This is a genomic window from Caproiciproducens puteiluti (genome assembly GCF_052442865.1).
Lineage (GTDB): Bacteria > Bacillota > Clostridia > Oscillospirales > Acutalibacteraceae > Caproiciproducens.
In genome coordinates this window covers 630,338-687,621 of the sequence record NZ_CP194790.1, presented here as the reverse complement: position 1 = coordinate 687,621, position 57,284 = coordinate 630,338, and the positions used below count along the sequence as shown (strand labels likewise).

The following is a 57,284-nucleotide window of genomic DNA, read 5'->3' as shown; positions in this document are numbered from 1 at the left end:
CCACAAAGGCATGGAGGTATCAAAAGGCAAGGTCAGACCTGCCTTATCCATTCCAGACCAGTTACTCGTGGCTGTAGTGCTCTGTTTAAGGCAGGTCTCCTGGCTGAAAGATCATCGTTTACGGCCGCCTTCCCAATTTCCAATCAGTGGCGTTTTGCCGCAGCTCCCTTATCACAGTGACGAGTTCGTACAGGACTTGCACCTGTTTCCCTTTTCATCAGAACAAGGCTTTCGCCCTTCTGACACCTTAAACCTATTTCATTTTTGATAGACTTTATTATAATATAATTCCGATCGTTTTACCAGTGCTTTTTACGAATTTCCGTATACAGACCGGGCCGCTGCCCAAAGAATGCATCCGGGTGCTTTCCCTTGAAACCCTTTGTCGGAGACCTGATCTTCTATAAATTCAGGAGCATTTCATACTGGAGGGCGAAGCATTCAAAGCCCGCTGCCAATAGGAATGCCTCCATCTCCTTACACGACGTATCCACGTTCAGCACCGTGATTCTGTCCGCCGCCGTATTTTTTGCCAGATCGGCAAGGATACTGCCCGCAACTCCTGTTCTCCGGTCTTCTCTGCGAACCGCAAGCTGAACAATATTTCCCGTCCTTTTTTCAATGACTCCATAGCCGACGACGGTTTGGCCAATCCGTACGGCCGAGCGGTAAAACCCTTCCGGCACCGCGCAAACGGATTCCCGGGAGTTCTGCCAGGAGGGAACAAAGTCCCAAAAGACTTTGTCCTGCTCGGACGAAAGCCCGTCCGCCTTCTCCGCACGGTATTTCATGGACGGAACGAGTTTTTCTTTCCCGATCTGAAAACAGGAAAACTCCCGGCAAAGCCTGAACCCCTGTTTTTCATAGAGCAGAACCGCAGCCCGGTTGGACTGAAGCACCTCAAGCAGATACTGTTCGACCCCTCGTTCTTTCAGCAGCTGCCCTGCCTGTGTAAAAAGCTTGCTTGATATCCCGCGTTCTCTGAACGCCCCTATCACGCCGGTTCCCACGTCATAGGCGGTCGGGATCTCATTCCAACTACGCATCCCATTCAGGACGAACCCGATCAGCCGGTCGTTTTCAAACGCTCCTACGGATAGTTCAGGGCGGTATCCTCTTCTTTGAAGCATCTGCCGGAATTCCCAAAGAGGCAGTCGCATAGGAACCCGATAGTCCGAAAATGCTTCTGTAAACGTCCTGTGCAGTACTTCTGTCTTTGTATGATTCAACGCTTCATAGGTAATCATTCGGAATGTCCGTCCCTTTCTTTGCAATGATCTGAAAATTCAGCCGATCAACAGTCCCATGCTCAGGGAATCGTAAAACACTCCGCCGACGCAAAGGTCCCTGGTGATGGTTCCTTCCTTTAAAAAGCCGTATTTTTCATACAGACTGACCGCCTTTTGATTATCCGCACGGGTCAGCAGATTGATTTTTCTGACGATTTGCGTCTGCTTTGCCCAGTCGATCAGGAATTCCAGAAGAAAGTTTCCGATTCCCAAGCCCCAATAATCTTTTCTGACGGCGATTCCCATCTCACCCGAGTGCCGTTTTCTGGCTCTGGAACCGCCGCTGAAAGTGACAAAACCCGCAACTTCTCCGCCGCACAAGGCAATGATAATCACCGAATTATCCTTCGCGTTTTCAGCCGAAATGGCGTGTTCCTCCGTCTTTGCTGAAATTTCTATCTCATTTTCTCCGTACGAGAGGAAATCCGATTCTCCGCTGATGCACCTTTTAAACCGGGCCATTAATTCGGCATCCTCTGCAGCCGCTTTTCTGATGAAAAGCTCCGAACCGTTTTTCAGCGTTACTGTTTTCATTGATGTTTTACCCTTCCCTGTATGTTCTGATTTGTACTGCAGACAGGCCGTTCTTAAATGGCGCTATCCATATGATTCATTATACAATACCTGTCCATGATTTGAACAGCGAACTCAAATATCCGTCTGTTTTATTCCTGCGCACGCGTTTCAACCCGGCCGACCGCTTCTTTCATAGCCCGTACATACTCCGCGACAAAGGGGAGGGCTTCCCTACCGTGCTGCCCGATCAGCTTCACAATGGCGGAGCCGACGATAACGCCGTCGGCTGTTTTCGCCATCTGCGCCGCCTGCTCCGGCGTTGAGATTCCAAAGCCGACCGCCGCCGGGACGCTGCCGGACTCATGGACCAATTTTACCATAGACGCCACATCCGAGCTGATTTCGCTTCTCATGCCCGTGACCCCGAGAGAGGACACGCAGTAAACAAAGCCGGAAGCTTCTTTTGTAATTTTTTTGATGCGGTCGTTCGAGGTCGGGGCAACGAGGGAAATAAAATCAAGGCCGTGTTTCTGGCACACCGGGGCAAATTCCTCTTTTTCCTCAAAGGGCACGTCCGGAAGGATCACCCCATCCATCCCGATCCCGGCGGCGGTTTCCAAAAAGCGCTCGGTTCCGTAGGAAAATACCACGTTGGCATAGGTCATGAAAACCATAGGGACGCCGACGGTCCGCCTGACCCTGCGCACCATGTCAAAGATTTTGTCCGTCGTTGTGCCCGCGGCAAGCGCGCGCAGGTTCGCCTCCTGAATCACAGGGCCTTCCGCCGTAGGGTCGGAGAAGGGTATCCCCAGCTCGATAAGGTCCGCGCCGGCATCGGCGATTCCTCTGATAAGCTGTTCGGTGGTTTCCAGATCGGGGTCTCCGCAGGTCAGAAAGGCGATGAAGGCCTTCCCCTGTTCAAATGCTTTTTTGATACGGCTCATTCGAAAATCTCCTCCCCTCTGTACCGTGCGATGGCCGCGCAGTCCTTGTCGCCCCGTCCCGAAAGGTTGATCACGACGATTTTGTCCCGGCCCATTTGGGGCGCCAGCTTTCTGGCGTAAGCCACGGCATGGGCGCTTTCAATGGCGGGGATGATGCCCTCCGTACGGGAAAGGTACTCAAAGGCGTCCACGGCCTCGTCATCGGTGACGGCCACATACTCTGCCCGCCCGATATCGTGAAGCCATGCGTGCTCCGGACCGACGCCCGGGTAGTCGAGCCCGGCGGAAATGGAATAGACCGGCGCGATCTGGCCGTATTCGTCCTGACAGAAATAGGATTTCATCCCGTGAAAAATCCCCGGCTTCCCGGTCGTCATGGTCGCCGCCGTTTCAAAGGTATCGATGCCCCTTCCGGCCGCCTCGCATCCGATCAGGCGCACCGACGGGTCTTCGATAAAGTGATAGAAAGCGCCGATGGCGTTGGAGCCGCCGCCCACGCAGGCAAGCACTGCGTCGGGCAGGCGGCCTTCCTTTTCCATGAGCTGCTCCTTGATCTCTCTGGAGATCACCGCCTGAAAATCCCTCACGATGGTGGGAAACGGGTGCGGTCCCATCACCGACCCGAGGACATAATGGGTGTCGGCGATCCGGCCCGTCCATTCCCGCATGGTTTCGGACACCGCATCCTTCAGGGTGCCCGTTCCGGAAGTGACCGGGTGGACCCGCGCCCCCAAAAGCCGCATCTTGTAGACGTTCAGCGCCTGTCTTTCGGTGTCCTCCTTTCCCATGAAAATTTCACATTCCATGTCCATCAGCGCCGCCGCCGTCGCGGTCGCCACGCCGTGCTGACCGGCCCCGGTTTCGGCGATCACGCGCGTCTTGCCCATTTTCTTAGCCAGAAGGACCTGACCGAGCACGTTGTTGATTTTGTGCGCGCCGGTGTGATTCAGGTCCTCCCGCTTCAGATAAACCCTGGCCCCGCCCAAATCCTTCGTCATTTTTTCGGCGAAATAAAGGCGCGACGGTCTTCCGGCGTAATCGTTCAGAAGACCGGTAAGCTCCTCCTGAAACTGCGGGTCGCATTGATAGTGGCGATAGGCTTCTTCCAATTCCATTACGGCGTTCATCAGCGTCTCCGGTATATACTGGCCGCCATGAATGCCAAATCTGCCTTTTGACATAGGTTCCTCCTTAAAAGAAGGGTTCAGCCCTTCTGTTTTCAGTATTCTTCCGTTGACTTTACCGCTTTCACCGCCGCCGCGATCTTATCCCGGTCCTTCAGGCTGTCCTTTTCCACGCCCGAGCTCAAATCGACCGCGTAAGGGTGAAACCGGGATACCGCCTCGGGGATATTCTGGGGCGTCAGCCCCCCCGCCAGGATAAACGGGCGGGAAAAGCTTTTGACCAGCGACCAGTCGAAGCATTCCCCGGTCCCGTAGCCGTTGTCCAAAAGCACCCTGTCGGCACAGCTCCGTTCGGCGGCCAGAAGGTCCTTTTCCGAGCGGATTTTGAACGCTTTCCAGATTTCAGCCCGCGGAAGCGCTTGCCTGAGCCTTTCGATAAAGAGGTCGTCCTCGCCTCCGTGGAGCTGGACAATTCCGATGGTTCTGTCACGGTAAAGCTCCGCGATCCGCTCCAGAGAAGCGTCCACAAATACCCCGGCGGTCCTGATTTCCGGGCGGATCGCCTCTCTCAACTTCTGTGCCTCCCTGGGCGTTACGTTCCGGCGGCTTTTTTCATAAAACACAAAGCCCGCGAAATCCGGCTGGGCGCTGTTGACAAATTCGGCGTCGCAGGGCCTGAAAAGACCGCATATCTTGATCTTCGTCCTATTCATCCCGCCGCCCCCCGAAAGGCCGAGAGAAGGGCCTTCTTATCCTCCGCCCGCATCAAGGCCTCGCCGACCAGAACGGCGTCCGCCCCGATTTTTTTGAGGGCCGCCACATCGCCGGGCGAGCTTACGCCCGATTCCGCGATAAACAGGGCGGAGGATGGGATTTGATTTCTCAGCTTCGCTGCGTTTGAAAAATCCACGGTAAAATTCTTCAGATTGCGGTTGTTGACCCCAATCAGGCGGGCGCCCGCCGACACCGCGGACTTCACTTCCTCTTCGTCGTGGGTCTCCACCAAAGCCGATATTCCCATCCCGTCACAGATGGCAAGGTACCGCGCCAGCGTTCGGGTATCGAGCAGGGAGCAGATCAGAAGCACCGCGTCGGCTCCCATGCACCTCGCCTCATAGAGCTGATATTCGTCGACGGTAAAGTCCTTTCGGAGCATCGGAAGGGAAATTTCGCCGCGAATCTCACGGAATATCTGATCGGAACCTAAAAACCACTTCGGCTCGGTGAGGCAGGAAACGCAGTCCGCGCCCGCCCTTTCGTATTCCTGCGCGATTTCAAGATAAGGGAAATCCCGCAAAAGAATCCCTTTGGAGGGGGACGCCTTCTTGATCTCACAGATAAAAGACAGCTTTGGACCCTTCAAAGCATTTTCAAGCCGGAAACCGCCCCTCGGAAGACGGAGGGCCCGTTCCTTGATTTCCTCCGCGCCGACTGTTTCTTTGGCCCTTTGCACCCGCTGTTTCGCATAGGCCGCAAGCTCTTCTAAAATCAACTCACCTTCGCCTCCCTGTTGGATTCCCGGATGAATTCGTCCAGCTTTGCCTTCGCTTTCTTGCTGTCGATCAGCTCGGCGGCCAGACGGGCGCCGTCCTGCAGCGTTTCCGCCTTTCCGGCAAGGTACAACGCAGCCCCGGCGTTCAAAAGGACCGCTTCGCGCTTTGCACCCTTTGCCCCATTTAAAATATCGAGGGTAATGCGCGCGTTTTCCTCCGGCGTTCCCCCCGTCAGGTCCGCTTTTGCGCAGGATTGGAAGCCGAAGTCTTCCGGCGTGATCGTATATTTTCTGAACCGGCCGTCCTGAAATTCACAGATATCCGTGGGAGAGGACATGGAGATTTCATCCAGCTTATCCCGCCCGTAAACCACCATGCCCCGCCTGACCCCGAGATTCGAGAGCACCCGGGCGAGCGGCTCGATCAGAGCCTCGGAGTAAACGCCCAGCAGCTGCAGGTTGGCCGAGGCCGGATTGGTCAGCGGGCCGAGAATATTGAAGATGGTGCGCACGCCCATCTCTTTCCGGACCGGGCCGACATATTTCATGGATGAATGATAGCTCTGTGCAAAGAAAAAGCAGATTCCGATCGTATCGAGCAGCTCCGCGCATTTTTCCGGAGCAAGGCTGATTTTTACACCCAAAGCCTCCAGGCAGTCTGCTGCGCCGCTTTGGGAGGAGGCCGCGCGGTTGCCGTGTTTGGCCACCTTCACCCCCGAAGAGGCGACAACGATGGAGGCGGTGGTCGAAATATTGAAGGAGTTTGCGCCGTCCCCTCCCGTCCCGACGATTTCCAAAAGGTCGGAATCACAAACGACGGGCGTGGCGTGGGCGCGCATTCCGGCGGCGCAGGCGGTAATTTCCTCGATGGTCTCCCCCTTTGCGGACAGGGACGCGAGAAAAGCCGCCGTCTGCACCTGGGACGTATTTCCCCCCATGATTTCATCCATTACGGCAACGGCTTCGTCATAGGTCAGATTTTCTCTTTCAATCAGTTTTGCGGTTGCTTCCTTAATCATTGGTCAGACTCCTTTCACAAGTGAAGAAAATTTTGGATGATTTGAACGCCGTCCGGCGTGAGAATAGACTCGGGGTGAAACTGTACGCCGAATACGGGGTATTCCCGGTGCATGACTCCCATCACCTCTCCGTCGTCCGTTTCAGCCGTAATCCGCAGGCACTCCGGAAGGGTGTCACGGACCGCCGCGAGGGAGTGATACCGCGCCGCCTGAATCCGACCGGGAAGCCCCCTGAAAATCGGGCAGCCGCCGTCAAGGGTCACCTCGGACGCCTTGCCGTGCATCAGCCGCTTTGCGTGGGAAACGACCGCTCCGAACGCCTCGCAGATGGCCTGATGGCCGAGGCATACGCCCAGAAGCGGAATTTCTTTTCCCAGTTCCGCCGCGGCGGCGGTGCAGATGCCCGCGTCCTTGGGATAGCCGGGTCCCGGCGACAAAATCATGTGGGAGGGACATAAGTTTCTTACTTCTTCAACGGTCATTTCGTCGTTCCGGATCACCCGGATCTCCGGATTGACCGTCCCGACAAGCTGATAAAGGTTATAGGTAAAGCTGTCGTAGTTATCGATCAGCAAGATCATCCGTCATCCCTCCCTGTGCAATTTCCAGCGCCTTTACGACGGCTCTGGCTTTATTGATGCATTCCTGATATTCGTTTTCCGGCACACTGTCGGCCACAATCCCCGCGCCCGAACGGACAAACACCCGGCCGTTTTTCTGAAAGGCGAGCCGGATCGCGATGCAGGTGTCCAGATTCCCGGAAAAACCGATATAACCGATGGCTCCGCCGTAAATGCCCCGCTTGTTGTTTTCAAGCTCATGGATGATCTGACAGGCGCGGATTTTGGGAGCTCCGGAAAGGGTCCCTGCCGGAAGCACGGCCTCCACCGCGTCCACCGCGTCCCGGTCGGGCCGGATTTTTCCGGACACGGCGGACCCGATATGCATCACATGCGAGAAGCGTTCAATGCTCTTGTATTTTTCCACCCGCACGCTGCCAAAGCTGCTGATTTTCCCAATGTCGTTGCGCCCCAGATCAACCAGCATATTGTGCTCGGCGCATTCCTTCTCGTCGGCCAGAAGCTCCTCCTCCAGCCGTTTGTTTTCTTCCTCCGTTGCGCCGCGCGGCCGGGTCCCGGCCAGGGGGAAGGTTTTCAGCACACCGTTTTCCAGCTTCACAAGGGTTTCGGGAGAAGCCCCGGCAATCTCGATATCGTCGCTCGAGAAATAAAACAGATAAGGGGAAGGATTGATGGTCCGCAAAACACGGTAGGTATTCAGAAGGCTTCCCTCAAAATCCGCGTCCAGCCGGTTGGACAGTACGACCTGAAAAAGTTCCCCCTCACGGATATAGTCCTTCGCCTTCTCAACCATTGCGCAGTATTCCTCCCGGCTGAACAGTTCCCGGACCGGCGACGTCATCCTGCCCGGGATTTCATTCCGGCAGGCACCGTGAAGGATGAGCTCCCTTAAATTTTTAAGCTCCATCCCGGCCCGCTCGTATTCCCGGTCGATATCGTCACACCGGGCATTGACGATCAAAATAATTTTCTGCCGGAAATTATCAAAGGCAATCACCTTGTCGAAGAGCATGAGGTCGACGTCCCTGAAGCCTTCCTCGTCCTTTGCGTCCAGCCAGAGAGAGGGCTCCGCATACTTAATGTAATCGTAAGAAAAGTAGCCGACCAGTCCGCCGGTGAAGGGCGGAAGATTTTCAAAGCGCGGGCTTTTGTTGTCCGCAAGCACCTGCCGGATCATCTCTTTGGGATGTTTCACATCCATCGTTACGGAGGAACCCGCCCGGATGACGAGCTTTCCGCCGGTGCAGGAAAGCTCCATGACCGGGTCAAACCCCAGGAACGTATACCTGCCCCATTTCCGGCTCTTCTCCACCGACTCGAGCAGATAGCAGTGACTGCTGACATTCTTGAGCTTTCGCAGAACCTCGATCGGGGTGATAACGTCGCTGTAAATTTCACAGCTGACGGGGAGAATTTTGTATTCTCCCGTTTTCGCGATTGTTTTTGCCTGTGTAAGGCTGGGAACCGCCATTTTCTGATCACGCCTTTCTTCTTAAAATCGGAAATTACGATCAGAGACGACAAAAAAGCCCGTCCCTGACAATTCTGTCAAGGACGAGCTTAAAACTCGCGGTGCCACCCTGATTCACGGTATCACAAACCGTGCGCTTAGCGGGATACCAACATATCCCCGGCAACTGACGTATGCCAACACGTCGCAGAATACTTGGCTTTCGCCTTTGACTGCGCCCTCTGCGGTCCATTTGATAATCTGTTTTCTGCCCGATTCTCATCATCGCGGGCTCTCTGTAAGAGCATGACTACCGTTATCTCCGCATCAACGGTTTTTCATTTAATTTTATTGAGAGTACCACAAATCCTGATTCCTGTCAACCCCTTTTTTACAGGAATCGGACGCCGGAAGCAATTTTATGATTGCGCGCGCTTTCCCTGCGCCAGGTTTTCGTTGTCGGCGTCGACGACCACAGCGTCGCCCGCGGAAAGGCCCTTCTCAATAATACAGCCGTCGCTGGTTTCGACCCCTTTGGTCACCTTCTGCACCGCCAAAACCCCGTTTTTCACAATCCAGACACAGTCGCCCCCATCTTTTTCAAACATGGCTGTTTTGGGCACGACCAAAGCGTTCTGGCGGGTGTACACGGTAAACCGGACGTCGATATCGTAGCCGATTTCCAGCGCGTTTTCCTTCGGCTGGATAAGAGCCCGTATCTTGCGCTCTTCCACGCCGAGTGAGGACGTCTTGACCTGCGCTTCCCCCTCTATTTTCAGGACCTGCCCTTTGATCGTTTTCTCTCCCATACGTTTATCCAGCAGCAAATCCACCTGATCGCCCACCTTTACCCCGTCGATTTCCCTGACCGGAATAAAAGTCTCCACCACTTCTTCGGAGGAAATTTTGGCGACGGGCGCCTGCTGCTCCGCGATGTTCTTGTTCAGGACCGGCAGGTCGGTGATGACGCCGGCCACCGGTGCGTAAATGGTCGCCCTGCCCTTTTTTTCCGTCATCTGCGCGATGCTCAGCTTTGCCGCTTCGATCTGCGACTGATAATACTGCTGCATGCCGGAGGAATATCCTTTTTCCAGCAGCGCCGACGTGGATTCGATCTGGGTTTCCAGCGCGCTCTCCTGTGCCTGATACAGCTCCTCGGAGGGCTTCCCGCCCCGGAGCTGCTCCAAAACGAGCTGGCTTTGGTACAGGATGCTTTTGGCCTGATTATATGCCTCTTTTGCCGTACGGATCGTCTCGTCGTCGAGATCCCGGACGTCTCTGTAATATTCGTGCGCCAGATCGGCGTTGCGCTGATTCATGTCCACAACGTTTGCCTGTACCTGAATCTGCTTTTCAATGGAGTGAGTGGTGTCCCCGCTTTTGGCCATTTCCGCGCGCAGGGTAGCCAGCTGGCCCTTCAGCGTTTCCAGCGTTACGGCGGCGTTGTCGCGCTCCTTCTGCTCCTGAAGCCCCAGATTCGCAATCTGGGCATTGTAGCCGCTGATGCTGCTCCGAAGCTGTTTAACCTGATAGGGATAGTCGGGGTCGTACACCTCGGCGATCACGTCGCCCTTTTTGACCGTCTGGCCTTTTTTCACATGTACGCCGAGGATTTCCCCGGACACCAGAGGATACAGGTCGTATTGATTGTCATAAGCATAATCGCCCTGCTCGGTAAAAGTCAGCGTCGCCGTTTCCGGGCGGAGCACCTCTGTTTCCACCCGCAGCGGAGCCGTTTTATATAGGTAGGCGCCCGCACCCGCAGCAAGGACAACAAGCAGCAGAAGCACCAGTTTTACGATTTTTTTCAAAAGGCTCACTCCCTTTCCTTGAGAACTTCGACCATGTCGAACTTGGATATTCTTCTTCTTGCGAGACGGTTGGACAGCGCCACCGTCGCCGCACAGAGGACCGCCGCCGAAAAATAGCTTCCCAGCGGGGTGTTGAGAGGCATGGTAAACAGATCGCTGTCAATCGTAGTCGCCATGGCCTGCTTGATCATCCGCGTAAGCAGGATGCCCAGAGGCAGCGCTCCGAGCGACAGCACCCAGTATTCAAAGCTGACCACCTTCCCTATTTCCTTCGGATGCATCCCGAGGACCCGCATGGTGGCGTATTCCCTCTTCCGCTCGGAAAGGGAAATCGAGGCCGTGTTGGTAATAATGGCGAAAGCGATGATCATCCCGATTCCCTGCATCATTTCCATCAGTGAGGAATAAGTACGGAACATATCCATGTAGCTTGCCTTGGCTTCCTCCTGATCGGTCATGGCGGCCACGTTTTTCGCGTCCGTCAGCTCCGCTTTGATCGCCTGCGGGTCCTTTGCGGACAGCAGGATGCTGTTGACCGTCGGCGGAATGTCCAGCGCGTTCCAGATGCCCTTCAGGCTGGCGAACGCGGAGGAACCGGAGTTCGTGTGGACCACACCCATTACCGGAAGCGGAATGTCCCTGTCGCCGGTATAAGGCGTGCGCACGGTGAGAACGTCCCCCCGCTTCGCCTGAAGCTTTTTGGCCAACGTGCTGCTGAGCAGGATTCCCTCCTTTGGCGGGCTGTGGTTCTGTTTGCTGTCGACGTCATAAATCCGGTAAAGTCCGACGTCGTCGGGAAGCGCGGTCAGCGAAACGGCTTCCTGCAGGTGCTCCCGGTGGAGCTCAGCCGGAAGCTCCAGAATCGCTTCGGCGCTGTCGACCCCTTTCAGGGCGTCCGCCGTCTCCAGAGCGTCGGCCGCGCCGGTGGGTGTTTTCAGGGTGATTTTCAGGTCGTAGACCTCCACCTTTGTAAACTGGTCCAGCATCAGTGTTTTGAACATGTCGCCGTAAGAGGCCATAAACGCGGTGATGGCAAACGCAAAGGCCATGCCCGCCAGCACGAACGTGCTGCGGAATTTATTGCGGGTAATATTGCGCGAAGCCATAAACCCGTAGGAGGTAAGAAGCTTCCGGATAAGCGGGAGCCGCGCAAAAAGATCGCTTTTCAACACCGGGGGCGACGGCGGGCGCATGGCTTCCCCGGGCTCCAGCCTGAGCACGCCCCTGACCCCCATAAACGCGCCGGCCAGCCCCGACAAGACGGCAATCAGCAGTCCCATCAATATGTAAAACGGGTCTGGCGGGACCTGAATGGCAGGCAAACTGAAATAATCCAGATACATCTGCGTCATTCCCCCGGTCATCACAAGCCCCAGCAGCACGCCTGCAACGCCGCCGACGGCCCCGGTAACCCCGCCGTAGGACAGGTAGTGCAGGACGATGGTCCAATTGGAAAAGCCGAAGGCTTTCAGGGTCCCGATCTGCATCCGCTCCTGCTCGATCATGCGCTTGAGCATGATGTACAGGATCAGGACAGCCATCACGATAAACACCGTCGGGATGCTGGCGCTCATACTTCCAAGCTGGTCGATTTCCTGCTGCAGCATCGCGTGGCTGGGCTGGTCCTTCCTCGCAGTCAGAGAACGCAGACCGTACGGTTCCAGCGCTTCGCGCAGCGGGGCCTCCACCTGCCGGAAGGTAGCCCCCTTTTCCAGAAGGAAGGACAGACGGTTGGCAATCCCCCGCCCGCTGCCCAGCGTTTCCAGATCGGCCGCCGGGACAAAGGCGAACCCGAACGCACTGTCGTCGGGAAGGAGCTGGCCCGTGTCCGGAATGACGTAAACGTATTCCGGGCTTTGGGCAATGCCCGTAATCTGACGCTCGATTTCCTGACCGTTCACGATCAGGCGGACAGTATCTCCGACCGCAAGTTTGTTTGCGGCGGCAAAGGTTTGCCCGATCAGAAGGCCGCCGCTTTCCGGAACCGTCCCCTTTGCCAGCACAAAATTGTTCAGCCGTTCGGGATCTTCGGGGTCAAAGGAATTCAGCCTGAGGGTGACGATTTTGGTGTCGCTCAGCCCCATCACCCTGGCGTCCAGCGTGATGGAGGAGTCTATACGGGAAATCCCCTTGATATCGGACAGGTTCTTTACGGCGCCGGCCGGGATGGCGTCCACCGAGGCGAACCCGTCCGCAAACCGCTGCGACGCGTAAAACTGTTTCTGCGCGGAGGAAAGATTGACATAAAGCAGCTGATAGGAAACATAAACCATAATCCCCATCGCCAGAAGCACGATACAGGCAAAATAGGATTTTCGGCCGCGCCACACGCCCCGGACGGCCTGCTTCCAAAGTGTCACCATGCCACCTCCTCGGGCGCAACCGGGTTGGGGTTGCTCCGGTCGCCGGCGATCCGTCCGTCCTTTACAATCAGGACCCGGTCGGCGACTTCGGCGATTCCGGCGTTGTGCGTAATGATGACCACCGTCTTGCGGTAGCTTTCGTTGAAATCCTTCAGCAGATGAAGCACCTGAATTCCGGTGGATACGTCCAGCGCGCCGGTCGGCTCGTCGCAAAGCAAAATATCGGGGTTCTTGGCGATCGCGCGGGCAATCGCCACGCGCTGCTGCTGCCCGCCGGAAAGCTGCGACGGAAAATGCCCGCCGCGCTCCGCCATATCGATCTGGGCAAGCAGCTTGCGCGGGTCGATCGGATGCGCCGCCATTTCCGAAGCCAGGGTGATATTTTCCAGTGCGGTAAGATTCTGCATGAGATTATAGAACTGGAATACGAACCCGACGGCGTTCCGGCGGTAATTCGTAAGCCGCTTCTGGTTATAGCCGCTGATGTCCTGCCCGCGGTAAAGCACCTGACCCGCCGTAGGGACGTCGATTCCACCCATAATGTTTAAAATCGTACTTTTCCCGGAACCGGAAGGCCCGAGGATTACGACAAATTCCCCTTCACCCACGGTGAAATCCACACCCTGCAGCGCATGTACCGTCACTTCACCCATATGATATTCCTTTGTCAGGCCCTTGACCTGCAAAATCGTGTCCAAGCTCAGGATTCCCCCTCCAAATCAGAGCATCTGCTCACATTGATTTCCCCTTATCGGTATAAATGCCGTTCTTCAGGATATATTCCATATCGTCAAGAATCTGATCGATAAGTTCCTCATGAATCGTTTCGGCGTTCGTCGTTTTCAAGTAATAAGAAAGATACATTCCCAGGCTGATCAGAATAAAATTGAGCAAGTGCGGATTTACCTTCTCCGAAATTTCGCCCTGCCCGATCTCGTGTTCAATAAAAGGGACATAAAACGAACTGGTGATGTCGGGATAGAGTTTCATGATTTTCTGATGCACCGGTTCTCCCTCAAGTTGTACGAAATCCGCCCCGATGCGCAGCAGCTCGGGGTTCTCCGTAAAGTCCCGAAACATCTGATGGGAAATCATCCTCAGAAATCCGGTGAGGGATAAATCCTCCAGCCGCCCTTTTTCCCTTTCGTAGACCGCAAGCTTCTTCCCGGCGATGATGGTAACAATGTAAAGATAAAGATCGTCCTTATCCTCGAAATACTGGTAGAAGCTGCCTTTCGCAATCCCGGCCTCCTGCACCATTCTGGAGATATTGGCGCCTTTATAGCCCTGCTCCGCAAACTCCTTTACGGCGACGTCCAGAATCCACTTGCGTTTCTCCGCAGGAAGATTGAAGAAAGTCTGTTTCGGCATCAAACCCCTCCCTTTTTATTTGTTAGCCGTGGTGACTGTTCAGTCACATGACTGCTAAGTCACTTTGCCCCATCATTATATGACTTTCCCCTTCTCTTTTCAAGAGGGAAAATAAAAAAACGAACCGGGTTACGGAAAGTCCGCCTTTGAAGAGGCGGGTCCGTGTAAGGTCCGTTTATCATACTCTAAGACAGAATCTGTGTTAGGCCTCATGGAATGTATGGAAATCCGGCGCTGTTCTTCGGGAATCGACCGGCAGATAAAGCACGCGACCCGTTTGATCCGCCCAGCTTTCCGGCAGAACGCGGGGCCTGCCGACAGAGTCATAGACGATGCCCGCACCCTGAACGGCAGCCGGGCTGTAGCAGTTGCGCCCGTCGATCACAACCGGCCTTTTCATGTGCTCCGCGTATCCGGCGGGGTCAAAATTCCGAACCTGCTCCCACTCCGTCAGAATCAGGCAGAGATGCGCATCCTGAATTGCTTCCCCGATCGTGCCGCAGCAGGTGATCTGATGAGGATACAGCCTTTTGATGCGTTCATACCCGGAGGGGTCCCACACGCGGACATCCGCCCCTTCCTGCAGCAGAACGGCAATATTCTGCAGAGACGGCGCGTCTCTCAGGTCGTCCGTATCCGGCTTGAAGGTGAGCCCCAAAACGGCGACCGACAATCCTTCCAGGTTCTGATAATACCGGCGGGCCTTTTTAATCAGCCGGATCTTCTGGTTTTCGTTCACTTCGATCGCGGCCTTGATCGTCTTGATCTCATAATCGTAGTATTTGGCCAGCCAATGGAGCGCCTTGGTATCCTTCGGAAAGCAGGACCCTCCGTAGCCGATGCCCGCGCGCAGAAAATTCTTTCCGATGCGGCTGTCCGCCCCCATCCCGCGCGCGACTGTTTCCACGTCCGCCCCCACGATTTCGCACAGATTGGCAATTTCGTTGATATAGGAGATTTTCAGGGCCAGGAAGTCATTGGACGCATACTTGATCATTTCGGCCGTCTGCCGGTCTGTTACGATGATCTGTCCCTGATAACCGGCGTAAATGCTCCTGAGGATTTCCCCGCAATGCGTGCTTTCCACGCCGATGACGACCCGCGGACCGAACAGAAAATCGCGCACGGCGGTACCCTGCGATAAAAATTCCGGGTTGGAGGCGACTTCGATCGTAACGCCTCTTTTGGCCTCCGAAAAAAATAACCGCTCCAATTTGCGGTTGGTCCCGATCGGCACGGTGGATTTGACAACGCAGACGCAGTCCCCGCACGCGGAGGCGGCGATCTGTTTGGCAACCGCAAAAACCTGCTTCAAATCTGCAAAGCCGTCCTCGCGTTCGGGCGTTCCGACACAGATAAAGGCGGTCTGCGCGCCGCGGCACGCTTCGCCGCAGTCGTCCGTGTAAGCCAGCTTTTCTGCACAGCTTTGCATCAATTCCTCCACGCCTTTTTCAAAAATGGGGGAACGCCCCGCCCTCAGAATGGAAAGCTTTTCCGTATCCGTCTCGACACAGGTCACCTCATGCCCCCAATGCGCCAGACAAACGGCCGTGACCAGCCCCACATAGCCCGTTCCTATCACCGCTATTTTCATGCTGTCTCCTTCTCCTTGCTTGATTCGGCGTACAAGGCGTACAAAATCAGTTTCCGTAATTCGATCAGGATTTATGGATATCGGCCTGCCGGCGGGCGGGAAGAGAAAGCGCAGCCGATCCGTAGTGCAGCATCAGGGAGTCGAATATGGAATCCCAGCTTCTGCTTTTTGCCGTCTGAAGGGCCTGCCGACAAATCCGGCCGCGCAGCTGGGGGTCCAGCAGGCCGAGGATGGCCCGCGAGAGGCTACCGGAATCCCCATACCGGCATACGAGCGCATTTTCGCCGTGTACCGTATAGTCCGTCACCCCTCCGGAGTCCGTACAGATGGGCGCAAGCCCGCTGGCCATGGCTTCCAGCAAAACATTCCCGAAGGTTTCGGTTCCGGACGGAAACACGAACGCGTCCGCGCTGGCATAGACCTGCGCCAGCTCCGCACCCCGCTTTTCGCCGGTAAAAACGACGTTCGGCAGTTTTAAGGACGCAATCTCCTTTAAAAAGGGCCCGTCTCCGGTAATCCAGAACTGCACCCGGTCGCCGTGGGTTTCATTGACGCCGCGGATGCTTTGCATCAGAACGTCGAGGCCCTTTTCCACCGAAACCCGCCCGACGTACAAAAACACGGTTTTGTCCCGGGCCCCAAGCCGTTCTCTCAGCTCCGGAGAAAAATGGGAGGGGCTGAAACGGTCCAGGTCGATTCCGCGCGACCAGATGCCCAGATTTTTAAACCCCCGCCGCTTCATGGATTCCAGCGTATCGCGGGAAGGACACAGATTCACCAGCGCAAAGCTGTGGAACCATTTCATATAATGCCACAGGGCCTGGCTGAAATAGGTCAGATGGTAAAAATGAAGATATTTGTCAAAATTGGTATGGTAAGACATCACGACCGGAATCCCCAGCGCCTCTGCCGCGCGCAGCCCGACCAGACCCATACTCAGCTCGGTTACGATATGTACCACATCCGGGGCAAAATCCGCAAGAAGGCCGGTTATCTTTTCCAGCGGCGCAAACGCGATCCGGCACTCCGGATAGATGATCGGGCAAAAGCCTTTAAACCTCGTCACCGGCAGGCCCGCGCACTCGTCGGAATCGAAGCCGTAATCGGGAGCAAAAAAGACATGTTCGATCTTTCTGGCCTGCAGATACCGGCTTAAATAGGACAACGTGTTGGAAACCCCGTTGACCTGCGGGTAAAAAGTATCCGTAAAAAATGCAATCCGCAACTTTTCCGCCCCTTTCCTGGCTATACCGCTTTCAGATTGTCAAAACGGCAGGGCTCGGCCTGCTCTTCCTCTGCCGCCGCACATCCGGAGGTTAGGACGATCAGATCGATGCAGGCCGTCATGGCGTACAGCAGATCGTTCCCAAAGGACAGATGCGACACAAGGTACCCGGAATGCAGCGTCTCAAACTGCCGGTAGATGCCGTCCGCACCCTTCGCACGCGCCGCCTGCGCCATAAAGCGGATGGAGGAAAGCTGCTCCATATTTTCCGTAAAATAGCGGTGCAGCCTGTTTTCATAGGCAATATGCTCCGACAGGTTCCCCGGGAAGCAGTCGCTGTGGGCGTAACAAAAAAAATCCGCATAGAAATGGCAGAGGATTCCCAAAAGGCGGGAAGAGCGTTTGTCATTGCATACAGAAGAGTGCCGCGACAGAAGAAGCCGGAGGATATGCCGCACGTGCACGGCATTGTTTTTCAGGTAATGCGGCCGAATCAGGAAGGACGGACAGTAATCGGGCAGAACATTGCCCAGAAGAAAGCTTTTCCGCTCCAAGTGAATCTTGTAATGTGTTTCTACATATTCGGACAAAAATTTGCCCATCAGAATGTGCGAAGACGTGTTCATACCACTCACCCTCTCGATTACAGTATATTAGCGCTAAGGTATCGGTAGCGTTAGAAAAAGGTAAAATTCCTGTGAAATAGAGGCCCGGCATCCTGCGGACCGGAACTTTTTCCCTATCCCCAAGCCCCCGCAAACCGCCGCCTGAACGGCAATGGAAACGGCTGGTAAAAACACAGCGCAAAAAAGGCGGGCACCCGAAAATGGTGCCCGCCTTTTAACCAGTGATCCGCGCGAAGAAATCCCTAATGAATAAGCAAATAACCCGCTTTGGTGATCGCCTGACGGATTTCCGCCAGATGGCCGCTGTCCTTTGTCTCCATCCTGATGCTCAAAGTACAGGCGTCCACGCTGATATCCTCCCGGCTCCGGTCGTGGTGGATGCTGACCACGTTTGCGCCCAGGTCGGCAATAATGGCGGTCACCTCCTTGATCTGTCCGGGTCTGTCCGCCGTTTTCAGGACCAGCTCGCCCAGGCGTCCCGCTTTTTGAAGGCCGCGGCTGATGACTCTGGAAAGGATGGTCACGTCGATATTTCCTCCCGAAAGCAGGCAAACCGTCTTTTGTCCTTTGATATCGATCTTGTTGAACATAGCCGCCGCAACGGAAACCGCGCCGGCTCCTTCGGCAATCAGCTTATACCGCTCAATCAGCGCAAGAACAGCCATTGCCGTTTCGTCATCCGTTACCGTCACGATTTTATCCACATATTTGCGGCAGAACTCATAAGTCAGGTCTCCCGGACATTTGACAGCAATCCCGTCCGCAAAGGTGGAGACGCCGGCGAGCGGCTCCAGCTTCCTGTTCTCAACGGATTTCAGCATTCCGGGCGCGCCGCTGGCCTGCACCCCATATACCTTGCAGTCGGGTTTTAATGTTTTAACGGCAAAAGCGATTCCGGAGATCAGTCCTCCGCCGCCCACCGGAACAATCACCGCGTCGGCATCGGGCAGCTCATTTAATATTTCCAGCCCGATGGTCCCCTGTCCCGCGATGACATCGGGGTCGTTAAACGGATGGATCAGGACTGCCCCGCTCTCTTTTTGCAGCTCGCACGCTTTCTGAAAGGCATCGTCGTACACGCCTTTTACAAGGCACACCTGCGCGCCGTAGCTTTTGGTCGCTTCGATCTTTGAAAGCGGCGCTCCCTCCGGAATGCAGATCAGAGACGGAATCCCTCTTTTTGCCGCGGCAAAGGCCACGCCCTGCGCGTGATTTCCCGCGGAGCAGGCGATCACGCCCTTTGCCCGCTCCGCCTCGGACAGCTGTGAAATTTTATAATACGCGCCGCGCACTTTAAAGGAGCCCGTTCTCTGCAGATTTTCCGGCTTCAGGTAAATTTCGCTTTCGTGATTGATGTGCGGCGCATATATTAATTCCGTTCTGTGGACGACGTCCTTCAGAACCGCTTCGGCGTGATAAATTTTATCCATTGTGAACATACATTTTCTCTTTTCGTTTGCTCATTTTTGGGCCGGATGTGCCGCGGAGCGGCAGGATGGTTATTTATTCGGTAAAGGCGAATCGCTGCCAGGGCTTTATGCAGTCGATTAAAAACAGTTCTTCCTCTGCTATCCGCCCGACGACATTGGTGCTCCCGGAGTTCTTCATATCTTTGAGGGCAATCTGCAATTCCCCGGTATAGTTTTTATAGAGCATATTATCGATAGTAATATCGCCCCGCCGGATGTCCCTTGTGTTATGGGGCTTGAATCCGCTTCCGTCCTTTACCCTGCTTTTGCTTGACCGGATCATATATTCCGATATGTCGCCCCTGTTAAAATGGGGCTTGTTAAAGATGATATCCCGTTCAAAATCGGAGATCCCCTCCGCAGGCCGGATTTTCAGAGTCAGCTGATAGGGATCGACCCGGCCGACGGCTTCCAGTTCCTCGTCGGACGCAAAGGCATTGGCGATGATGACGTCGTCGATCAAATCGGTGGAGAACAGGTGCTTTGCCTGCGCCTGGATGGGAAGTCCCCTGTGTTCCTCCAGCGTGCACAGGCCCTCGTTTACAGGCCACGGGCCAAAGCTTGCGCTGCTCGAAGAAACAAATGCCGCGGTGCGGATACGGAAGCTCTTAAACTGCTCGTTGCAGCTCATAAAATGCCGGTATCCAAGCCCGGAATACCTGTGGGGATAGAAGTTATGGCAGCCTAAAAGATTGTCGGCGTTCGGCTGGTAGCTGAAGATATTGTCGATATATTTCGTCCCCGCGCTCATATTCAGTTCAATTTTCAATCCAAGATCATTATAGGACATCACCGATTCCTCATAACCCGTAAATCCGTTGTCCAGGCGGATTCCGTAAAGCCCCATGTCCTTAAAAATCCGCAGATCGTTATAATCCACTTCCAGGTACTGAAAAACGGAGGGGTTGATGTCCGCAATGACCTTCATTCCATACTGATTTGCGTGCGCGATCGTTTTTTTGAACTCGTCAATGATTTTTTCCTTATCCCCTTCCACGGAGAGCAGGCAGGTGAATACTCGTTTAAATCCATACCGGTTCGCCTTGTCGATATAAGCTAAATTTTCTTCCAGCCTTGCGTGGGCCGGATAGACCGAAAATCCGATCGTTCTCATGATGATTCTCCTTTATAGCAGTGCTTACGGCATCGTTTCCTTATCCGGCGGCCGAATCGTCGCCCTTGCTTTCATATAATTTTTCCTGCTCGCAGTATTCTTTGTCCTGCGCTTTGATAAACGGCAGATAAATGAGGAACGAGACCGCTACTTCAACAATCTGAAGGATTGCTCCCCTGATTCCGGAAATGAGGAAGCCCCCGATGATCGGCGGGGTAGTCCATGGAATAACCACGCCGTTGGGATACGGAACCAGCCCGACCGCCATGGTAAAGTAGGTCAATACCGCCAATACCAGCGGAGTGCAGATAAACGGAATCACCATAATCGGGTTGAGGACCACGGGGAGACCGAATATGATCGGTTCGTTGATGTTGAAAAGCCCCGGAAGGATCGCAAGCCTGCCGATTTTTTTGCATTGCTGGGATTTGCAGACCAGCAAAAGGGCAAGGCACAGCCCCAGAGTTGCTCCGCCGCCGCCCAGCCACAGGTAAATGGAGTTGAACTGCTGGGTAATAATGTGGGGCAAAGCTTCCCCTTTTCCAAACGCCGCGAGATTATCCGCCGACAGAGCCAGCCAGATCGGGGTCATGATCGACTGCACGACGTCCGCGCCGGCGATGCCGAACATCCAGAACAGCCCGATAAAAAAGTTTGCGATCAATACGGCACCGAGGCTGTCGCCCAGGGAAACCAGCGGAAGCTGTAAAATCGTATAGATAAAGTTATGGATGGTGCCGAAGGATGTATATGCGAAAATCAGACGGATGATTCCAAAGGCATAAATGGTAATCGCGCCGGGAATCAGCGCTGAAAAGGCCCTTGAAACAGTCGGGGGAACCCCTTCGGGCATTTTAATTACCCACCCCTTGTTCGTTATGTACCGCATGATCTCCGTGGCGAGGATCGCCGAAAGCATGCCCACGAACAGACCCTTCGAGCCAATCCATTCCATCGGAATCACGCTGCCGACCTCATAGGCGGTCTGTGACCCTTCGGGGGTAAAGCTGGTCACGAACGGCGTCAGCACAAAGAAAGAAACCAGAGAGACAACCGCGATGCTGAGGCCGTCCTGCTCATAGTGCTTTGACAGGCTGTTGGAAATCCCGATGATCACAAAGATCGTCATGATCGCCATGGACGCATGGTAGGGAACCAGGAAAAAGTCTCCCCACTGCTTGCCGAAAATGCCGGCCATAAAATCCCCGTATCCCGCGATCGGCAATTCTTCGATCAGCAAGGACATCGCCCCGATGATCAGCAGGGGCATTGCCAGCATAAATCCGTCACGGATCGCGAGCAAATAGCGGTTGTTGGCAATCTTATCCGCTACCGGCATAATCTTTTCTTCCAGAACATTTTCTTTTTTACTCATTTCAATACACCTCCGTTTGAACTCTCACACATTTCAAGGGCTTTTTTCAGCACCTTTTCGCCGTCCATCATTCCGTAGTCCATACTGTTGACTACGTCGACCGGTATCCCTTTTTCGCCGCACGTTTTTTTGGCTCTGGCCAGCGCAAACCGGATTTGCGGTCCCAGCAGAACGACGTCCGCTCCGTCAAGATGCTTTGCCATTTCCGCTTCGGGGAAAGCGTCTATTACCACATCTACCCCTTTTTCCTGTGCCGCTTTCTGCATTTTTGTCACCAGTAGACTGGTGGACATTCCGGCGGAACAAAACAAAAGAATGCGCTTCATTCAGGTTCCTCCTCCTCTGTTATTATATTTAAGTACCAAACCGCCGAGATAACAGCGGCCTGATAGACTTATCCGAATCAGTCCCTTTTGAAGTATCCCTCCTCCCCGGGGGAACCGATCAGCTCCCCTTTGCTCTTTTTCACCGCAAAGTCGGCGATTTTTCTCAGGGAAGCATTCAGGCCGGTGCCGCCTACCTTCGGCGTCTCAATAATATAAACCCGGTTTCTGAAAAGCTCCGTCCCCGTGCTCTCTTTTGCCATGGCGGCGAAAGCGGGGATTTTTTCCCTGCTTTCCAAAGCCTCCGCAAGATATCCGCAGCATTCCCCGAACCGCTTATGATTCAGGGCAGGCCCGCAGATCACCACGTCCGCCCGGAATGTCCGGATGAGCTCCGTCAATTTTGCAGCGGCCTCTTCCCTGTTCTCCAAGAAATAATGGTCTCCGCAGATGACCGTGCCGACGATATCCGCGCCTTTTCTCATGAGCATGGTCCGCAAAAGCATTCCCATGCCCACCGCTCCCTGTTCCGCCCGGGGTTCGATGTCCATCCTTTCATCTCCGCCAAGACCTGCCTGGATCTGGTTTAAAAACTGAACCACCCTGATCATTTCAGCCGCTCTCCTTTCTCCATCCACTCGGTCAGCCCTGCTTTGAGTAAACAAGCTCATATAAATCGATAAACTCTTTGGCCATGTCGATCACGGTAATGGCGCTCATTAAATGATCCTGCGCATGGGCCAGGAGCACCGTCACTTTTTCGATTTCTCCCGCCGCCTCTTTCTGTATGATCTCCGTTTGAAAACGGTGCGCTTCCGTAAGGCAATGGCCCGCCTTCTCAATTGACTCCCGCGCTTTTGCGATCTCGCCCCCTTTTGCGCTTGCGATTGCTTCCATTGCCAGACTTTTGGCATCGCCGCTGTTTACCAGCAGCTGCATGGAAATTGATTCTAAATCCATTTCAAAGTCACCTTTACATCTGTATTTTTCTCTTCCTTCTATTTGAATAAGCATAAATTGTGCCAAAACACAAATTCCTATCAAAACGACGGAGAAACAGCTTCGTCGTTTTAACACGCAAGGAAACCAGAGAATGTGTATTAAATAAAACAGATTATATTTGATGGTAAAACACATTATACGATATAGCAAACATCCTATTTGACTTTATTGTGCATAAGCACTATACTTTTACAGATGAGAAAGATAGGGTGGTAAGCTTGAAGCGGATCGAGATCGTAAGAAAAAAATTAGCCGAGCTTTCTGGCGAACGGGGCGTGACCGCCGGGGACCTGGCGGAAAACCTGGGGCTGTCCCGCGCCAACGTGAGCAGCGACCTGAACAGGCTCTGCGAAGAAGGCAAAGCGGAAAAGTCCGGCTCGAAGCCCGTTTATTACAGGCCCGCCGGCGCTCTTCCCCCTCCAAGCGCCGAGTCCGCACTCGACGCTTTTGTCCGGGAGAACAGGAGCCTTTACCATTGTGTGGAGCAGGCAAAGGCCGCCGTGCTGTATCCGCCGAATGGAATGCATCTGCTGATTTTCGGAGAAACCGGCGTGGGAAAATCCATGTTCGCGGAACTGATTTATCAATACGCACGGGAAAAAGAATGTGTCGGCAGGGACGCGCCTTTTATTGTCTTCAACTGTGCGGACTATGCAAACAATCCCCAGCTTCTGGTCAGCCAGCTGATGGGAACGAAAAAAGGGGCGTATACGGGCGCGGATACGGACAGGCCCGGCTTGCTTGAAAAAGCCGACGGCGGGTTCCTGTTTCTGGATGAAGTTCACCGTCTGCCCCCGCAGGGACAGGAAATGCTGTTCACCTTTATCGACCGCGGCGTCTACCGCCGTCTGGGAGAGGCGGATTTGGAAAGGAGGGCGAAGGTTCTGCTCCTCTGCGCCACGACGGAGGACCCGGATTCCACCCTGCTGAAGACCTTTGTACGCAGGATTCCCATGATCATCAAGATTCCGAGTTTAAGCGAAAGAAGCATGGAAGAGCGGCTGAATCTGATCAGCGGCTTTTTTCGAAAGGAATCCATGAGGCTGAACAAACCGATTTCCGTTTCCGTCAATTCCATGCGGTCGCTCCTGAGTTACCACTGCCCCAACAATGTCGGCCAGCTAAAAAACGACATTCAGATCATTTGCGCCAAAGCCTATTCCGACCTTGTATCCGGCAAAAAAGAGGACCTGCGCATTGTGAGCTTTGACCTGCCCTCTTATATCAAGGAAGGCCTGTACCTTGAAACCACGCACCGTCAGATCTGGAACCGCTTTATCGGGATCAACAAACGCTACTGCGTGTTTGACAGCGATTCCAAAGAACTCCTGTTCCGGAATAATGAAGACGCGGAAAACATCTATGAAATGATCGATACCCGGATGCAGGAGCTAAAGGGAATCGGCGCGGACGAGCAGGAAATCAGCAGGCAGATCGACAAGGAAATCCATCTTTACTTTGAGAAGTACACGGAGCTTTCCAGTCATCCGCAGGATTTTTCAAGCATTACCAATCTGGTGGGCGGAGAAATCGTGCAGACCGTCGACAGGATTCTGGCTCATGCGGAAGAAAAGCTGGAACGCAGTTTCGGGAACAATATCCGTTACGGAATGGCGGTACATATTTACAACTCCGTCAACCGCGTAAAAAGAGGACGCAGGATTGTGAATCCGCAGCTGAACCTGATCCGCAAGGAGCACGATGCGGAATTTACCGTCGCGCTGGAAAGCCTGAAGCTGGTCGATCGGGAATTTGACATCACCATGCCAATCGATGAAGCCGGTTTTCTGGCCGTATTTCTCTGTCTGGACCATCCGATGACCGGGGAAAGGAACGAACGGGTACAGGTGATCGTGATCGCGCACGGCGTGTCAACCGCGACTTCCATGGCGGGCGCGGCAAACCGGCTGCTTGGGATGGACTGCGTGGCGGGAATAGACGCCTCCCTGGACGAAAACCCGCAAAAGGTCTATACCGGCCTGAAAGAATATCTGCTTGGAAGGCCGCAGAAGTCCGACCTTCTTTTGCTGGTGGATATGGGCTCCCTGACCGATTTTTCAACGGCGCTGGAAAACGAGCTCGGCATCCATGTGAAAACCATCCCTCTGGTCAGCACGCTGCACGTGATCGAGGCCGGGCGCAAAGCCGCTTTGGGATATCCGCTGGACTATGTGTATCATGAAACGCTGTCCGTCAACGATCTGCTCAGCGAGACCGACCCGCTGGCTCCCAATAAGGGGCAATTGCCGAAGCTCTTTATCCTTACCGTCTGTACGACCGGGGAGGGCAGCGCGCAGGTCATCAAAAATATTCTGGACAGCCAGCTGGACTACCACAATTCCCTTTGTGAAACGGTCGCCCTAAAGCTTATGGAAGAAGAAAGCATTTCCTCCCGGCTGGACTCCATCAGCCGTATCGGGAAAATCCTCTGTGTTGTCAGCAGCTTTCCAATCGACCTCGCGGTGCCGCATTTCGACCTGGCGGATGTCTTCGACCGAAAGGCCGTACCGAAAATCCAGTCGCTCATCGATACGGAAAACACGTTTGAAGAAATCGGCCGGACACTTTCCAATATGCTGAAAAATCTCAACAGCAAAAGCATTTTCAATGATATCCGGGAAGTGATTCAGGAAATAGAGATGCGCACACAGCGCCGCCTGCTGTCGGACTCGCTGATCGGGGTGCTGTGCCATATCGGGTGCCTGATCGACCGTCTGATCGGGAAGATCGCCATTGAGGAATTTCCCGGCAGGGACGCTTATATCAAAAACAACCGGGAAATTTTTGAAATGATAAAGACATCGTGCGGCAGGCTGGAGCAAAAGTTTAAAGTTCGGATTCCCGACGACGAAATCTGTTATATTGCTTCCTTTTTCGCCGCGGAAAACTGTGTTTCTCCGACATAGGAAAAACGGTCAAACTGTCTTTGGCACGAAAATTGCTTGATAATCAGTGAAACACATTTTAAGGAGGATGCCATTATGACGTCACAGACAGTACAGATATCCAACAAGGTCGGATTGCACGCCCGTCCGGCTTCCATGCTGGTTACGGCCGCCGGCAGATATGATTCCGAGATCATCATCAAAAACGGTTCCCGCTCGGCCGTCGCGAAATCCATGATCAGCCTGCTCGCCCTGCAGGCAAAGATGAATGATATTGTCACGATCCAAGCGGACGGAAAAGATGAAATAAAAGCGGTCGCGGAGCTGACCCAGCTGATTCAATCAAAATTCGGAGAAGACTAATTCCTGATTAGGAGGCCCATTATGAAAAAAGGCATTGGAGTTTCCAAAGGCTACGCGGTGGGAAAAGCCTATGTCATCGGCACGGACGCAGCTTTGCGCTTTCAGGAGACTGCGGAGAACCCCGCCGCGGAAGCAGACAGGCTGACAAAGGCAATGGAACTGTCCAAAAAACAGATTGAGGAGATTGTAAAAAAGGCCCGCGAAAAGCTGGACGCCAAAAACGTGGAAATTATCGAAAGCCATCTGAATTTTATAGACGACCCCGCATTGACCGGGGAAGCTTTCCATAAAATAAAGCAGGAATCCGTAACCGCGGAAAAGGCCCTCTCCGACGTGACCCGGACCCTGTACGACACCTTTTCCGCATTTGAGGACGGCTATATGAAAGAGCGCGCCGCGGATATTAAAGACGTGGGTTCCAGAATCCTGCGCAACCTCGCGGGGCAAAGCGGAGAAATCGATTTTGCCGGTCTGCCCGCCAGAACCGTCCTTTTCGCTCATGATCTGAAGCCTTCGGACACCGCGCAGATCGACAGGGAGAAAGTATTGGCACTGGTGACCGAAACGGGCGGAGAAACCTCCCACACGGCCATTCTCGCAAAAGCGCTGGACATTCCGGCGGTCGTCGGCTGCAGGGATATCCTCGCGGATGTCCGCGGCGGCGATACGGTCATTGTGGACGGCGTATCGGGAGAAGTGCTGGCCCGCCCCGACGCCGAAGCAATCAAAAAGTACCGGATGCTTGAAAATCAGTTCAACCGGAAAAAAGAGGACGGGAAACGCACGGCCGGCGCCAGAATCTGTTCCGGGGACGGAAGGCGGATTTTGGTCGCAGCGAATATCGGGGGCATCAGGGACATTGAGGCCGCGCTGAAAAACGGCGCGGAAGGCGTCGGGCTTTTCCGGACGGAATTTTTATATATGAACAGGGCATCCATGCCCACCGAGGAAGAGCAGTTCCAGATTTACAGAGAAGCGGCCGAGCTGCTGGACGGCAGGCCCCTTACCATCCGCACCCTTGATATCGGAGGGGACAAAAGCCTCCCGTATCTTCCGATGAACAGGGAAAGCAATCCCTTTCTCGGACTGAGGGCGATCCGGCTTTGCCTTCAGAATCCGGAGCTGTTTCAGACACAGCTCCGGGCGATTCTGAGGGCGTCCGCATTCGGAAATATTCAAATCATGTTCCCTATGATCAGCTGCATGGAAGAACTGGAGCGCGCGAAAAACGCCCTGAACACCTGCAAATTACAGCTGGAACAGGAGGGCGTCCGTTTTTGTCCTTCCATTCCGACCGGAATGATGATAGAGATTCCGTCCGCCGCGCTGACCGCGGAGGAATTCGCGAAGCAGGTCGACTTTTTCAGCATCGGGACCAATGATCTTACGCAGTATACGCTGGCGGTGGACAGGATGAATGAGAGTATTTCCGATTTATACAATCCGCTGCATCCGGCTGTTTTGCGCCTGATCCGGATGACGATTTCCGCCGCGCATCAATCCGGGATTCCCTGCTGCCTGTGCGGCGAGCTGGCATCCAACGAGCGGGCAATTCCCCTGCTGCTGGAATACGGGCTGGATGAATTTTCCGTAAGCCCGGGAATGATCGCCGAAACCAGAAGCACGCTGCTTCAATGCATCGGTACATAAGGGGAACCGCCTCTTTGGCCGGAAGGTGATTTTGTGGAGCTTTCATTTATAAAAAATCAGACGCAGAGGCAGAGCCAAAGCCAGAAGCTGAACTTGACGGCGGAGATGAGAGAATCCCTTGCCCTGCTGCAGATGCCCCTTGCGGAACTGCGGCAGCGGGTGGAAGAAGCCGTCATGGAAAATCCGGTGCTGGAGTATGACGGCGATGGCCCGCAGGAAGACCCTCTGTTTTCCGACTGTGCGCTGGCTGACGACGGTGAATCCTATCAGGACGAGAAAAGCGCTCTGGAAATTGCTAAAATGCTTTCTCTGGACGGCTGCGTCCCCGGCGTCCGTCAGCCCTTTTATGGCGATGAGGAGAATTTTGACCCGTACGCTACGCTTTCAGCGGAAGACACCTTTACCGATTATCTGCTGCGCCAGCTTGGAGAAAAGGAAGTCGACCGGACTGCCGGGCGCATTTGCAGCTACATCATTCAGGACCTTACTGAAAAAGGGTATCTCGGCAGCAGCGTGGAAGAGCTTTCCCGGTATTTGGGGCTGCCGGTCGAAAAAATAAAGGAAGCTGTAAAAATCGTTCAGACGATGCAGCCGCCGGGGGTCGGCGCCGCAAATATAACGGAATGCCTGCTGCTTCAACTGGGGCAGTGTTCGGAGTGCGACACGGCGATGGTCAAAGAGATCATTGAAAAACATCTCGGGCTCCTGAGCGAAAATAAAATACAGGTTATTGCAAACCGGCTCGGTACTTCCCTTCAGGCCGCGAAAAAGATGTGCGATTTTATCCGCGGCCTGAACCCAATTCCCTCCCGGGGGTTTCAGACGGACCGCAGCGGCGGATACATCATCCCCGAGGCGGTCATTTGTAAAGACGGGCAGGGCGATTTTTTTATTCGCGACAATGAGAAGGCTTTTCCCCATCTGCACATCAGCAGTTTTTATCAAAAATTACTTTTCGAGGAAAATGACCGCGAAACTCTCGCGTATCTCAAAGATAAAACAAAACAGGCGTCGTTCCTCATAAAGCAGCTGTCCAGCCGGAAAAGCACCGTACTGCGCGTACTAGAGAAGATCGTCGAGCTTCAGAAGGATTATTTTGAACACGGTGTATCCTGCCTGAAGCCGATGTCCATCGCAGAGGTCGCGGACCGGCTTCATCTGCACCAGTCGACCGTCAGCCGCGCAATTTCCGGAAAGTACATTGTGTGTTCCTCCGGGACAGTCAGCATCAAATCCCTCTTTACCTCAAAAATACGGTCACGGGAAAAAGAAGACTGTTTTTCTTCTCTGCAAATCAAGGAAATCATCCGCAGCCTGATTGAGCACGAAAACAAGTCCGCGCCGCTCTCGGATCAGAAGATTACCCGGAGCCTTCAGGAAAAGGGCATTGACATTTCCAGGCGTACCGTGGCAAAATATCGGTATGAGATGGAAATCCCCGCAGCGGAAAAACGGAAAATGTACCGATGAAGGCCACGCCCCGTGCTGCCGGGCACAATGACACAGAAAGCAAGGAATGATGGAGGCTGCATGAAGAGGGAAGAATTTTATAGTCTGGTTTACCGTGTGGTCGCCGTGATCCCATATGGCAGGGTCACAACGTACGGACAGATTGCTTTGATGCTGGGGATGCCGCAATACGCAAGACTGGTCGGCCATGCCCTGCACCGCGCGCCCGGATATCTGGAGCTGCCCTGCCACAGGGTGGTAAACAGCACGGGACGGCTGGTCCCCGGCTGGAACGAACAGCGGACGCTTCTGTCAAACGAAGGCGTGTATTTTAAAGACAACGGCAATGTGGATTTAAAACGAAGCATCTGGCGGTGGGACGCGGCGGACATACGGGAAAATATCCCAAAGCACCTATAGAAAAAGAAGCCGGGCATTGATGCCCGGCTTCTTTTTCTATCACTCTTCTTTTTTGTAGGCCAACACTCTTTGCAGTCCTCAGGGGATTATCTCCAGCGTCTGCGGCGCAACCATGCCGTCCGCCATCCCGAACGCTTTCAGTACCGGCGTTTCCTTCGCCAATGAAAGAATCAGATAACTGGCCTTTGAATCATAGGCCAGCCGGATATCTTCCCCGGACGGCCGCGCGGGAGTGGAAGGATGAGAGTGAAAGTTTCCGAGCGGCGAGAGGCCCAGCGCGCGCATATCCCGGACAGCCGCAAGCTGTTCCCCGGGGTCAATGGAAAAATGCTCCGGACTTTGGTCGGGGTTTGATAAAAGGTACACCTTTTCCACGGTTTTAAGACCGCCCTCTGCCGTTCCCGCAATCAGCCCGCAGGATTCATTGGGCAAGCCCGCTTTTGCGTGGGCGACAATGGCGTCATAATCCCCTTGTTTGAGTCTGACAGTCATTTTAAATCACACACCGCCTGTTCGTAATCAAACGGCTTCAAAATGGTGGGATGCTCCCCGCAGACGGCGCAGTCCTTCGCCGGCGGCAGCTTGATTTTGCGAAACTCCATTTTGAGGGCGTCATAAGTCAGCAGGTACCCGGTCAGGAGCTCCCCCCTGCCGATGATGTATTTGACCGCTTCCATGGCCTGCAGGGAGCCGATCACGCCCCCCATAGCCCCGATGACCCCGGCCTGCCTGCAGGTGGGTACCGCGTCCGGCGGGGGCGGCTCTTTGAAAACGCAGCGATAGCACGGACCCTGCCCCGGTACATAGGTCATGAGCTGGCCCCGGAAGCGGATGATCCCCGCATGGGAAAAGGGCTTTTTCGCCAGCACACAGGCGTCGTTGATGAGGAATTTCGCGGGGAAATTGTCGGTGCCGTCGATGATAAAATCATAATCCGCTATCAGCTCCATGATATTGTCCGCCGACACAAAGGTCCGGTAGGTATTGACCGTAATGTCCGGGTTGATGGCCTCTATGGTCTCTCTGGCCGACTGCACCTTTGCCTTGCCTAAGTCCGGGGTGGTATGAATGACCTGCCGCTGAAGGTTGGACAGGTCCACCTCGTCGGCGTCGGCGATGCCGATGGTCCCCACTCCGGCGGCGGCCAGGTAGAGAGCGGCGGGCGCGCCCAGGCCCCCCGCCCCGATAATCAGCACCTTGGCGTTCAACAGCTTTTTCTGCCCCTTCACGCCCACTTCGGACAGGATAATATGGCGGGAGTAGCGTTCCAGCTGGTCATTGGTAAAAGCCATCAGGGTTGCCCTCCTCCCATGAAGTACAGAAATTCCACGATATCGCCGTCCTGCAGAACGGTTTCGGAAAAGGTATCTCTCTGAATAAATTCATCGTTGACCGACACGGTAACATACTCCGGCGTCTCCACCTGCTCCCGTTCGATCAGCTGTGCTACAGTCAAGCCCCCGGCGTATTCTTTTTGAACTCCGGCCACGGTAAGTTTCATTTTGACTCCTCCAAAATTCAATTGATCGTTTCACGTATTGTTTCCCTGCCTGTAACCCCAACTTGCGGAGCTGTTCCGCGTATCTGTCCGGGCTTGCCGATCACCTGACCGGCGCTTAATCGGCCGTTTTCCGGACAATGAGGTTATAGGTGCCGTCGCCGTTGTCAGTGAGCTTCAGAATCTGATGCCCTTCTTCTTTGACGCTGCGGGGCACATTCTGCACCGGCTCACCGTCATTCATGCGAATAGAGAGAATCTGTCCCTCCTCCAGTTCTTCCAGCGCGACCTTTGCCTTGACAAAGGTCACCGGGCAGACCACATCCGTGATATCCACTGTTTCGTCAATGAGGTATTTACCCACGATACGCCGCCTCCATTTCTGCATGGAATACGTCCCAGCCCGCCCGATCGATAGCCACCCGGAAACGTTCGCTGGGCTTGGCGTGCTGATCAAAAAACGTCAGGGCCGCGTCAGCCACCCGGAACAGCGTCTCCTTGTCATGGATAATGGGTAAAAACTGCTTTCCCTTGGCGATCAGGTTCCCGAAGGTGCCGCCGAAAGAAAGAAGATACCCCGGTTCGCTTTTCCACGCGTCAAAGGGACAGGATTTGGCGCACCGGCCGCAATAGCTGCATTTGCTTTCGTCCAGCAAAATCTCGCTGTCGGTTTGGGTGATGGCCCCTTCCCGGCAGGCTTTCGAGCACACGCCGCAGAGGGTACAGGCATCCGGAAGCCACTCGACCGCATAGCCGCCTTTAATGCCCAGATCGTTTTCCTCTGCCTTGAGGCAGTTGTTCATACAGCCGGTGATCCCGAATTTGAATTTGTGGGGCAGCTCCCGGCCAAAATAGCGGTCGGAAATTTCCACCGCCAGCGAGTAGGTGTCGATGCAGCCGGAGGAGCAGATTTTGCTGCCCTGACAGGCTGTGACCGTGCGCACGCGGGGCCCGCACACGCCGGTGTCGACACCTCCCGCTTTCAGTTCCGCCTTGACCGGCTCCACATCGTCCAGCTTGATGAAGGGAATCTCCACTCCCTGCCGGGAGGTAAGGTGCACGTACCCGTCGCCGTATTTTTTGCTGATCTCGGCGACAGTCAAAAGCTGGTCGGCAGTAAGGTTTCCGCCCACCACCTTCAGCCGGAGGGAAAAATTATTTTTCTGCACCTGCCTCATAAATCCGCCGTTTTTTAACGCTTTGTAATCAGTCGCCATTCAAAATCACCGCTTTCTTGTATTTTGGAAACCGCCCGGGAATCCGGCCGGAGGGTGAAAATCGCTCCGCCATGCCGCTGTGCAGCGGCTTTATGCTAAATCTCATAATCTTTCTCCCAAACCATCACCCTGCGGTACTTTCCAAAGTCCCGCGGAGGGTTTGTTTCCAATTCGATACCATTTGCGTCCAGGAGCGGGTATCGGCGTTCACGCGAACCAAATCCGGCAAAAACGCCGCCCCGGATATTGGCAAAGCCAAAGTCGGACGCCAGATCGAAATCGGCAGGATATTCGAAGGCTCCGCTCTGCAGGGGCAGCGCATCCCCCTTTGCATAGGTGACCGGCGAAGGGCTGTGCCGCAGAACGGTATGGACGTCCGCATGATAGTAAAAACGGTCGAAAAGGTTGATTTTCAGCTTGTCGGAGCCGTCGCGCAGGAAAACGCCGTCCCGCTTTCCGTCCCCCGCGGCCTCAATGACGCCGCAGGCGGCGGTGGCGTGGGTGATCCGGTCAATTAAGATCAGCTCGCCCAGCGTTTTGTGCAGTCGGAATTCATCCAGCACCGCCGGTTCGGAAAGCACGATCTCGCACCGGACGATTTCATTTTTGGTAACCGAGCTGGCGGAAAGCAGCGCGCCGCTGTTTACGTCCACCTTATGGCGGATTCCCGTAACAATGGCGGGGAGCAGCTTTGTCCCCAGCTTGATCCAGTAATCCTTTCCGGGAACCAGCTTCTGGTCATCCATCCAAAGCAGGGTGGCCGAGAAGGATTTTGCCGTTTTCAGTTCGGCGTTTCTGGCCAGCACACAGCCGCGCGAAACATCCACCTCGCGGTCCAGCTGAATGGTGACGGGCTGGCCCAGAGCCGCGTCCTCCGCCTGTTTATCCGCGATATGAATCGACTTGACCAGCGCGGCTTCGCCGCTGGGCAGGGCGGTCAGCAGATCGCCGACCGCGACTTTTCCGGCTTCAATCTGCCCCTGAAAGCCGCGGAAGCTGTGGTCCGGACGGCAGACCCGCTGCACCGGCATATAGAACCCGGCTTCCGGCACGCCCCCCGAAATGTCCACCGTTTCCAGATGCTCCAAAAGGGTCTCGCCGCGATACCACGCCATTTTGCCGGAATGCCGGGTGACATTGTCGCCCTCGGTAGCCGAAACGGGGATGATAACCGCGTTTTCCAGCCCCAGCTCCTCCCGGAGCTTTCCGATCTCCCCGGAAATCTCGAGAAAGCGTTTTTCATCATATCCGATCAAGTCCATTTTGTTTACCGCGAACACAAAATACCGGATGCCCATCAGGGCGCAGATCCGGGCGTGACGGCGGGTCTGTACCAGCACGCCCTGAGAAGCGTCCGCCAGAATCACCGCCAGATCGGCAAAGGACGCCCCCACCGCCATATTCCGGGTGTATTCCTCATGGCCGGGGGTGTCCGCTACAATGAAGCTGCGCCGGTCCGTGGTAAAGTAACGGTAGGCCACGTCAATGGTGATTCCCTGCTCGCGCTCGGCCATCAGGCCGTCCAGCAGGAGGGAGTAGTCGATTTTCCCTCCCCGGCTGCCCACCTGACTGTCCAGGACCAGCGCCTGCTCCTGATCGGTGTACAGCAGCTTGGAATCGTAAAGGATATGCCCGATCAGGGTGGATTTTCCGTCGTCCACGCTGCCGCACGTGATAAATTTTAGAAGTCCGTTTTCCGCATTGCTCATTAGAAATATCCCTCCCGTTTGCGCCGCTCCATGCTTCCCGCCTCTTCGTTGTCAATGACCCGGCTGGTACGCTCGGAGGTCACGGCGGCAAGCGTTTCGGCAATCACCGCGTCCAGCGTTTCGGCCTCGGATTCCACCCCCCCGGTAAGGGGGTAGCAGCCCAAAGTGCGGAAGCGCACCTTTTTCATCTGCGGCTTTTCGCCCGGAAACAGGCGCATCCGGTCGTCATCCACCATAATGATATTGCCGTCCCGGTACACCACCGGGCGCTCGGCGGCAAAATACAGCGGCACGATCTCAATATTTTCACGGCGTATGTATTGCCAGATATCTTTTTCCGTCCAGTTGGAAATGGGGAATACCCGCATGCTTTCGCCTTTGTTGATCCGGGTATTGTAAAGCTTCCACATTTCGGGCCGCTGGTTTTTGGGGTCCCAGGCATGATGTTCATTGCGGAAAGAAAAAATCCGTTCCTTGGCGCGCGACTTCTCCTCGTCGCGCCGCCCGCCGCCGAAAGCCGCCGTAAACTGATATTGGGTCAGCGCTTCCCTGAGCGCCTGTGTCTTCATGATGTCGGTATAGGCCGCGCCGTGGTCGAACGGGTTGATTCCCTGGGCGATCGCGGCTTCATTGCGATGAACCAGCATATTGATGCCCAGTTCCTTTGCCCGCCTGTCCCGAAATTCAATCATTTCATGAAACTTCCAGCTGGTGTCGATGTGCAGAAAGGGAAAGGGCGGTTTTTCGGGATAGAAGGCTTTCAGGGCCAGATGGAGCATGACCGACGAGTCCTTGCCAATGGAATAGAGCATGACCGGCCGCTCGCATTCCGCGGCTACCTCCCGGAAAATATAGATGGCCTCGGCCTCCAGTTTATCTAAGTGCGTCAGTGGCATGGAGTTCACTCCTAATAATTATTTGAATCGCGGCTGTCCACCGTGAGGGTCTTGACGCTGCCGTCCGGGTTCGTGACCGTCCAGTGCAGCAGGGTGTTTTCCCGCAGGACGGTAAGCCGGCCGCCGAGACCGCCCATATCTTCCCCCAGAAACATGGCGATCGCCTGTACCGGGCATTCCTTTACGCAGGAAGCGCACCCCCAGCATCTTTCGGCGCGCGGGATCACCGCTTTCCCCGTTTTGTCCAGGCGGATCAGGCTGCCGGGGCAGACTTTGCGGCACCGCCCGCAGCCGATACATTTTGCCGCGGTAATTTCAATGCTCATACGCGTCTCCCTCCCGCACAAGCGACCTAAAAATCATGTTCAGCCGCCCGTTTTCCAGCCGGGAATTGACATAGCAGTTCCATTCGGCGCCACTTTCCGGGTAATCGGTATTTTCAGCGAAGCTGTGCCAGCGGGTTTCCTTGCGCGCGCCCAAGTGGGCGATCACTGATTTGCAGAGCGTAAGGCGCTCGCGAAGCTCCAACAGGTAAACCAGCTCCTGCATCTCCGAAGCGGCCAGCAATTCGGTTTTCCGTTCCAGCTCACAGATTTTATCAGCGGCTATGCGCAGGGATTTCTCTGAAAAACGGTAATGAGTTCCGATTCCGCCCGCGTATTCGTCCATTACGGACTGCATGGCTTCTTCCAGCCCGTCTGTACCGTACGGCACCGCGGGGCGGTTCAGAAAACCCTCCAGCCATCGTTTTTTTTCTTTGGCATCCCCCGGATCGGGAGGGGCTGTTTGATCGTCCATATAGGCTGCCGCCGCTCTCGCCGCGATCTCCCCTTCCACAAACGCGCCCGTAACGTATTTCTGCGGGCAGCCTCCGGCCACATCCCCCGCCGCGAACAGGCCTTTGATCGTGGTTTCGCGGCTGGTGTCCACCCAATACCCGCTGGCGGTGTGCCCGCCGACGATATACGGCTCGGTACCCTCGATCTCCACATTCTGTACGCCCGGCGTCCGGCCGCTTTCCAGCCACCGAAGGGTTTGGCTGGGGGCCATATTGAGATAGGCTTTTTGCAGATCCTCATCCTGCTCTTTGGTGATTCCCACGGTTCGCAGATAACAGGGGCCGCGTCCTTCCAGATTTTCCATCACCGTGCCATGCACCCGCTGGGAGGTGGTAACGCCGTATTTCTGCTCGTATCCCTCGCCCAGCGCATTGATTTGTTTTGCGCCCACTCCCTGCGCCAGCGTCCCGGTCGGGGCAATGGTGTCCTTGCAGCGCAGAGCGATAAAGCGCATTTCAAAGGTGGTCATTTCCGCCCCGGCAAGAATGCCCATGGCGTAACCCGCGCCCGTGTTAAAAGGCGGATACCACATTTTATGGCGGGAAAAACCGGGGTGGTTGGGCCGATACAGCCCCGCCGCGCCGCCGGTGGCACAAAGCACGGCTTTGGCCGAAATCACATAGAGCACCGGTTCGTCGACACCGATTGCATAGGCCCCGAGAATCCGGCCGTCCCTGACGATGTACTCAAACACATTCACTCGGTTCAGCACGGTGATCCGCGGCTGAGCGGCAACGGCTGCGGCTAAAATCGGCTTGATATTCTCGCCGTTGATTTTGATATTGCGGCTGCCGCGGGCCGCATACCGTCCCTGATCATCCTTCAGGATCGTCAGCCCGAGGGACTCCATTCTGGCAGCCGTGCGATTCAGCCCCTCGGCCATGGTCAGCAGAAGATCGCCCCGGACAATCCCCTGTGCGTCCGCACGGGCATAATCCACATAATCCTGGGGCGTTTTCCCCGGCACAATATAGGCGTTGATGGCATTGACTCCGGCAGCCAGGCAGCCGCTGCGTTCGATGTCCGCCTTCTCGGCGATCAGCACGCTGCCGCCGGACGCTTCGCAGAAGGTCAGCGCCGCGTAACAGCCCGCCGTGCCGCCGCCGATAATCAGAAAATCCGTGGTCAGCGTTCTGATTTCCAAATCCATCTTATCACCTACTTTACATACATATTTAATATGATATTGATTATTATACGCGGGATACGCCGAAAAAGCCAGCGCCGATTCCGCAAACGTTACACAAAAAATCTGTACCATTCAAAGCGCAAATCAGCGCAAACGTTTTCCGGTTTTCCGCTTGCAATTTTAATGGAAAACAAGTATTATATTAAACATATAATTTTAATATGTATTTATGAATGGAAAGGAGGAATCCAGTTGACATTGAAAGAAATCGCGGCAAAAGCCGGGGTATCTGTTTCGACCGTATCACGGATTATCAACTCCCCGGACGACAGCTTTGCCCGCAAGGAAGTACGGGACCGGGTCTGGTCGATTATCAGGGAAACAGGCTACACGCCCAATCAGAGCGCCCGGGAGCTGAAACAGGGAAGAACGAGGGCGCCCAAAGCGCCTGCCGGTGCGGTAGCCTGCATTTTGGGCAGAACGAAAACAATCGACGACGATCCTTTTTTTGCGCAGCTCGCAAGGGTCATCGAACAGCAGGCGATGGAATGGGGCTATCCCGTACGGCTTTCCTATTCGGTTTTCGATATCAAAACGACCGTGCCGGAGAAAATCGAGCTGTTCAAAGCGGACGGAGCCATTGTTCTGGGACGGTTCAGCAGCGACTATATCGGCTTTCTGGAAAAGCACTATCGGAACCTTGTCTACGTGGGCCGCAACATCATCTCCGCCGGCTGCGATCAGGTCATCTGCGACGGATACGAGGCGACACAGATTGCGATGAAGCACCTGATTTCCTGCGGTCACCGGCGGATCGGCTATATTGGCGAGATTGCAAACGAGGTCCGATACCGGGCGTATCTCGATACGCTCCATGAACATGGACTGGATTGCTCCGCAGGCTTGATCAGCAACTGCCCGCAAAACGGAGCCGGAGGATATCAGGGAGCGGAGCATCTGCTCAGAACAGCCAGTCCGCTTCCCACCGCTGTTTTCTGCGCAACCGACATGGTCGCAATTGCCGCCCTGCGCCGTTTTACAGAGGCGAAAATCAAGGTCCCGGAACAGCTTTCCGTCATCAGCATGGATAATATTGAACTGTCCGGATACGTTTCCCCGATGCTGACTACCGTGGGGATGCCCATCGTCGAAATGGGCAATGTGGCGGTGCAGATTCTCATCAACAGAATCCAGAAACGGCACAGGCTGCCTTTGAAAATTTTTTTGCCGAACAAGCTGGCGATCCGGGAGAGCGTTGCAAATTTAAATGCAGAAATCTGCATATGACGCTTCCCCGCGTACAGCAGCGCCGAAATGCGGCAGCGATTCCCAAAAACGCCTGAAAATCAGAAATGCACCTTGGTACGGCTGACGACAAGCCAAATCAAGGTGCATTTTTGTACAGCTTAGTTTGTGACAGAACACTTTCAGTCAGCCGGCTCAACGGCGCCGCTTCGACCGGCAGGGCCGGGCTTTGCTGCTGCCGGGAATCGTCCGCCCGCGGGGAAGGGCGGCTTTAAATGTAAAATGTCTGTTCGTTATTTAAGGATGCGTTTTCCACCAGCTGGACCTGCCGGTCGTTATAGAGATACAGCCGGTAAATCAAAACGCTGACCTCCTCGCCCGCGGTGAGCGGGTCGTCCTCCAGAGAACGGTAGGCGATCAGCTTTTCGCCGCCGACGTTCACCCGCAGCTCCAGCACATTGCCGCGAAAGAAAATGTCTTCCACCGTCCCGCGCTCCGAGGCGTGGGGATAAAGCTCCTTATCCACCTTCGTGACGTGCACAAATTCGGGCCGGAGCACGGCTGTGGCATAGCCTTCATTGGTTTCAAACCCGTGGAACCTGCCGTAATCTTCCACGACGATCGATTCCCCAATGAATTTTGAGGCAAAGGGGGTAGCGGGATTCTTGTAAATGTCTACCGGCGTTCCGATCTGCTCGATTCGCCCTTTGTTGGTGATGATGATTTCATCCGCAACCTCCACCGCCTCTTCCTGGTCGTGGGTGACGAAGATGCTGGTGATGCCCACCTTGTTGATGGTCTCTCTCAGCCAGGTGCGCAGTTCCTTGCGGACCTTGGCGTCAATGGCGGCAAAGGGTTCGTCGAGCAGCAGCAGATGGGGCATTGGCGCCAGCGCGCGGGCGAAGGCCACCCGCTGCTTCTGCCCGCCGGAAAGCTGGTGCGGGCGGCGCTTTTCCAGGCCCTCCAGCCCAATCAGCCGAATCAGCTCACCGACCCTCTCTTTGATATACGCCTTGTCTTTCTTCTGCACCTCAAGCCCAAAGGCAATGTTGTCGAACACCGTCATGTAGCGAAAAAGCGCATAATTCTGGAACACAAAGCCGATTCCCCGTTCGCTGGCGGGCAGGTCGTTTACCCGCTGGCCGTCAATGACGATGGTGCCGCTGTCCGGCGTTTCGAGCCCGGCGATGATACGCAGGAGGGTGGTCTTTCCGCTGCCGGAAGGACCGAGCAGCCCGATCAGTTTGCCCTGTTCAATGGAAAAGCTGACATTGTCCGCCGCCTGAAACCCGCCGAATTTTTTATTGATATTCTGAAGCTCCACATACATATTGCTTACCTCTTCTCTCTCTTGATGCGGTGTTCTACGATATTGCGCAGAATAAGGATGATTACCGCGATCAGGACCAAAATGGAGGAAACGGCAAAGGCGGCCGTCAGCTGGAATTCATTGAACAGAATCTCCACATGAAGCGGGAGGGTGTTGGTTTTGCCCCGCAGATGTCCGGATACCACCGATACTGCGCCAAATTCGCCCAGGCTCCGGGCGGTACAGAGAATCACGCCGTATAACAGCGCCCATTTGATATGGGGAAAAGTGACCCTGCGGAAAATGGAGAAGCCTTTGGCCCCCATCAGCGCGGCGGCCTCCTCCTCTTCATTGCCCTGAGCCTGCATCAAAGGAATCAGCTCGCGGGACACAAAGGGGAAGGTAACAAAAATCGTGGCCAGCACGATGCCGGGCACGGCAAACACAATTTTGAGATTCATCGCTTCCAAAAGCGGATAGGCCCAGCCGATCCGACCGAACACGAGAATGAACACCAACCCCGCGATGACGGGCGAAATGGAAAAGGGAATGTCGATCAGGGTGGTGAGCGTCTGCTTTCCCCGAAAGCGGAATTTGGTGATTGTCCACGCCGCGAAGATGCCGAACACCGTGTTGACAACAATCGTAATCCCGGTCGTCAGCAGAGTCAGCTGCAGCGCCTTGACCGCGTACTCGTCGGTAATGGACTTGGAAAAGGTCTCCCAGCCCTGCCGCAGGGCATAGACCAGCACGGTGGCAAGGGGCAGGACCAGCATAACGACCAGAAATGTCCCTCCCAGCAGGATGAGGGTCCCTTTGATCATTTTTTGTTTCATCCGGTTTACCCCCTTGCGATTTTATTGATTCTGGCCTGGAGCAGATTGATGCCGAACAGCAGAACAAAGGCGAATACAATCATGACCAGCGCGATGGAGGTGGCGGCGGCGTAGTTGAACTGTTCCAGCTTATTCATGATAATCAGCGGCGTAATCTGCGTTTTATAGGGGATGTTCCCCGCGATAAACACCACGCTGCCGTATTCCCCGATACAGCGGGCAAAGGCCAGCCCGAACCCGGTCAGGGTGGCGGGCAGAATTTCCGGGAACACCACCTTAAAAAAGATGCGGGAGCGGCTGGCCCCCAGCACCAAGGCCGCTTCCTCGTACTGCGGGTTCAGCTTTTCCAGCACCGGCTGGATAGAGCGCACTACAAAGGGGATGCCGATAAAAATCATGGCAATCACAATACCGACGGTCGTGTAAGAAATTTTGACGCCGATCCGGTCAAACAACCGGCCGATCCACCCTTTGTCGGAATACAGGGTGGTCAGCGAGATGCCGGCCACCGCGGTGGGCAGGGCGAAGGGCAGTTCGATCAGGCCGTCCAGCACCCGCCGGAACGGGAATTCATAGCGGGTCAGAATCCACGCGAGGAGAATCCCGAAAACCGCGTTGACCACGGCGGCAATGGCCGCGCAGGACAGGCTCACCCGATAGGTAGCCACCGTCTGCTTGTCGGTGATCACCCGCCAAAAATCAGCGAAGGTCGTACCCGAAAGGGTCAAAAAAACCGAACACAGGGGAATCAGCACAATCAGGCTGAGCATGGTGACGGTAATCCCCATGGAGAGCCGAAAACCCGGTATGATATTATTTTGTCGCTTTCTGGAACGCTTTTTCAAAGGAAACATTTGCAGGCCCCCTATGATCGGTAATCGTAAATGAATCACTATTTTTTATAAATCTGGTCGAAGATCGCACCGTCCGCAAAGAACTTCCCGGCCGCTTTTTCCCAGCCTCCGAAATCGTCGTCGATGTTGACCATCTCGATATTCAGATTAAAAGTGTCGCCGAATTCCTTCAGAATGTCGGGGTTGGAGGGGCGGTAGTAGTTTTTACCCTCCAGGCGCTGTGCATCGTCCGAATAAAGGTATTCCAGATACGCTTTGGAAACTTCCTCAGTGCCGTGCTTTTTGGCGTTGGCATCCACTACCGCGACCGACGGCTGGGCAAGAATGCTCAGGGACGGGGTGATGATCTCAAAATCATCCGGATGCTCTTTCTGGGAAAGGAAGGCCTCGTTCTCCCAAGCCAGCAGCACATCTCCCTGCCCGTTTTCCACAAAGGTGGTGGTGGCGCCGCGGGCGCCGGAATCCAGCACGGTCACGTTGGCGTACAGCGATTTCAGAAATTCCTGGTCTTTGGCTTCGTCTCCGCCGAATTTCTTATCCGCATATGCCCAGGCCGCCAGAAAATTCCAACGCGCGCCGCCGGAGCTCTTGGGATCGGGGGTGATGACTTCCACGCCGGGTTTCACAAGATCGTCCCAATCCTTCAGATTTTTTGGGTTGCCCTTGCGGACCAAAAAGACGATGGTGGAGGTGTAGGGTGCGCTGTTCTTCGGGAATTCATTCACCCAGCCGTCCTCAATCAGGCCGCCTTTGCGCAATTCATCCACATCACCCTCAAGCGCCAGCGTAACCACGTCGGCCTCGTTGCCTTCCAGCACCGAACGGGCCTGTTTGCCGGAACCGCCGTGTGACTGGGTGATTTCCACCTTCTGCCCCTTCTCTTTCTCCCAGTATTCCTGGAAAAGCTTGTTGTACTGCTCGTAAAGCTCGCGGGTAGGGTCGTAGGAAACATTGGAGATGGCCACCGGCTTGGCGGAAGACGCGGCGGCCGCGGAAGAATTTACGGAAGAGGCCGCGGGAGAATTATTCCCGGCGCAGCCAGCCAGAGTTCCCGCAACCGTGGCCAGGGCGATTGCCAGAGCCAGTGTTTTTCTAAAAGAAAATGTATGTTTCATAGAAATATCCCTCATTTCATCGTTTTAGATTGTTTGCAAACCGGATTTGGAGGTGATTGCCGCATCACATGATCTATCCTTCCAAATCCGTGCAACATCGAAAACGAACCGGGATACGCAGGTTGCTTCTGTTCAGCATGAGTATCACCCTTACCTCTTAATACATATATAATTGATATGTATAGTATTGTTTTATAATACCCTAATGCTTCCGGTTCTGCAACGGGAAATTAAGCAATCGTTTGCGCGGTACTGTCATAAAGTGCCTGGTTCTGATGTCCCGATGCCTCGGCTTCCCTCGCATGAAACTGTACTTTTACGGAAGCCCCTAACCGGCGTCCCCGGCAGGCAACCTGATTCCGTTCCCGAAGTGACCTATAAAGAAAGGCCATGGCGAATTCGCCATGGCCAGGGAGGAAAGTATTGAAAAAGGTTCTTGTTAGCGATTTTGTCCGTAATACGCGTGCGCCCCATGCTTGCGCAAGAAATGTTTGTCAAGCAGTTCCTGCTGCATCGGCCCGTCCTGGGCCTCTGCCATCTCCTGGGTGTGCCAGGCCATCATGGCCAATTCTTCCAGCACTACGGAATTGTGCACCGCCTCAAAGCAGTCCCTGCCCCAGGTAAAAGGCCCGTGGGAATGCACCAGAACGGCGGGGATATCGGCGGGATCCGCTTTTTGAAATGTTTCCACAATCACATTGCCGGTTTCCGTTTCATAGGCGCCCGCGATTTCTTCCGGGGTCATTTTTCTGGTACAGGGGATCGGCCCGTAAAAATAGTCGCCGTGCGTGGTACCGTAAGCCGGAATGGACTGTCCCGCCTGCGCCCAGATGGTCGCCCATCGGGAGTGGGTATGGACAATTCCGCCGATCGCGGAGAAATTCCGATACAGGACGCAGTGCGTCGGCGTGTCGGAGGAGGGATTCAGTTCGCCCTCCACCTTTTCCCCGTCCAGGCTCATCACGACCATATCCTTCGGTTTGAGCCTGTCGTATTCCACGCCGGAGGGTTTAATGACAAACAGCCCGGATTCCCGGTCGATTCCGGAAACATTCCCCCAGGTGAACACCACCAGATTGTGGGCGGGGAGCTGACGGTTCGCCTCGCAGACCTGTTCCTTCAATTCTTCCAGCATTCGTCCTCATCCCTTCCGGATTACTTTTTGAGCTTCCAGATCAGATCGTTCCAGGTGAGTTCCTTGCGAAGCTCGTTGATCTCGGTTTCTCTGCCGATGTGAATAAACTCAATATCCATGATTTCAGCGAAATCGCGCAGCTCTTCCGCCGTAAGCGAATAGCTGATGACGGAATGGTGCGCGCCGCCCGCGTAAATCCACGCTTCCGCGGAGGTTTCAAGGCTTGGGAGCGGCTTCCAGAGAACGGCGGCCACCGGGAGGTTCGGCATTTCGTGAACCTGCTCCTGGCATTCCACATCGTTGACGATCATGCGGAACCGGTCGCCCATATCAATGATCGTCGCAAGCACCGCCGGGCCTGACTTGGCTTTGAAGGTCAGGCGCGCCGGGTCCTCGCGGTCGCCGATTCCAAGAGGAACCACCTTGATTTTCGGGCGCTCCGCGGCGACACTCGGGCACACTTCCAGCATATGGGCGCCCATGTTCATGCCGCACTCCGGGTCAAAGTTGTAAGTGTAATCCTCCATAAACGCCGTACCGCCCGTGCAGTCGGCCGCCATGAGCTTCATAATGCGGCAGAGAGCCGCGGTTTTCCAGTCGCCTTCCCCGGCGAACCCGTAGCCCAGGCGCATCAAATCCTGCGCGGCGAGACCGGGCAGCTGGCGGAGCTGCTGCAAATCCTGAAAATTGGTGTGGAAAGCGCCGAACTTTTCTTCTTCCATGAACTTCCGAAGCGCGACCTCTTCCCGCGCCTGATAGCGCACGGCTTCGAGATTCTCCGTTGCCATATCGTAAACTTCGGCGTATTGCTCCATCTGGGCGTCGATTTCCTTCTCGGTAACGGCTTCCACCATGCGGATGATATCGCCGACGCCGTAATGGTCGACCTGCCAGCCGAATTTGATGTGCGCCTCCACCTTGTCGCCGTCCGTTACGGCCACTTCGCGCATATTGTCGCTGATACGGAGCACGCGGAGCCTGCGGCTTTCAAACGCGCCGACCGCCGCGCGCATCCAGCGAGCCATACGGTCACGCATCCCGGCATCCTTCCAATAGCCGGAAATGACCTTCTGCGGAATACGCATACGCGCAAGGATAAACCCATGCTCCCTGTCGCCGTGGGCGGACTGGTTCAGATTCATGAAATCCATGTCGATGCTTTCCCACGGGATGTCGCGGTTGAACTGGGTATTGATGTGCAGCAGCGGCTTCTGCAGGACGGAAAAGCCGCGGATCCACATCTTTGACGGAGAAAAGGTATGCATCCAGGTAATAATGCCCGCACACCGGGGAGCGTTGTTTGCCTCTGTGATCACCTTATAGATTTCATCGGAATTGCGCACCACGGGCTTAAAAACCAGGGTGCAGGGGATGGACGGGTCCGCGTTCCACTCGTCTACCATGATTTTGGAATGCTGATCGACGGTTTTCAGCACATCTTCTCCGTAAAGGTCCTGGCTTCCAACCACAAACCAGAATTCGTATTTTTTTAAAGCTGACATATGTATCCTCCGATTATTCCTAATTTTAAAGATTATTTTTGCTTCATTGCTTTCAGGTGCTTCATCACATCATTTTCACCGCGCCCGAAATAGTCGTGCAGGGTGCGGTATTCCCGGAACAGCGCGTCGTAACGCTCCGAATTTTCGGGGATCGGAGCATAGACGGTGTCTTTGATTTTTCCCATTGCGCGGGCCGCTTCAAATACGCTGTCGTAGCCGCCGACTTTCTTTCCCGCCGCCACGGAAGCGAAAATGGCGGAACCGAGCGCGGGCCCCTGAAGGGAACCCGCAATCTTCACGGGCATTTTAATTACATCCGCGTAAATCTGCATGGTCATTGGGTCCTTTTGTGAAATCCCGCCGGAAGCGTAAAACTCCTCGACCGGAACGCCATGCTCACGGTAATTTTCAATAATCATACGCGTACCGTAGGCGGTCGCCTCAATCAGCGCGCGGTAAATTTCCTCCGGTTTGGTCCGGAGCGTCATTCCGACCATCATACCGCTCAGGTCGACGTCGACCAGAACCGAACGGTTTCCGTTCCACCAGTCCAAAGCAAGCAGGCCACTTTGCCCGGGACGCAGCTTTTCCGCCTTTTCCCGCAGGTACTGATGAATATTTTTGTTTTGCCGGTTCGCTTCTTCCCAATAGGAAGCAGGCAGGCAGTTGTCGATAAACCACGCGAAATGGTCCCCGACGCAGGACTGCCCGGCCTCATAGCCGAAATAGCCCGGCATGACGCCGTCTTCCACCACGCCGCACATTCCCGGCACCTGGTGCTCCTCTTCGCCCATCATAATATGGCAGGTGGAGGTGCCCATAATGGCCAGCATTTTGGACGGCCCGTCGATTCCGACCGCGGGCACGCACACATGCGCGTCCACGTTGCCTACGGCGACCGCGGTACCCTCCCTCAGGCCGGTGAGCTTTGCCGCCGCCGGGGTCAGCGTGCCCGCCCTATCCCCGAGCGGAAGAATGTCACGGGAGAGCTTTTCCTCCACCACATGCTCCAGCTTTGGATGAAGGGCCTTGAAAAAGTCATCGGAGGGGAAGCCCGTGCGCTTGTTCCAGATTTCCTTGTAGCCCGCGGTGCAGGAATTGCGGGTCTCTTTTCCGCAGAGCTGCCAGATAATCCAGTCCGCCGCTTCAATAAAACGGTCCATCGCGTCATAGATTCCGGGGTCCTCTTCAACGATCTGCCAGATCTTTGGGATTGCCCATTCGGAAGAAATTTTTCCGCCGTAGTTTTTCAGCCACGGCTCGTTTCTTGCCGCCGCGATTTCATTCAGGCGGTTTGCCCTATCCTGCGCGGCGTGGTGCTTCCAGAGCTTGACATAGGCGTGCGGGCGGTTTCTGTACGCCGGAAGAAAGCTTACCGGCGTTCCGTCCGCCTTAACCGGCAGAACGGTGCAGGCCGTAAAATCCGTGCCGATTCCGATCACATCGTCCGGGGACACACCGGATTCCCTGAGGATGGCCGGAACCGTATTTGCCAGCACGTCAAGGTAATCCTGCGCGTCCTGCAGCGCCCAGTCATGGCCGAGCGGCGTTCCGTCCGGCAGATTTTTATCCATTACCCCATGAGGATACTCGTAAACGGAAGAAGCAAGTTCTTTCCCGGTCTGAACATCCACCAGAACCGCCCGGCCGGAAAGTGTGCCATAGTCAACTCCTATTGTATATTTTGACATAACAACATCCTCCATCGTAAAAAATGTACGTACAACTTTGTCGAAAACAGAGAGGCTTCTCAGCCCCTTTCTGTCTTCTGTCTTATTTGAGCACTCTGACGGACTTGCGTTCTACGATCGTCGGTTCAAAATCGACCGTGGCCTTAAATGCATGGTCCTGAATCAGGTGCAGCAGGTTTCGCGCCGCGGTTTCGCCCAGTACATTCATGGGGTGTGCGACCGAGGTAAACGGAACCTCACAAAGATCCGCAAGATCGGAATTATCAATACTTACCAGAGACAGGTCACCCGGAACCGCAATGCCGTTTTTCTTCATAATGTCCACCATCTGCATGGCGATCTCGTCGTTGTAGCAAATCAGAGCGGTGCAGTCTTTTACACGCCGGAGGACGATTTCCGCAAACTGCGTAAGGTCGGGAATATCCTCCGTAGAATACCAGAGCACGTTTTCATCATGGATTTCATACCCCGCTTTCAGCAGGGCGTCCAAATACCCGGCATAGCGCAAATGCCCCTGGTGGTCATCCGACTTAAAAATGCCAGCAATCCGCTTGTGGCCCGCATCGATCAGGTACTGCGCGGCAATCAGGCCGGCCGTGCGGTCGTTCATGGATACATGCGGTATCTTAATGCCCGGGTAACTGCTGTTGATAAACAGCACCGGAATCCTCTGCCGCTGGATTTCCTCATAAATCTCAGAATTCGGATTCGGCAGGCCGCTCTGGGTTGGCTCAATAATCATCCCGTCCACACCCTTTTCCAGCATGGAGCGCAGGACTCTGCTTTCGTTCTGAACCTTATTGTGCGTAAAGGCAAGCTGCATGGAGTACCCGGCCGTTGTCAATACATTTTCAATGCCGCGGATAATCTGAGGAAAAATATACGCGCCCACATAAGTGGTGACCACACCGATGGTCATAGTGGGTTCCCGTTTGGCCGACGCGTTGAAAATGATATAAGTGCCGCTGCCCTGCCTGCTTTCAAGATATTTGTCCTGCACCAGAATATTGATTGCCTGACGGACCGTCTGCCGGCTGATTCCGAACATTGCGCCCAGCTCGTTTTCGGAATACAGCTTTTCCCCGTATTTGAGCTCTCCCGTTTCGATTTTATTTTTGATCCAAGTGACCAGAGTCATATATTTTGGCATTTCCATCGCAGTGCTGCCTTCCTTTTTCCGTTATATTTTGAAATTATGATACATGAACCTTGTATAAATTGTCAATACATCTGAACAGCACTGGCAGACAAATCAGGAAGCCTTCTTTTTCGAAATCAGGTCGATTGTGACAGCGCCCAGAAGGACAAGGCCCTTCACGACCCTCTGGATATCGACGGACCAGCCGATCAGCGACATCCCGTTGTTCAGCACGCCCATGATCAGAGCGCCGACGACCGCACCGATAATGGTTCCGCTTCCGCCAAGCGCGGCCGCGCCGCCTATGTAACAGGATGCGATGGCGTCAAGCTCGAAACCATCGCCCGCTTTCGGCGTGGCAGACGCATTTCTGGCGGAGAGGACGATGCCGGCCAAAGCACTCATCAGGCCCATGCTCACGTAAATCCAGAACATCACGCGCTGGGTTTTGATACCGGAAAGCTTTGCCGCTTTCGCATTGCCGCCCACCGCGTAAATCTGGCGGCCGGGAACCGTGTTGTTGGTAACGAAGGTGTAGATGATAATCAGCACCAGCATCAGCGCAAGAACAACCGGAAGTCCGTTGTAACAGGCAAGCTTGATGGTAAAGAAGTTAATAATCAAAATAATTACGGCAAGCTTCACAATCTCCTGCCATACGGCAGGCACTTCAAATCCGTAGGATTTTTTCTTGTTGATGGAACGGATTTCCAGATAAATGACGATCAGGGAGGCAGCCACACCGGCCAGAATCGAAAGCAGCTCGATCTTTTGGCCGCCGATATAGGTATAGATTTCGGGAAGATAGCCTGCGCCGATCTGTACGTAATCCGTGGGCAGAGGACCCTTTGTCTGACCGCCGAGGATCACCATGGTAAGACCGCGGAAAATCAGCATGTTTGCAAGGGTCACGACGAATGCCGGAACATTCAGATACGCGATAAAGAACCCCTGCCACGCACCTACCAGAAGGCCGCACAGCAGAATCACCAAAAATGCAAGGCCAATCGGAAGATGAAGGTCCAGAACCATAATGGCGCACGCGGCGCCGGTAAAGGCAACCACGGAGCCGACGGACAGGTCCACGTTGCCGGTCAATACACAGAGCAGCATACCGACCGCAAGGATAACAACGTAGCTGTTCTGCATAATCAGGTTGTTAACGTTCATCGGGCTGACATTTTTACCGCCCGAAAGCAGATTAAAGATAAAATAAATTAAAATGAGGGCAATCAGCATTCCGTATTGCTTTGCATTTGTACTGCTGGATTTTTTCTTTGCAAGACTTGAAGTACTCATATCGCCTGCTTCTCCCTTCTGGTATGTGACATAATGATTTTCATAATCATTTCCTGAGAAAAATCTCCCTTATCCAATTCACCGGCTATTTCGCCCTGGTTCAGGACATAAATCCGGTCGCAGACGCCGAGAAGCTCCGGCATTTCGGAGGAAATAAAGATAACCGCCTTGCCCGCTTTCGCAAGGTCGTTGATAATCTCATAAATTTCATATTTCGCCCCTACATCGATTCCGCGTGTCGGTTCATCCAGAATCAGGATGTCGGGGTTGGCAAGAATCCATTTGGAAAGAACGACCTTCTGCTGATTTCCACCGGAGAGCGAACCCGTGATCTGCCTGATGGAATTCGTTTTGATATTGAGCTTTCCGCGGTATTCTTCTGCAGCCACGATTTCTTCGTTCTGGTCGATTACCCAATTCCTGGAAAAGCGGTCGCGCAGGCTCGAAAGCGTCATGTTCCAGCGAACGTCGTTGATCAGAACCAACCCGTAATTTTTCCGGTCCTCCGAAGCGTAGGCAATCCCGTTGCGGATCGCATCCTGGACATCGCGCAGAATGAGCTTCTTTCCGTCTTTATAGACCTCTCCGGAAATTTTGCTTCCATAGGATCTTCCAAAAATGCTCATCGCGAGCTCCGTGCGTCCGGCGCCCATCAGACCCGCAAAACCGACCACTTCGCCCTTCCTGACATTGAAATTGACGTCCTTGAGCATAACGCGTCCGGGATCGTCCGGGTGGTGCACCGTCCAGTTTTTGACCTCAAACGCAACCTCGCCCGGCATACTTTCGCGGGGAGGATAGCGGTTCGTCAGCTCACGGCCGACCATTCCTTTAATGATCCGGTCCTCGTTCAGGTCGTCCTGTCCTTTCTTCAGCGTTTCAATCGTTTTGCCGTCGCGGATGACGGTAATATTGTCCGCTACCTGACTGAGCTCGTTCAGTTTATGAGAAATCATGATGCAGGTGATTCCGCGCTCTTTCAGCCCCAGAATAATATTGAGCAGCTTTTTACTGTCCTCATCATTCAGGGAAGCGGTGGGTTCATCCAGAATCAGCAGTTCCACCTTTTTGGCCAGCGCCTTCGCAATTTCGACCAGCTGCTGCTTGCCCACGCTCAGCTTATTGACCTGTAAGTTTACGTTTTCGTCGGAAAGGCCGACTTTTTCCAGAATTTCCTTTGCCTTCTGCCTTGTCTGGCTCCAATCAATCACATTTTTTACATTCGTAATTTCGTTGCCCAGAAATACGTTTTCCGCGATGGACAGATAAGGGCTCAAGGCAAGCTCCTGATGGATAATCACGATGCCCTTCCGCTCACTGTCCCGAATGTCGCGGAATTTGCATTCCTCGCCGTTATAAATAATTTCACCGGAATAATCGCCGTAGGGGTAAACCGCGGACAATATGTTCATCAGGGTGGATTTCCCGGCTCCGTTTTCGCCGCAAAGGGCATGAACCTCGCCTCGCTCCACCGTAAGGTTTACATCGTCCAGGGCCTTTACCCCGGAAAATTCCTTCGTGATATGCTTCATTTCCAGGATGACATCAGCCATGCTACGCACCTCGCTCCTGTGGTATTAATAGGTTGAGCGACAGCTGTGACACTGCCGCCCAAATTTTCAAGCTTGAACGAATCAGGAAATATCGGATTCCTTATAATACTCGGAATCGATCAGCTCTTTCTGGATATTGTCCTGAGTAATGGCAACAGGTGTGCACAGATAGGACGGAACGACCAGCTTGCCGTTGTTGTAGGATTTGGTGTCGTTGATTTCCGGCTGCTTGCCTTCCATCACGGCCTGAACCATGGTAACGCACTTTGACGCAAGCAGACGGGTATCCTTAAAGACCGTCATGGTCTGTTTGCCGGACTTGATGTTCTTAATGGCCATTGTTTCGGCATCCTGCCCGGTGATGACGGGCCACTTTGTGCCGACCTTGTAGCCCGCGCCTTCCAGAGCGGCCGCAATACCGTAGGAAATGCCGTCGAACGGACTCAGAACAACGTCAACGTTTTTGCCGGTGCTGTAATAGCCGGACAAAATGTCTTCCATTCTTTTCTGAGCGGTTTCCTGCGACCAGCGGAGAGTACAGATTTTGTCAAAATCGGTCTGGCCGGAAACAACGTTCAGCTTGCCGCTGTCAATATAAGGCTGAAGGACTTCCATTGCGCCGGTGTTGAGGAAGTGCGCGTTGTTGTCGTCGGGAGAACCCGCGAACAGTTCAATGTTGAAAGGACCCTTGCCTTCTTTCAGGCCCATTTTTTCTTCTATGTATTGGCCGATCAGTGTGCCTACGCCCTTGTTGTCAAAGGTTGCATAATAAGAAACCGCGTCGGTGTCCATCAGCAGACGGTCGTATGCAATGACCGGAATGTTGTTTTTCTTTGCTTCCGCAAGGACATTTACCAGAGCGCTGGAATCGATGGAGGCGATTACTAGGCACTTCGCGCCGCCCGTAATCATATTTTCGATCTGAGAAACCTGTGCCTGAACATCGTCTTCCGCATACTGCAGATCAACTGTGTAACCCAGCTTTTCGAGCTGCTCTTTCATGTTGTTCCCGTCACGGATCCAACGTTCGGAGGATTTGGTCGGCATTGCCACACCGACTTTTTGTCCGTTTGCCGCCGCGGAAGGCTGCGCTTCGTCAGAAGCAGCCGGCTGGGCATTTGCCGCCTGCGATGTGCTCGGTCCAGAGCCGCACGCCGCGGTTGCCAAAAGCATACACGCCGTAAGAAAAATCGCCATCAATCTTTTGATCCTTTTCATTCTTCTCTCGCTCCTTACATGTTATTAATACAACTTTTTATAATACCGCTATTTTTAGCGGAAATATAACAAATACACAGTTTATATTCCTAACACGCGCTGTTTATATCTACAATATATACCAAAGATTTAAACTTGTCAATATAAATTTAATTATTTTTGAACATTACTTTGTTTATTTGTATGTACAAGTTGTACTGTAACAAGTTAAACTTGGTTGTTCTCTAATAAAATTATGTCCTACAGCAATTTCATTTAGTTTGCGAGGCAAAACACGTTCCTCCCCCGCCTTCGGCGGGGGAGGAACGTAACCTTGTCGCAGAATCAACTGGAAATGCTGCAATCAAAGCATAGACTCCGGATGGGCGGAACTGAGGTGGAAAATGGAATAGGCTAAAAAGAGAGCTTGTTCCGGACGCCAACTGCGGCGGTCCGGAACAAGCCCGACGGGATCTATTTCTCCTGTACAGTTTTCCGGGACAGGAGCCAAAATTTCAATGCTTCTGTATTCCTTGCGAGGCAATCACTGCATCGTCACCATGTTTCATATCTCACGATTTCCTCCATTGCTTTTCTCGGCCGCTGTTCCGGCGTCTCATCGCCATATCCCAGCGGAATAATTCCGCACACATATTTATCCTCCGGTATGTTCAGAATGGGCCTGACGTCATTTTGCTCAAACCAGCCTGTCCAACAGGCCGCCAGTCCCTGATGCTCCGCTTCAAGCAATATATGCTCGACCGCAATTGCAGTATCCCGGATAATGTGCTTAAGCTCCGGCTCAGCGCTGTTTTCATCCAGACGGATCTCGGTATCCATGGGAATACGACACCGAATATCCGCCACGCACACAATCAAAATCGGAGCTGCCGTCATCCACGTCTGATGATGGTCGACAGCAGCCAGCTTCTCTTTCGTATCCTCCGATTCCACAATCAGGAACGTCCAGGGCTGCGTATTGCTTCCGGAGGGCGCCAGCCTGGCACTTTCCAGTATTTGAACCAGCTTCTCTTTTTCAACCTTTCGGTTCTGATATTTGCGAATGCTCCTTCGATTCTCTATTTCTTGCAATCTGATGATCTCCTTTCAGTCTTTTGTGCAGATGTTTCTATAGACCGATCCGGTCCTCTCATTTATAAAAGCTGCCGCCGTATCATTATTTACATACGGCGTTGCGGTATTCGTTGGGCGACATTTGCCTGATTTTTTTAAAGACCCGTGAAAAATGATTGACGTCGTTGAATCCCAGTACATCCGAAATTTCGTAAATCTTCAAAGAAGGGTTCTGCAGCAGTTCTTCCGCTTTCTTAATCCGGGTTTCGTTCAGCAGGTCGCAGAAGCTTTTATTCGTATATTTATTCAGCAGCTTGCTGAGATACCACTGGCTCACATATGCCTTTTCCGCAAGCTCCGTAAGCGTCAGTTTCTCTGCATAATGAATTCCTATGTAGTTTAAAGCGCCCCGTACGATAAAGTTGTTTGCCGCGTTTGTCTGCTGTAATTCTTCCGCCGGCTTCTCTTTTGATTCCGGAATCCCCTTCTGCTGCCTTCGCAGATTTTCCGTCATGACCTGAAGCGCTTCCTCCAGTTCATTCATTTTAGAAGGCTTCAGCAAAAATCTCGTCACGCCGATATGAATTGCACGCGTCGCATATTCAAAGTCCCGGTATCCCGTGAGCACGGTAATCTGCATGTCGGGAAACTCCCCTTTCAGCCCGGCCAGCATGGTGAGACCATCCATATCAGGCATTTTGATATCTGTAAACAGAATATCCGGATCGTTTTCCCGGATGGCTTTTGCACCGGACTTTGCGTCCGACGCGGTGGCGACTACCTCGCAGTCATATTTCGCCCAATCGACCACCTTTTTTAGACCCTCCACAATAATATCTTCATCATCAATAATAATTACTTTATACATATTGAATGCCTCCGAATCATCATACTGAAATTATAGCACAGAACACAGAAAAATCGGGTATATTTTCTGGCGTTTACAAAAAATATACCCGTTCTGTACAAATCACAAGATCCTACAGCATTTCCAGTTGATTCTGCAGCAAGACTGCGTTCCTCCCCCGCCTTCGGCGGGGGAGGAACATGTCTCGCAAACGGAAATGGAATTGCCGTCATATAAAATTTTTACCCTTTGATTGCCCCGGCGGTCATCCCTTTGATAATATTTTTTTGAAGGAATACATAAACGACAAGTACGGGTACAACGACCAAAACAACCGCGGCCGCCATCAAACCGTAATTCACACCGGCAATCGAAGTAATTTCATTAAGCAGCCGTGTGATCGTAAAGGCATCCTTGTACCGTAAAAAGAACATCTGTGTAAAAAGATCATTATAAGACCACAGGAAGGTGAAAATGGCAACGGTGGCAAAGGACGGCTTTGCAATCGGAACGATCACTTTAAAAAAGATCTGATAAATATTATATCCTTCCAAATAAGCCGCTTCCTCCAGATCGATCGGCAGCCCTCGGATAAATCCCATGAGAACGACGATTGCAAAAGAAAGATTCCCTGCGATCTGCGGTAAAATGACACTCAGCTGAGAAAGCGCTACGCTGTTCGTGTTGACGATATGCCAGCCGAACATCATACGGAAAACCGGGATGATGGTGGAGAAAACCGGGAACATCATACTTGCGATGATCAGGGAATGCAGGGCGTTTCTTCCCCGGAATTGATAGCGTGCCATGCCGTACGCCGCAAATCCGGCCAGCAGTACGACAACGACGGTAACTGCGACCGAAATGATAAGGCTGTTTTTATATGCTCCGAAAATATCCACACGGTTGAAGGCCGTCTTATAATTATCAAATGTAAAGCTGTCCCCCATCGGAACAGAAAAAGAATCGGACCGAATCAGCCCTTTTACCTTAAACGAGTTCATAATGACCCAAAGAAACGGGTAAATGGTGGTAACCGCCCAAAAGGAAAGAACAAGGTAAATGAGAACTTTCCCCGGCTGTACCCTGCGCCGGACACCGTGTGACCGTGCGGGCTCCCGTGTATCTGCTGTTCGCATCTTTTCCCCTCCCCTAATAATCCTTCTCTTTGAAGATTCGGTTTGCAACCTGAGAAACAACCACACCGATCACGACAATCACAATCGCAATGGTGGAACCATAGTCCACATCGCCCATGGTAAAGGTCTGGTTATACATATAAGTTCCCGTCAGCCACGATTGATCCATCGGCATACCCGCGCCCATCATGACCCAGGGCAGGTCAAACACCTTCAGCGCGCCGGTGACTGCCAAAATCAGGCAGGTAATCAGAACATTGTGCAGGAGCGGCAGCGAAATGTAGCGGACACGGTTGAACCCGCTTGCGCCGTCAATCTCCGCGGCTTCGTAAATGTCGGGTGAAATATTATTCAGGCCGGTTACGATAATGACGAAATAAAATCCGACATACTGCCACATAACCGGAGTCATCATGGTAAACAGAAAATGTGCTTCGTCCTTCCAATCGATCATATCGGTCATGCCGAACTTCATCAGCAGCTGGTTTACCATGCCGCCGTCATATAGAAAAATCAGGTTGAATAAAAGTCCCAGAGCCGTTGCGGAAATGACAATCGGAAAAAAGTACACGGTTCTGAAAAACTGAGTGCCCTTTTTGATGTTATCGATCAATAAAGCAAGCAATAAAGCGATTCCAACCTGAAAAATGATTGTCAAAATCATGAGCAGCATGGTATTGACCAGCGCCGTATTCATAATCGGATCCTGAAAAAGCTTTCCGTAATTCAGATACCAGGGGGAATTAAACCCCTCCGCCGCCGTACCGAGCCCGGTGATATTGCAAAAGCTGTTGTAAATATTCATGGCAAAAGGATAATACAGAAACACAGCCATAAATAAGAATGCGGGAATCAGAAATACCGCCAACGGTGATTTTTTTTTGTAGATCGTAGAATTCATTGATCATCGCCCTCTTTAAAAAAACCGGAGAGCTGATACACCACTCTCCGGTTTTTGACATTGAACAGGAAAATATGTGAGATGAAGAATTAGCTCTTAATTGCCAGACAGGCATCGATTGCCTTTTCGGCCGTTGTTTTTCCGGTTGCGATATTCTTAATATCCGCAAACAGCGCGGTACGTGCTGTTTGTATCAAGCCATCCTGCGTGGCGTGAGTAATTCCCGTTGCGCCCTTGGTCATGGCCATAGCCGCCTGCTCCAGGGAATCCGTATCGCTTTTCGCGATCGTGCCGTTCTTCAATGCGGTGACTGCCGTCGCGCCGAAGGTGGAAACCACTTCATCCGTCGTCATTGCTTTTACAAAGTCGACGCACGCCTTCTGTTTGGCGGGGTCGCTCCACGCTTTTTGGGTAATATAATAGCCCATGGACAGGCCGCCGATGATATCCGTGGATTTTCTTCCGTTTTCACCCGGCACGTAGGTAACGGTAAAGTCGTCGATGCTCTTTGCATTTTCCTGGAACCAGCCGATCTTCCAGGAACCGTCGATCGCGAAAGCAGCTTTGTCGTCAGCCATCAGCTGGAAGGTTTCCGCATCCGTTGCCGTTGTGGTGTTCTTTGGGAAGTAACCTTTTGTATAGAGCGTTTTAATATCGTTGAGACCTTCCGCCCAGGCTTTGCCAACGTCATCCGTAGAAGAGGCGGGAAGCTTCGTATGGGTTGAAGGCGTACCGTGGTTGAATATGCAGTACTCAAACCAGTAATGAGGGACCTCCTGCAAAGAACAGGCGATCGGGGTGATCCCCTTCGATTTAATTGTCTCGCAGTCTTTCAGGAACTGGTCCCAGGTGTAATCCGCACCGGGAACTTCAACGCCGCAGTCCTTGAGGACCTTCTTGTTGATGAACAGTCCTTCCCAGTAGCCGTTTACCGGGACGGAATAGTTTTTGCCATCCGCGGGGGACGCCCCAAGACGGTCGTCCGTCATATTGCTCGCGTAATCGGGATATGTTTTCCGGATCTCATCGATGCTGACTACCTTGCCGCCCTGAACAAGCTTGTTCGCATCAACGCCGTTAAAGTAAAAGAGTACGTCCGGCTCGGCGCCTGTTTCAAAGTCGGCCATGATTTTGGCTTTCCACTCTTCGTTGGAAGTACCGGAGGCATCCTTGACCGTATTGCCGGTAGAAGTCTCATAGGCCTTGTAAGCCGCTTCATAATTCGCCCGGTTGCCGTCGTCGCCTCCGTACGAGGTTACGACTGTGATTTCCACCGGCTTTGCCGCCTCGGAAGACGCTGCCTGAGAAGCGGCCTGTGACGCCGCGGGCGTGCTTTGACATCCGGCAAGCATTGAGCCGCCGAGCGCCATTGTAAGGATGAATGCAATTACCCTTTTCATAAAACAACCTCCATATTATTTGAAATATGCCGTATCTTTTCCAGTGAATACTATATTACACTTTCAGCATTAAAAACATAATAGATAATCTTGCCATTTGTTGCATATTATTGTTTGCTTTGTTCAATAGCAATAACGATTCTGGAAATTGTATGGCCATAACTGTTCATTTTAATTGAAAGGCCGCTGCTCTCCCCGTAAATAATCTTCAGGCGCTGGTTTACATTGCGGATTCCCAGATTGTTCGCACTTTCATTCGCGGTATCGTATTCATCCGACAGCAGGCGCTCAACGCGCCTTTCGTCC

The 57,284-nt window shown here is 53.8% G+C and carries 54 protein-coding genes and 1 riboswitch (1 of these 55 cut by a window edge); of the genes, 6 read left to right on the top strand and 48 right to left on the bottom strand.

The window, feature by feature from the left end:
• Positions 1-72: 72 nt before the first annotated feature.
• Positions 73-265, bottom strand: a riboswitch (cobalamin riboswitch).
• A 136-nt stretch (positions 266-401) separates the two neighbouring features.
• The 22 genes from ACRQU7_RS03355 to ACRQU7_RS03250 all read right to left on the bottom strand — a co-directional run bounded on the left by ACRQU7_RS03355 (position 402) and on the right by ACRQU7_RS03250 (position 22,646).
• Positions 402-1,247, bottom strand: coding sequence for a GNAT family N-acetyltransferase (locus tag ACRQU7_RS03355; protein ID WP_444643703.1), 846 nt, complete (start codon positions 1,245-1,247; stop codon positions 402-404).
• Positions 1,248-1,286: 39 nt separating this feature from the next.
• The gene (locus ACRQU7_RS03350; RefSeq protein ID WP_444643701.1) at positions 1,287-1,823 is read right to left on the bottom strand and encodes a GNAT family N-acetyltransferase; all 537 of its coding nucleotides are present in this window, start codon (positions 1,821-1,823) and stop codon (positions 1,287-1,289) included.
• 131 nt (positions 1,824-1,954) lie between these two features.
• Positions 1,955-2,749, bottom strand: a complete 795-nt coding sequence (trpA, locus tag ACRQU7_RS03345; RefSeq protein ID WP_444643699.1) for a tryptophan synthase subunit alpha — start codon at positions 2,747-2,749, stop codon at positions 1,955-1,957.
• Positions 2,746-3,930 carry a tryptophan synthase subunit beta gene (trpB, locus tag ACRQU7_RS03340; RefSeq protein ID WP_444643697.1) on the bottom strand — a complete coding sequence of 395 codons (1,185 nt, stop codon included), beginning with the start codon at positions 3,928-3,930 and terminating at the stop codon, positions 2,746-2,748. Before trpB ends, trpA begins: the two co-directional genes overlap by 4 nt.
• A gap of 38 nt (positions 3,931-3,968) precedes the next feature.
• Complete coding sequence (locus tag ACRQU7_RS03335; RefSeq protein WP_444643695.1) at positions 3,969-4,586, bottom strand: phosphoribosylanthranilate isomerase; 618 nt, start codon at positions 4,584-4,586, stop codon at positions 3,969-3,971.
• Entirely contained in the window at positions 4,583-5,365 is a 783-nt protein-coding gene (gene trpC / locus ACRQU7_RS03330; RefSeq protein WP_444643693.1) for an indole-3-glycerol phosphate synthase TrpC, read from the bottom strand. Before trpC ends, ACRQU7_RS03335 begins: the two co-directional genes overlap by 4 nt.
• Entirely contained in the window at positions 5,362-6,384 is a 1,023-nt protein-coding gene (trpD, locus tag ACRQU7_RS03325) for an anthranilate phosphoribosyltransferase (protein ID WP_444643691.1), read from the bottom strand. Before trpD ends, trpC begins: the two co-directional genes overlap by 4 nt.
• A gap of 14 nt (positions 6,385-6,398) precedes the next feature.
• Positions 6,399-6,965: an anthranilate synthase component II gene (locus tag ACRQU7_RS03320; RefSeq protein ID WP_444643689.1), complete on the bottom strand. Its 567-nt coding sequence runs from the start codon at positions 6,963-6,965 to the stop codon at positions 6,399-6,401.
• The gene (gene trpE / locus ACRQU7_RS03315; RefSeq protein ID WP_444643687.1) at positions 6,946-8,436 is read right to left on the bottom strand and encodes an anthranilate synthase component I; all 1,491 of its coding nucleotides are present in this window, start codon (positions 8,434-8,436) and stop codon (positions 6,946-6,948) included. The genes ACRQU7_RS03320 and trpE overlap by 20 nt, the downstream gene beginning before the upstream one ends.
• Before the next feature lie 398 nt (positions 8,437-8,834).
• Positions 8,835-10,226 carry an efflux RND transporter periplasmic adaptor subunit gene (locus ACRQU7_RS03310; RefSeq protein ID WP_444643685.1) on the bottom strand — a complete coding sequence of 464 codons (1,392 nt, stop codon included), beginning with the start codon at positions 10,224-10,226 and terminating at the stop codon, positions 8,835-8,837.
• A 5-nt stretch (positions 10,227-10,231) separates the two neighbouring features.
• A complete protein-coding gene (locus ACRQU7_RS03305) occupies positions 10,232-12,589 on the bottom strand; it encodes an ABC transporter permease (protein WP_444643683.1) in 2,358 nt (785 codons plus the stop codon).
• On the bottom strand, positions 12,583-13,287 hold the full coding sequence (locus ACRQU7_RS03300; protein ID WP_038322489.1) for an ABC transporter ATP-binding protein: 705 nt from the start codon (positions 13,285-13,287) through the stop codon (positions 12,583-12,585). Before ACRQU7_RS03300 ends, ACRQU7_RS03305 begins: the two co-directional genes overlap by 7 nt.
• Positions 13,288-13,321: 34 nt before the next feature.
• Positions 13,322-13,960, bottom strand: a complete 639-nt coding sequence (locus tag ACRQU7_RS03295; RefSeq protein ID WP_444643680.1) for a TetR/AcrR family transcriptional regulator — start codon at positions 13,958-13,960, stop codon at positions 13,322-13,324.
• 202 nt (positions 13,961-14,162) lie between these two features.
• A complete protein-coding gene (locus ACRQU7_RS03290; protein WP_444643678.1) occupies positions 14,163-15,554 on the bottom strand; it encodes a UDP-glucose dehydrogenase family protein in 1,392 nt (463 codons plus the stop codon).
• Between the two features lie 64 nt (positions 15,555-15,618).
• Positions 15,619-16,779 carry a glycosyltransferase family 4 protein gene (locus tag ACRQU7_RS03285; protein ID WP_444643676.1) on the bottom strand — a complete coding sequence of 387 codons (1,161 nt, stop codon included), beginning with the start codon at positions 16,777-16,779 and terminating at the stop codon, positions 15,619-15,621.
• Positions 16,780-16,799: 20 nt separating this feature from the next.
• The gene (locus ACRQU7_RS03280) at positions 16,800-17,405 is read right to left on the bottom strand and encodes a zinc dependent phospholipase C family protein (protein ID WP_444643674.1); all 606 of its coding nucleotides are present in this window, start codon (positions 17,403-17,405) and stop codon (positions 16,800-16,802) included.
• A 242-nt stretch (positions 17,406-17,647) separates the two neighbouring features.
• Positions 17,648-18,844: a threonine ammonia-lyase gene (gene ilvA / locus ACRQU7_RS03275; protein WP_444643672.1), complete on the bottom strand. Its 1,197-nt coding sequence runs from the start codon at positions 18,842-18,844 to the stop codon at positions 17,648-17,650.
• Between the two features lie 64 nt (positions 18,845-18,908).
• Complete coding sequence (locus tag ACRQU7_RS03270) at positions 18,909-19,988, bottom strand: DUF871 domain-containing protein (protein WP_444643670.1); 1,080 nt, start codon at positions 19,986-19,988, stop codon at positions 18,909-18,911.
• A gap of 40 nt (positions 19,989-20,028) precedes the next feature.
• Complete coding sequence (celB, locus tag ACRQU7_RS03265) at positions 20,029-21,363, bottom strand: PTS cellobiose transporter subunit IIC (protein WP_444643668.1); 1,335 nt, start codon at positions 21,361-21,363, stop codon at positions 20,029-20,031.
• Positions 21,360-21,689, bottom strand: coding sequence for a PTS sugar transporter subunit IIB (locus tag ACRQU7_RS03260; RefSeq protein WP_141827119.1), 330 nt, complete (start codon positions 21,687-21,689; stop codon positions 21,360-21,362). Before ACRQU7_RS03260 ends, celB begins: the two co-directional genes overlap by 4 nt.
• A 77-nt stretch (positions 21,690-21,766) precedes the next feature.
• Complete coding sequence (locus ACRQU7_RS03255) at positions 21,767-22,297, bottom strand: glycine/betaine/sarcosine/D-proline family reductase selenoprotein B (RefSeq protein WP_444643666.1); 531 nt, start codon at positions 22,295-22,297, stop codon at positions 21,767-21,769.
• 31 nt (positions 22,298-22,328) lie between these two features.
• Entirely contained in the window at positions 22,329-22,646 is a 318-nt protein-coding gene (locus ACRQU7_RS03250) for a PTS lactose/cellobiose transporter subunit IIA (protein WP_444643664.1), read from the bottom strand.
• Between the two features lie 260 nt (positions 22,647-22,906).
• Here ACRQU7_RS03250 and ACRQU7_RS03245 point away from each other — a divergent pair, with 260 nt between their 5' ends.
• The 5 genes from ACRQU7_RS03245 (at position 22,907) to ACRQU7_RS03225 (ending at position 29,455) form a co-directional block, all read left to right on the top strand.
• Positions 22,907-25,594: a sigma 54-interacting transcriptional regulator gene (locus tag ACRQU7_RS03245; protein ID WP_444643662.1), complete on the top strand. Its 2,688-nt coding sequence runs from the start codon at positions 22,907-22,909 to the stop codon at positions 25,592-25,594.
• Positions 25,595-25,669: 75 nt separating this feature from the next.
• A complete protein-coding gene (locus ACRQU7_RS03240) occupies positions 25,670-25,936 on the top strand; it encodes an HPr family phosphocarrier protein (protein WP_444643660.1) in 267 nt (88 codons plus the stop codon).
• 21 nt (positions 25,937-25,957) lie between these two features.
• Positions 25,958-27,586: a phosphoenolpyruvate--protein phosphotransferase gene (ptsP, locus tag ACRQU7_RS03235; RefSeq protein WP_444643658.1), complete on the top strand. Its 1,629-nt coding sequence runs from the start codon at positions 25,958-25,960 to the stop codon at positions 27,584-27,586.
• Between the two features lie 33 nt (positions 27,587-27,619).
• Complete coding sequence (gene rpoN / locus ACRQU7_RS03230; protein WP_444643656.1) at positions 27,620-29,056, top strand: RNA polymerase factor sigma-54; 1,437 nt, start codon at positions 27,620-27,622, stop codon at positions 29,054-29,056.
• A gap of 60 nt (positions 29,057-29,116) precedes the next feature.
• The gene (locus tag ACRQU7_RS03225) at positions 29,117-29,455 is read left to right on the top strand and encodes an MGMT family protein (RefSeq protein WP_444643654.1); all 339 of its coding nucleotides are present in this window, start codon (positions 29,117-29,119) and stop codon (positions 29,453-29,455) included.
• Between the two features lie 78 nt (positions 29,456-29,533).
• Here the strand turns inward: ACRQU7_RS03225 and ACRQU7_RS03220 are convergent, their stop codons facing one another.
• The 9 genes from ACRQU7_RS03220 to ACRQU7_RS03180 form a co-directional block, all read right to left on the bottom strand.
• On the bottom strand, positions 29,534-29,947 hold the full coding sequence (locus ACRQU7_RS03220; RefSeq protein ID WP_444643652.1) for a M67 family metallopeptidase: 414 nt from the start codon (positions 29,945-29,947) through the stop codon (positions 29,534-29,536).
• Entirely contained in the window at positions 29,944-30,747 is an 804-nt protein-coding gene (locus tag ACRQU7_RS03215; protein ID WP_444643650.1) for a HesA/MoeB/ThiF family protein, read from the bottom strand. The genes ACRQU7_RS03220 and ACRQU7_RS03215 overlap by 4 nt, the downstream gene beginning before the upstream one ends.
• Positions 30,747-30,956, bottom strand: a complete 210-nt coding sequence (gene thiS, locus ACRQU7_RS03210) for a sulfur carrier protein ThiS (protein ID WP_141827109.1) — start codon at positions 30,954-30,956, stop codon at positions 30,747-30,749. The genes ACRQU7_RS03215 and thiS overlap by 1 nt, the downstream gene beginning before the upstream one ends.
• 115 nt (positions 30,957-31,071) lie before the next feature.
• On the bottom strand, positions 31,072-31,341 hold the full coding sequence (locus ACRQU7_RS03205) for a sulfurtransferase TusA family protein (RefSeq protein WP_444643648.1): 270 nt from the start codon (positions 31,339-31,341) through the stop codon (positions 31,072-31,074).
• On the bottom strand, positions 31,310-32,170 hold the full coding sequence (locus tag ACRQU7_RS03200) for a 4Fe-4S binding protein (protein WP_444643646.1): 861 nt from the start codon (positions 32,168-32,170) through the stop codon (positions 31,310-31,312). The genes ACRQU7_RS03205 and ACRQU7_RS03200 overlap by 32 nt, the downstream gene beginning before the upstream one ends.
• A gap of 95 nt (positions 32,171-32,265) precedes the next feature.
• Positions 32,266-33,879: a sulfate adenylyltransferase subunit 1 gene (locus ACRQU7_RS03195; protein ID WP_444643644.1), complete on the bottom strand. Its 1,614-nt coding sequence runs from the start codon at positions 33,877-33,879 to the stop codon at positions 32,266-32,268.
• Positions 33,879-34,775, bottom strand: a complete 897-nt coding sequence (gene cysD / locus ACRQU7_RS03190) for a sulfate adenylyltransferase subunit CysD (RefSeq protein WP_444643642.1) — start codon at positions 34,773-34,775, stop codon at positions 33,879-33,881. Before cysD ends, ACRQU7_RS03195 begins: the two co-directional genes overlap by 1 nt.
• Before the next feature lie 11 nt (positions 34,776-34,786).
• Positions 34,787-35,101 carry a 4Fe-4S dicluster domain-containing protein gene (locus ACRQU7_RS03185; RefSeq protein ID WP_444643640.1) on the bottom strand — a complete coding sequence of 105 codons (315 nt, stop codon included), beginning with the start codon at positions 35,099-35,101 and terminating at the stop codon, positions 34,787-34,789.
• Positions 35,091-36,764 carry an adenylyl-sulfate reductase subunit alpha gene (locus ACRQU7_RS03180; RefSeq protein WP_444643638.1) on the bottom strand — a complete coding sequence of 558 codons (1,674 nt, stop codon included), beginning with the start codon at positions 36,762-36,764 and terminating at the stop codon, positions 35,091-35,093. The genes ACRQU7_RS03185 and ACRQU7_RS03180 overlap by 11 nt, the downstream gene beginning before the upstream one ends.
• A gap of 231 nt (positions 36,765-36,995) precedes the next feature.
• On the opposite strand from ACRQU7_RS03180, the gene ACRQU7_RS03175 reads away from it, so the two are divergent.
• The gene (locus tag ACRQU7_RS03175; protein WP_444643636.1) at positions 36,996-38,030 is read left to right on the top strand and encodes a LacI family DNA-binding transcriptional regulator; all 1,035 of its coding nucleotides are present in this window, start codon (positions 36,996-36,998) and stop codon (positions 38,028-38,030) included.
• Between the two features lie 229 nt (positions 38,031-38,259).
• Here ACRQU7_RS03175 and ACRQU7_RS03170 read toward each other — a convergent pair whose 3' ends face one another.
• The 17 genes from ACRQU7_RS03170 to ACRQU7_RS03090 all read right to left on the bottom strand — a co-directional run.
• Positions 38,260-39,318, bottom strand: a complete 1,059-nt coding sequence (locus ACRQU7_RS03170; RefSeq protein WP_444643634.1) for a sulfate/molybdate ABC transporter ATP-binding protein — start codon at positions 39,316-39,318, stop codon at positions 38,260-38,262.
• Between the two features lie 5 nt (positions 39,319-39,323).
• The gene (gene cysW, locus ACRQU7_RS03165) at positions 39,324-40,133 is read right to left on the bottom strand and encodes a sulfate ABC transporter permease subunit CysW (protein WP_141827101.1); all 810 of its coding nucleotides are present in this window, start codon (positions 40,131-40,133) and stop codon (positions 39,324-39,326) included.
• 5 nt (positions 40,134-40,138) lie between these two features.
• Positions 40,139-40,987: a sulfate ABC transporter permease subunit CysT gene (gene cysT / locus ACRQU7_RS03160; RefSeq protein ID WP_038322464.1), complete on the bottom strand. Its 849-nt coding sequence runs from the start codon at positions 40,985-40,987 to the stop codon at positions 40,139-40,141.
• A gap of 38 nt (positions 40,988-41,025) precedes the next feature.
• Complete coding sequence (locus ACRQU7_RS03155) at positions 41,026-42,102, bottom strand: sulfate ABC transporter substrate-binding protein (RefSeq protein WP_444643631.1); 1,077 nt, start codon at positions 42,100-42,102, stop codon at positions 41,026-41,028.
• A gap of 439 nt (positions 42,103-42,541) precedes the next feature.
• Positions 42,542-43,237: an L-ribulose-5-phosphate 4-epimerase gene (gene araD, locus ACRQU7_RS03150; protein ID WP_444643629.1), complete on the bottom strand. Its 696-nt coding sequence runs from the start codon at positions 43,235-43,237 to the stop codon at positions 42,542-42,544.
• Positions 43,238-43,257: 20 nt separating this feature from the next.
• Positions 43,258-44,739, bottom strand: a complete 1,482-nt coding sequence (araA, locus tag ACRQU7_RS03145) for an L-arabinose isomerase (protein ID WP_444643627.1) — start codon at positions 44,737-44,739, stop codon at positions 43,258-43,260.
• A 32-nt stretch (positions 44,740-44,771) separates the two neighbouring features.
• Complete coding sequence (gene araB / locus ACRQU7_RS03140; protein WP_444643625.1) at positions 44,772-46,430, bottom strand: ribulokinase; 1,659 nt, start codon at positions 46,428-46,430, stop codon at positions 44,772-44,774.
• An 82-nt stretch (positions 46,431-46,512) separates the two neighbouring features.
• Positions 46,513-47,586, bottom strand: coding sequence for a GntR family transcriptional regulator (locus ACRQU7_RS03135; RefSeq protein ID WP_444643623.1), 1,074 nt, complete (start codon positions 47,584-47,586; stop codon positions 46,513-46,515).
• Between the two features lie 96 nt (positions 47,587-47,682).
• Positions 47,683-48,867, bottom strand: a complete 1,185-nt coding sequence (gene mmsB, locus ACRQU7_RS03130) for a multiple monosaccharide ABC transporter permease (protein ID WP_444643621.1) — start codon at positions 48,865-48,867, stop codon at positions 47,683-47,685.
• A complete protein-coding gene (mmsA, locus tag ACRQU7_RS03125) occupies positions 48,864-50,420 on the bottom strand; it encodes a multiple monosaccharide ABC transporter ATP-binding protein (RefSeq protein ID WP_444643619.1) in 1,557 nt (518 codons plus the stop codon). The genes mmsB and mmsA overlap by 4 nt, the downstream gene beginning before the upstream one ends.
• 81 nt (positions 50,421-50,501) lie before the next feature.
• Positions 50,502-51,638 carry a multiple monosaccharide ABC transporter substrate-binding protein gene (gene chvE / locus ACRQU7_RS03120; RefSeq protein ID WP_444643617.1) on the bottom strand — a complete coding sequence of 379 codons (1,137 nt, stop codon included), beginning with the start codon at positions 51,636-51,638 and terminating at the stop codon, positions 50,502-50,504.
• 534 nt (positions 51,639-52,172) lie between these two features.
• Positions 52,173-52,709, bottom strand: coding sequence for a nitroreductase family protein (locus tag ACRQU7_RS03115; protein WP_444643615.1), 537 nt, complete (start codon positions 52,707-52,709; stop codon positions 52,173-52,175).
• Positions 52,710-52,794: 85 nt separating this feature from the next.
• A complete protein-coding gene (locus ACRQU7_RS03110; protein WP_038322454.1) occupies positions 52,795-53,559 on the bottom strand; it encodes a response regulator in 765 nt (254 codons plus the stop codon).
• Positions 53,560-53,780: 221 nt separating this feature from the next.
• Positions 53,781-54,677, bottom strand: a complete 897-nt coding sequence (locus tag ACRQU7_RS03105; protein WP_444643612.1) for a carbohydrate ABC transporter permease — start codon at positions 54,675-54,677, stop codon at positions 53,781-53,783.
• Between the two features lie 13 nt (positions 54,678-54,690).
• The gene (locus ACRQU7_RS03100; protein ID WP_038322452.1) at positions 54,691-55,578 is read right to left on the bottom strand and encodes a carbohydrate ABC transporter permease; all 888 of its coding nucleotides are present in this window, start codon (positions 55,576-55,578) and stop codon (positions 54,691-54,693) included.
• 89 nt (positions 55,579-55,667) lie between these two features.
• Positions 55,668-56,978, bottom strand: a complete 1,311-nt coding sequence (locus tag ACRQU7_RS03095) for an ABC transporter substrate-binding protein (protein ID WP_444643610.1) — start codon at positions 56,976-56,978, stop codon at positions 55,668-55,670.
• Between the two features lie 107 nt (positions 56,979-57,085).
• Positions 57,086-57,284 carry the final stretch of a sensor histidine kinase gene (locus ACRQU7_RS03090; RefSeq protein WP_444643608.1) on the bottom strand. 1,556 nt of this gene lie beyond the right edge of the window, so 199 of the gene's 1,755 nt are visible here — the last part of the coding sequence; the start codon falls outside the window, past its right edge; it ends in the stop codon at positions 57,086-57,088.

What these genes read in the sequence shown, in the direction of transcription:
- ACRQU7_RS03355 (WP_444643703.1), bottom strand. Translation starts at nt 1,247, where the DNA reads ATGATTACCTATGAAGCGTTGAATCATACAAAGACAGAAGTACTGCAC.
- ACRQU7_RS03350 (WP_444643701.1), bottom strand. Translation starts at nt 1,823, where the DNA reads ATGAAAACAGTAACGCTGAAAAACGGTTCGGAGCTTTTCATCAGAAAA.
- trpA (WP_444643699.1), bottom strand. Translation starts at nt 2,749, where the DNA reads ATGAGCCGTATCAAAAAAGCATTTGAACAGGGGAAGGCCTTCATCGCC.
- trpB (WP_444643697.1), bottom strand. Translation starts at nt 3,930, where the DNA reads ATGTCAAAAGGCAGATTTGGCATTCATGGCGGCCAGTATATACCGGAG.
- ACRQU7_RS03335 (WP_444643695.1), bottom strand. Translation starts at nt 4,586, where the DNA reads ATGAATAGGACGAAGATCAAGATATGCGGTCTTTTCAGGCCCTGCGAC.
- trpD (WP_444643691.1), bottom strand. Translation starts at nt 6,384, where the DNA reads ATGATTAAGGAAGCAACCGCAAAACTGATTGAAAGAGAAAATCTGACC.
- ACRQU7_RS03320 (WP_444643689.1), bottom strand. Translation starts at nt 6,965, where the DNA reads ATGATCTTGCTGATCGATAACTACGACAGCTTTACCTATAACCTTTAT.
- trpE (WP_444643687.1), bottom strand. Translation starts at nt 8,436, where the DNA reads ATGGCGGTTCCCAGCCTTACACAGGCAAAAACAATCGCGAAAACGGGA.
- ACRQU7_RS03305 (WP_444643683.1), bottom strand. Translation starts at nt 12,589, where the DNA reads ATGGTGACACTTTGGAAGCAGGCCGTCCGGGGCGTGTGGCGCGGCCGA.
- ACRQU7_RS03295 (WP_444643680.1), bottom strand. Translation starts at nt 13,960, where the DNA reads ATGCCGAAACAGACTTTCTTCAATCTTCCTGCGGAGAAACGCAAGTGG.
- ACRQU7_RS03290 (WP_444643678.1), bottom strand. Translation starts at nt 15,554, where the DNA reads ATGAAAATAGCGGTGATAGGAACGGGCTATGTGGGGCTGGTCACGGCC.
- ACRQU7_RS03280 (WP_444643674.1), bottom strand. Translation starts at nt 17,405, where the DNA reads ATGAACACGTCTTCGCACATTCTGATGGGCAAATTTTTGTCCGAATAT.
- ilvA (WP_444643672.1), bottom strand. Translation starts at nt 18,844, where the DNA reads ATGTTCACAATGGATAAAATTTATCACGCCGAAGCGGTTCTGAAGGAC.
- ACRQU7_RS03270 (WP_444643670.1), bottom strand. Translation starts at nt 19,988, where the DNA reads ATGAGAACGATCGGATTTTCGGTCTATCCGGCCCACGCAAGGCTGGAA.
- celB (WP_444643668.1), bottom strand. Translation starts at nt 21,363, where the DNA reads ATGAGTAAAAAAGAAAATGTTCTGGAAGAAAAGATTATGCCGGTAGCG.
- ACRQU7_RS03260 (WP_141827119.1), bottom strand. Translation starts at nt 21,689, where the DNA reads ATGAAGCGCATTCTTTTGTTTTGTTCCGCCGGAATGTCCACCAGTCTA.
- ACRQU7_RS03255 (WP_444643666.1), bottom strand. Translation starts at nt 22,297, where the DNA reads ATGATCAGGGTGGTTCAGTTTTTAAACCAGATCCAGGCAGGTCTTGGC.
- ACRQU7_RS03250 (WP_444643664.1), bottom strand. Translation starts at nt 22,646, where the DNA reads ATGGATTTAGAATCAATTTCCATGCAGCTGCTGGTAAACAGCGGCGAT.
- ACRQU7_RS03240 (WP_444643660.1), top strand. Translation starts at nt 25,670, where the DNA reads ATGACGTCACAGACAGTACAGATATCCAACAAGGTCGGATTGCACGCC.
- ptsP (WP_444643658.1), top strand. Translation starts at nt 25,958, where the DNA reads ATGAAAAAAGGCATTGGAGTTTCCAAAGGCTACGCGGTGGGAAAAGCC.
- ACRQU7_RS03225 (WP_444643654.1), top strand. Translation starts at nt 29,117, where the DNA reads ATGAAGAGGGAAGAATTTTATAGTCTGGTTTACCGTGTGGTCGCCGTG.
- ACRQU7_RS03220 (WP_444643652.1), bottom strand. Translation starts at nt 29,947, where the DNA reads ATGACTGTCAGACTCAAACAAGGGGATTATGACGCCATTGTCGCCCAC.
- ACRQU7_RS03215 (WP_444643650.1), bottom strand. Translation starts at nt 30,747, where the DNA reads ATGGCTTTTACCAATGACCAGCTGGAACGCTACTCCCGCCATATTATC.
- thiS (WP_141827109.1), bottom strand. Translation starts at nt 30,956, where the DNA reads ATGAAACTTACCGTGGCCGGAGTTCAAAAAGAATACGCCGGGGGCTTG.
- ACRQU7_RS03205 (WP_444643648.1), bottom strand. Translation starts at nt 31,341, where the DNA reads ATGCAGAAATGGAGGCGGCGTATCGTGGGTAAATACCTCATTGACGAA.
- ACRQU7_RS03200 (WP_444643646.1), bottom strand. Translation starts at nt 32,170, where the DNA reads ATGGCGACTGATTACAAAGCGTTAAAAAACGGCGGATTTATGAGGCAG.
- ACRQU7_RS03195 (WP_444643644.1), bottom strand. Translation starts at nt 33,879, where the DNA reads ATGAGCAATGCGGAAAACGGACTTCTAAAATTTATCACGTGCGGCAGC.
- cysD (WP_444643642.1), bottom strand. Translation starts at nt 34,775, where the DNA reads ATGCCACTGACGCACTTAGATAAACTGGAGGCCGAGGCCATCTATATT.
- ACRQU7_RS03185 (WP_444643640.1), bottom strand. Translation starts at nt 35,101, where the DNA reads ATGAGCATTGAAATTACCGCGGCAAAATGTATCGGCTGCGGGCGGTGC.
- ACRQU7_RS03180 (WP_444643638.1), bottom strand. Translation starts at nt 36,764, where the DNA reads ATGGATTTGGAAATCAGAACGCTGACCACGGATTTTCTGATTATCGGC.
- ACRQU7_RS03170 (WP_444643634.1), bottom strand. Translation starts at nt 39,318, where the DNA reads ATGTATGTGGAGCTTCAGAATATCAATAAAAAATTCGGCGGGTTTCAG.
- cysW (WP_141827101.1), bottom strand. Translation starts at nt 40,133, where the DNA reads ATGAAACAAAAAATGATCAAAGGGACCCTCATCCTGCTGGGAGGGACA.
- cysT (WP_038322464.1), bottom strand. Translation starts at nt 40,987, where the DNA reads ATGTTTCCTTTGAAAAAGCGTTCCAGAAAGCGACAAAATAATATCATA.
- ACRQU7_RS03155 (WP_444643631.1), bottom strand. Translation starts at nt 42,102, where the DNA reads ATGAAACATACATTTTCTTTTAGAAAAACACTGGCTCTGGCAATCGCC.
- araD (WP_444643629.1), bottom strand. Translation starts at nt 43,237, where the DNA reads ATGCTGGAAGAATTGAAGGAACAGGTCTGCGAGGCGAACCGTCAGCTC.
- araA (WP_444643627.1), bottom strand. Translation starts at nt 44,739, where the DNA reads ATGTCAGCTTTAAAAAAATACGAATTCTGGTTTGTGGTTGGAAGCCAG.
- araB (WP_444643625.1), bottom strand. Translation starts at nt 46,430, where the DNA reads ATGTCAAAATATACAATAGGAGTTGACTATGGCACACTTTCCGGCCGG.
- ACRQU7_RS03135 (WP_444643623.1), bottom strand. Translation starts at nt 47,586, where the DNA reads ATGGAAATGCCAAAATATATGACTCTGGTCACTTGGATCAAAAATAAA.
- mmsB (WP_444643621.1), bottom strand. Translation starts at nt 48,867, where the DNA reads ATGAGTACTTCAAGTCTTGCAAAGAAAAAATCCAGCAGTACAAATGCA.
- mmsA (WP_444643619.1), bottom strand. Translation starts at nt 50,420, where the DNA reads ATGGCTGATGTCATCCTGGAAATGAAGCATATCACGAAGGAATTTTCC.
- chvE (WP_444643617.1), bottom strand. Translation starts at nt 51,638, where the DNA reads ATGAAAAGGATCAAAAGATTGATGGCGATTTTTCTTACGGCGTGTATG.
- ACRQU7_RS03110 (WP_038322454.1), bottom strand. Translation starts at nt 53,559, where the DNA reads ATGTATAAAGTAATTATTATTGATGATGAAGATATTATTGTGGAGGGT.
- ACRQU7_RS03105 (WP_444643612.1), bottom strand. Translation starts at nt 54,677, where the DNA reads ATGCGAACAGCAGATACACGGGAGCCCGCACGGTCACACGGTGTCCGG.
- ACRQU7_RS03100 (WP_038322452.1), bottom strand. Translation starts at nt 55,578, where the DNA reads ATGAATTCTACGATCTACAAAAAAAAATCACCGTTGGCGGTATTTCTG.
- ACRQU7_RS03095 (WP_444643610.1), bottom strand. Translation starts at nt 56,978, where the DNA reads ATGAAAAGGGTAATTGCATTCATCCTTACAATGGCGCTCGGCGGCTCA.